The organism is Providencia sp. (genome assembly GCF_003533305.1).
GTDB lineage: Bacteria > Pseudomonadota > Gammaproteobacteria > Enterobacterales > Enterobacteriaceae > Providencia.
In genome coordinates, this window is sequence record NZ_DOEH01000032.1 from 57,672 (window position 1) to 114,012 (window position 56,341).

General features: G+C 37.3%; 64 protein-coding genes. 31 read left to right on the plus strand and 33 right to left on the minus strand.

What is annotated here, in order from left to right; translation table 11 throughout:
- The first annotated feature begins 303 nt into the window (after positions 1-303).
- A complete protein-coding gene (locus tag DD649_RS19550; RefSeq protein WP_294110811.1) occupies positions 304-684 on the plus strand; it encodes a VOC family protein in 381 nt (126 codons plus the stop codon).
- A 144-nt stretch (positions 685-828) separates the two neighbouring features.
- Here DD649_RS19550 and DD649_RS19555 read toward each other — a convergent pair whose 3' ends face one another.
- From DD649_RS19555 to DD649_RS19610, 12 genes are all read right to left on the minus strand, one after another.
- Positions 829-1,380, minus strand: coding sequence for a DUF1133 family protein (locus DD649_RS19555; protein WP_336431069.1), 552 nt, complete (start codon positions 1,378-1,380; stop codon positions 829-831).
- A 31-nt stretch (positions 1,381-1,411) separates the two neighbouring features.
- On the minus strand, positions 1,412-1,954 hold the full coding sequence (locus DD649_RS19560) for a DUF968 domain-containing protein (protein WP_294110813.1): 543 nt from the start codon (positions 1,952-1,954) through the stop codon (positions 1,412-1,414).
- Positions 1,955-1,958: 4 nt separating this feature from the next.
- Positions 1,959-2,339, minus strand: coding sequence for a RusA family crossover junction endodeoxyribonuclease (locus tag DD649_RS19565; RefSeq protein ID WP_294110814.1), 381 nt, complete (start codon positions 2,337-2,339; stop codon positions 1,959-1,961).
- Positions 2,332-2,517, minus strand: a complete 186-nt coding sequence (locus DD649_RS19570) for a Lar family restriction alleviation protein (protein ID WP_294110816.1) — start codon at positions 2,515-2,517, stop codon at positions 2,332-2,334. Before DD649_RS19570 ends, DD649_RS19565 begins: the two co-directional genes overlap by 8 nt.
- Entirely contained in the window at positions 2,514-2,918 is a 405-nt protein-coding gene (locus tag DD649_RS19575) for a hypothetical protein (RefSeq protein WP_336431070.1), read from the minus strand. The genes DD649_RS19570 and DD649_RS19575 overlap by 4 nt, the downstream gene beginning before the upstream one ends.
- Positions 2,915-3,559, minus strand: coding sequence for a phage N-6-adenine-methyltransferase (locus DD649_RS19580; protein ID WP_336431071.1), 645 nt, complete (start codon positions 3,557-3,559; stop codon positions 2,915-2,917). The genes DD649_RS19575 and DD649_RS19580 overlap by 4 nt, the downstream gene beginning before the upstream one ends.
- On the minus strand, positions 3,552-3,875 hold the full coding sequence (locus tag DD649_RS19585; RefSeq protein ID WP_294110819.1) for a hypothetical protein: 324 nt from the start codon (positions 3,873-3,875) through the stop codon (positions 3,552-3,554). Before DD649_RS19585 ends, DD649_RS19580 begins: the two co-directional genes overlap by 8 nt.
- On the minus strand, positions 3,875-4,939 hold the full coding sequence (locus DD649_RS19590; RefSeq protein ID WP_336431072.1) for a helix-turn-helix domain-containing protein: 1,065 nt from the start codon (positions 4,937-4,939) through the stop codon (positions 3,875-3,877). Before DD649_RS19590 ends, DD649_RS19585 begins: the two co-directional genes overlap by 1 nt.
- 8 nt (positions 4,940-4,947) lie before the next feature.
- Positions 4,948-5,127, minus strand: coding sequence for a DUF4222 domain-containing protein (locus DD649_RS19595; protein ID WP_294110823.1), 180 nt, complete (start codon positions 5,125-5,127; stop codon positions 4,948-4,950).
- A complete protein-coding gene (locus DD649_RS19600; protein WP_336431073.1) occupies positions 5,117-5,326 on the minus strand; it encodes a hypothetical protein in 210 nt (69 codons plus the stop codon). Before DD649_RS19600 ends, DD649_RS19595 begins: the two co-directional genes overlap by 11 nt.
- 83 nt (positions 5,327-5,409) lie before the next feature.
- Positions 5,410-5,868, minus strand: coding sequence for a YmfL family putative regulatory protein (locus DD649_RS19605; RefSeq protein ID WP_336431074.1), 459 nt, complete (start codon positions 5,866-5,868; stop codon positions 5,410-5,412).
- 37 nt (positions 5,869-5,905) lie between these two features.
- The gene (locus tag DD649_RS19610) at positions 5,906-6,145 is read right to left on the minus strand and encodes a helix-turn-helix domain-containing protein (RefSeq protein WP_294110829.1); all 240 of its coding nucleotides are present in this window, start codon (positions 6,143-6,145) and stop codon (positions 5,906-5,908) included.
- 146 nt (positions 6,146-6,291) lie between these two features.
- On the opposite strand from DD649_RS19610, the gene DD649_RS19615 reads away from it, so the two are divergent.
- The 9 genes from DD649_RS19615 (at position 6,292) to DD649_RS19660 (ending at position 13,232) form a co-directional block, all read left to right on the plus strand.
- Positions 6,292-6,849 carry a LexA family transcriptional regulator gene (locus DD649_RS19615; RefSeq protein WP_294110945.1) on the plus strand — a complete coding sequence of 186 codons (558 nt, stop codon included), beginning with the start codon at positions 6,292-6,294 and terminating at the stop codon, positions 6,847-6,849.
- A 358-nt stretch (positions 6,850-7,207) separates the two neighbouring features.
- Positions 7,208-7,417, plus strand: a complete 210-nt coding sequence (locus DD649_RS19620) for a hypothetical protein (protein WP_294110833.1) — start codon at positions 7,208-7,210, stop codon at positions 7,415-7,417.
- A gap of 28 nt (positions 7,418-7,445) precedes the next feature.
- Positions 7,446-7,688: a hypothetical protein gene (locus DD649_RS19625; RefSeq protein ID WP_294110835.1), complete on the plus strand. Its 243-nt coding sequence runs from the start codon at positions 7,446-7,448 to the stop codon at positions 7,686-7,688.
- A gap of 413 nt (positions 7,689-8,101) precedes the next feature.
- Positions 8,102-9,004 carry a recombination-associated protein RdgC gene (rdgC, locus tag DD649_RS19635; protein ID WP_294110838.1) on the plus strand — a complete coding sequence of 301 codons (903 nt, stop codon included), beginning with the start codon at positions 8,102-8,104 and terminating at the stop codon, positions 9,002-9,004.
- Between the two features lie 83 nt (positions 9,005-9,087).
- A complete protein-coding gene (locus DD649_RS19640; RefSeq protein WP_294110840.1) occupies positions 9,088-9,564 on the plus strand; it encodes a hypothetical protein in 477 nt (158 codons plus the stop codon).
- 658 nt (positions 9,565-10,222) lie between these two features.
- A complete protein-coding gene (locus DD649_RS19645) occupies positions 10,223-10,795 on the plus strand; it encodes a 3'-5' exonuclease (RefSeq protein ID WP_294110842.1) in 573 nt (190 codons plus the stop codon).
- Between the two features lie 36 nt (positions 10,796-10,831).
- Positions 10,832-11,083, plus strand: coding sequence for an excisionase (locus DD649_RS19650; protein ID WP_294110844.1), 252 nt, complete (start codon positions 10,832-10,834; stop codon positions 11,081-11,083).
- The gene (locus DD649_RS19655) at positions 11,058-12,191 is read left to right on the plus strand and encodes a phage integrase Arm DNA-binding domain-containing protein (protein WP_294110846.1); all 1,134 of its coding nucleotides are present in this window, start codon (positions 11,058-11,060) and stop codon (positions 12,189-12,191) included. Before DD649_RS19650 ends, DD649_RS19655 begins: the two co-directional genes overlap by 26 nt.
- Before the next feature lie 264 nt (positions 12,192-12,455).
- On the plus strand, positions 12,456-13,232 hold the full coding sequence (locus DD649_RS19660; RefSeq protein ID WP_294110849.1) for a TagA domain-containing protein: 777 nt from the start codon (positions 12,456-12,458) through the stop codon (positions 13,230-13,232).
- A 56-nt stretch (positions 13,233-13,288) separates the two neighbouring features.
- Here the strand turns inward: DD649_RS19660 and DD649_RS19665 are convergent, their stop codons facing one another.
- Complete coding sequence (locus DD649_RS19665; protein WP_294110852.1) at positions 13,289-13,699, minus strand: hypothetical protein; 411 nt, start codon at positions 13,697-13,699, stop codon at positions 13,289-13,291.
- Between the two features lie 212 nt (positions 13,700-13,911).
- On the opposite strand from DD649_RS19665, the gene DD649_RS19670 reads away from it, so the two are divergent.
- From DD649_RS19670 to ttcA, 4 genes are all read left to right on the plus strand, one after another.
- Positions 13,912-14,607, plus strand: coding sequence for an aspartate/glutamate racemase family protein (locus tag DD649_RS19670; RefSeq protein ID WP_294110853.1), 696 nt, complete (start codon positions 13,912-13,914; stop codon positions 14,605-14,607).
- A gap of 347 nt (positions 14,608-14,954) precedes the next feature.
- Positions 14,955-15,197, plus strand: coding sequence for a helix-turn-helix transcriptional regulator (locus tag DD649_RS19675; RefSeq protein WP_294110855.1), 243 nt, complete (start codon positions 14,955-14,957; stop codon positions 15,195-15,197).
- 355 nt (positions 15,198-15,552) lie between these two features.
- Positions 15,553-16,194, plus strand: coding sequence for a type A chloramphenicol O-acetyltransferase (gene catA / locus DD649_RS19680; protein WP_294110856.1), 642 nt, complete (start codon positions 15,553-15,555; stop codon positions 16,192-16,194).
- Between the two features lie 628 nt (positions 16,195-16,822).
- Positions 16,823-17,737, plus strand: coding sequence for a tRNA 2-thiocytidine(32) synthetase TtcA (gene ttcA / locus DD649_RS19685; protein WP_294110857.1), 915 nt, complete (start codon positions 16,823-16,825; stop codon positions 17,735-17,737).
- Between the two features lie 318 nt (positions 17,738-18,055).
- Here the strand turns inward: ttcA and zntB are convergent, their stop codons facing one another.
- Together zntB and DD649_RS19695 are read right to left on the minus strand one after the other, a co-directional pair.
- Positions 18,056-19,039, minus strand: coding sequence for a zinc transporter ZntB (zntB, locus tag DD649_RS19690; protein ID WP_294110859.1), 984 nt, complete (start codon positions 19,037-19,039; stop codon positions 18,056-18,058).
- A gap of 389 nt (positions 19,040-19,428) precedes the next feature.
- Positions 19,429-21,048 carry a peptide ABC transporter substrate-binding protein gene (locus tag DD649_RS19695; RefSeq protein WP_294110861.1) on the minus strand — a complete coding sequence of 540 codons (1,620 nt, stop codon included), beginning with the start codon at positions 21,046-21,048 and terminating at the stop codon, positions 19,429-19,431.
- Positions 21,049-21,819: 771 nt separating this feature from the next.
- Here DD649_RS19695 and tpx point away from each other — a divergent pair.
- Positions 21,820-22,323: a thiol peroxidase gene (tpx, locus tag DD649_RS19700; protein WP_294110862.1), complete on the plus strand. Its 504-nt coding sequence runs from the start codon at positions 21,820-21,822 to the stop codon at positions 22,321-22,323.
- Positions 22,324-22,415: 92 nt separating this feature from the next.
- Here the strand turns inward: tpx and DD649_RS19705 are convergent, their stop codons facing one another.
- The 8 genes from DD649_RS19705 to pspA form a co-directional block, all read right to left on the minus strand.
- On the minus strand, positions 22,416-22,790 hold the full coding sequence (locus DD649_RS19705; protein WP_336431075.1) for an ATP-binding protein: 375 nt from the start codon (positions 22,788-22,790) through the stop codon (positions 22,416-22,418).
- Positions 22,791-23,084: 294 nt separating this feature from the next.
- The gene (locus DD649_RS19710) at positions 23,085-23,516 is read right to left on the minus strand and encodes a hypothetical protein (RefSeq protein WP_294110866.1); all 432 of its coding nucleotides are present in this window, start codon (positions 23,514-23,516) and stop codon (positions 23,085-23,087) included.
- 5 nt (positions 23,517-23,521) lie between these two features.
- The gene (tyrR, locus tag DD649_RS19715) at positions 23,522-25,081 is read right to left on the minus strand and encodes a transcriptional regulator TyrR (protein WP_294110868.1); all 1,560 of its coding nucleotides are present in this window, start codon (positions 25,079-25,081) and stop codon (positions 23,522-23,524) included.
- A gap of 238 nt (positions 25,082-25,319) precedes the next feature.
- Positions 25,320-26,375: a YcjF family protein gene (locus tag DD649_RS19720; RefSeq protein WP_294110872.1), complete on the minus strand. Its 1,056-nt coding sequence runs from the start codon at positions 26,373-26,375 to the stop codon at positions 25,320-25,322.
- A complete protein-coding gene (locus DD649_RS19725) occupies positions 26,372-27,769 on the minus strand; it encodes a YcjX family protein (RefSeq protein WP_336431076.1) in 1,398 nt (465 codons plus the stop codon). The genes DD649_RS19720 and DD649_RS19725 overlap by 4 nt, the downstream gene beginning before the upstream one ends.
- A 413-nt stretch (positions 27,770-28,182) precedes the next feature.
- Complete coding sequence (gene pspC, locus DD649_RS19730) at positions 28,183-28,539, minus strand: envelope stress response membrane protein PspC (RefSeq protein ID WP_294110876.1); 357 nt, start codon at positions 28,537-28,539, stop codon at positions 28,183-28,185.
- Positions 28,539-28,769 carry an envelope stress response membrane protein PspB gene (gene pspB / locus DD649_RS19735; RefSeq protein ID WP_294110877.1) on the minus strand — a complete coding sequence of 77 codons (231 nt, stop codon included), beginning with the start codon at positions 28,767-28,769 and terminating at the stop codon, positions 28,539-28,541. The genes pspC and pspB overlap by 1 nt, the downstream gene beginning before the upstream one ends.
- An 86-nt stretch (positions 28,770-28,855) precedes the next feature.
- A complete protein-coding gene (gene pspA / locus DD649_RS19740; protein WP_294110881.1) occupies positions 28,856-29,521 on the minus strand; it encodes a phage shock protein PspA in 666 nt (221 codons plus the stop codon).
- A gap of 254 nt (positions 29,522-29,775) precedes the next feature.
- On the opposite strand from pspA, the gene pspF reads away from it, so the two are divergent.
- From pspF to sapF, 6 genes are all read left to right on the plus strand, one after another.
- On the plus strand, positions 29,776-30,771 hold the full coding sequence (gene pspF / locus DD649_RS19745) for a phage shock protein operon transcriptional activator (RefSeq protein WP_294110883.1): 996 nt from the start codon (positions 29,776-29,778) through the stop codon (positions 30,769-30,771).
- Positions 30,772-31,197: 426 nt separating this feature from the next.
- Positions 31,198-32,883: an ABC transporter substrate-binding protein SapA gene (gene sapA, locus DD649_RS19750; protein ID WP_336431077.1), complete on the plus strand. Its 1,686-nt coding sequence runs from the start codon at positions 31,198-31,200 to the stop codon at positions 32,881-32,883.
- Positions 32,880-33,845 (plus strand): putrescine export ABC transporter permease SapB, encoded by a 966-nt coding sequence (sapB, locus tag DD649_RS19755; protein WP_294110886.1) that lies wholly within the window; start codon positions 32,880-32,882, stop codon positions 33,843-33,845. The genes sapA and sapB overlap by 4 nt, the downstream gene beginning before the upstream one ends.
- A complete protein-coding gene (gene sapC / locus DD649_RS19760) occupies positions 33,832-34,722 on the plus strand; it encodes a putrescine export ABC transporter permease SapC (RefSeq protein WP_294110888.1) in 891 nt (296 codons plus the stop codon). The genes sapB and sapC overlap by 14 nt, the downstream gene beginning before the upstream one ends.
- On the plus strand, positions 34,722-35,717 hold the full coding sequence (gene sapD / locus DD649_RS19765; protein WP_336431078.1) for a putrescine export ABC transporter ATP-binding protein SapD: 996 nt from the start codon (positions 34,722-34,724) through the stop codon (positions 35,715-35,717). Before sapC ends, sapD begins: the two co-directional genes overlap by 1 nt.
- On the plus strand, positions 35,714-36,520 hold the full coding sequence (gene sapF, locus DD649_RS19770) for a putrescine export ABC transporter ATP-binding protein SapF (protein WP_294110890.1): 807 nt from the start codon (positions 35,714-35,716) through the stop codon (positions 36,518-36,520). The genes sapD and sapF overlap by 4 nt, the downstream gene beginning before the upstream one ends.
- Positions 36,521-36,555: 35 nt before the next feature.
- On the opposite strand, the gene DD649_RS19775 is transcribed toward sapF, so the two are convergent.
- Positions 36,556-37,422, minus strand: coding sequence for a DUF817 domain-containing protein (locus tag DD649_RS19775; RefSeq protein ID WP_294110892.1), 867 nt, complete (start codon positions 37,420-37,422; stop codon positions 36,556-36,558).
- A gap of 314 nt (positions 37,423-37,736) precedes the next feature.
- Between DD649_RS19775 and gstA the strand changes: the two genes are divergently transcribed.
- Positions 37,737-38,342 carry a glutathione transferase GstA gene (gene gstA / locus DD649_RS19780; RefSeq protein ID WP_294110894.1) on the plus strand — a complete coding sequence of 202 codons (606 nt, stop codon included), beginning with the start codon at positions 37,737-37,739 and terminating at the stop codon, positions 38,340-38,342.
- 75 nt (positions 38,343-38,417) lie between these two features.
- Here gstA and pdxY read toward each other — a convergent pair whose 3' ends face one another.
- The 4 genes from pdxY to anmK all read right to left on the minus strand — a co-directional run bounded on the left by pdxY (position 38,418) and on the right by anmK (position 42,624).
- On the minus strand, positions 38,418-39,281 hold the full coding sequence (gene pdxY / locus DD649_RS19785; protein ID WP_294110896.1) for a pyridoxal kinase PdxY: 864 nt from the start codon (positions 39,279-39,281) through the stop codon (positions 38,418-38,420).
- Positions 39,282-39,384: 103 nt separating this feature from the next.
- Positions 39,385-40,659, minus strand: a complete 1,275-nt coding sequence (gene tyrS / locus DD649_RS19790) for a tyrosine--tRNA ligase (RefSeq protein ID WP_294110898.1) — start codon at positions 40,657-40,659, stop codon at positions 39,385-39,387.
- A gap of 155 nt (positions 40,660-40,814) precedes the next feature.
- Positions 40,815-41,468, minus strand: coding sequence for a pyridoxamine 5'-phosphate oxidase (gene pdxH, locus DD649_RS19795; RefSeq protein ID WP_294110900.1), 654 nt, complete (start codon positions 41,466-41,468; stop codon positions 40,815-40,817).
- 34 nt (positions 41,469-41,502) lie between these two features.
- A complete protein-coding gene (gene anmK, locus DD649_RS19800) occupies positions 41,503-42,624 on the minus strand; it encodes an anhydro-N-acetylmuramic acid kinase (protein WP_294110902.1) in 1,122 nt (373 codons plus the stop codon).
- Positions 42,625-43,145: 521 nt separating this feature from the next.
- On the opposite strand from anmK, the gene DD649_RS19805 reads away from it, so the two are divergent.
- Positions 43,146-43,613 (plus strand): glycine zipper 2TM domain-containing protein, encoded by a 468-nt coding sequence (locus DD649_RS19805; protein WP_294110904.1) that lies wholly within the window; start codon positions 43,146-43,148, stop codon positions 43,611-43,613.
- A gap of 510 nt (positions 43,614-44,123) precedes the next feature.
- On the opposite strand, the gene slyA is transcribed toward DD649_RS19805, so the two are convergent.
- The gene (gene slyA, locus DD649_RS19810) at positions 44,124-44,558 is read right to left on the minus strand and encodes a transcriptional regulator SlyA (RefSeq protein ID WP_294110908.1); all 435 of its coding nucleotides are present in this window, start codon (positions 44,556-44,558) and stop codon (positions 44,124-44,126) included.
- A 537-nt stretch (positions 44,559-45,095) separates the two neighbouring features.
- Positions 45,096-45,335, minus strand: coding sequence for a DUF1289 domain-containing protein (locus DD649_RS19815; protein WP_294110910.1), 240 nt, complete (start codon positions 45,333-45,335; stop codon positions 45,096-45,098).
- Between the two features lie 172 nt (positions 45,336-45,507).
- Here DD649_RS19815 and gloA point away from each other — a divergent pair, with 172 nt between their 5' ends.
- Both gloA and rnt read left to right on the plus strand, forming a co-directional pair.
- Entirely contained in the window at positions 45,508-45,915 is a 408-nt protein-coding gene (gloA, locus tag DD649_RS19820) for a lactoylglutathione lyase (protein WP_294110912.1), read from the plus strand.
- 125 nt (positions 45,916-46,040) lie between these two features.
- Positions 46,041-46,691, plus strand: a complete 651-nt coding sequence (rnt, locus tag DD649_RS19825) for a ribonuclease T (protein WP_294110914.1) — start codon at positions 46,041-46,043, stop codon at positions 46,689-46,691.
- A gap of 77 nt (positions 46,692-46,768) precedes the next feature.
- On the opposite strand, the gene DD649_RS19830 is transcribed toward rnt, so the two are convergent.
- On the minus strand, positions 46,769-47,116 hold the full coding sequence (locus DD649_RS19830; protein WP_294110916.1) for a Grx4 family monothiol glutaredoxin: 348 nt from the start codon (positions 47,114-47,116) through the stop codon (positions 46,769-46,771).
- A gap of 665 nt (positions 47,117-47,781) precedes the next feature.
- On the opposite strand from DD649_RS19830, the gene sodB reads away from it, so the two are divergent.
- Positions 47,782-48,360 (plus strand): superoxide dismutase [Fe], encoded by a 579-nt coding sequence (gene sodB / locus DD649_RS19835; RefSeq protein ID WP_294110918.1) that lies wholly within the window; start codon positions 47,782-47,784, stop codon positions 48,358-48,360.
- Between the two features lie 431 nt (positions 48,361-48,791).
- A complete protein-coding gene (gene purR / locus DD649_RS19840; protein ID WP_294110919.1) occupies positions 48,792-49,817 on the plus strand; it encodes an HTH-type transcriptional repressor PurR in 1,026 nt (341 codons plus the stop codon).
- A gap of 1 nt (position 49,818) precedes the next feature.
- On the opposite strand, the gene punR is transcribed toward purR, so the two are convergent.
- Positions 49,819-50,724 carry a DNA-binding transcriptional activator PunR gene (gene punR, locus DD649_RS19845; RefSeq protein WP_294110921.1) on the minus strand — a complete coding sequence of 302 codons (906 nt, stop codon included), beginning with the start codon at positions 50,722-50,724 and terminating at the stop codon, positions 49,819-49,821.
- A gap of 123 nt (positions 50,725-50,847) precedes the next feature.
- On the opposite strand from punR, the gene punC reads away from it, so the two are divergent.
- The 3 genes from punC (at position 50,848) to DD649_RS19860 (ending at position 53,505) form a co-directional block, all read left to right on the plus strand.
- Positions 50,848-52,071, plus strand: coding sequence for a purine nucleoside transporter PunC (gene punC / locus DD649_RS19850; protein ID WP_294110923.1), 1,224 nt, complete (start codon positions 50,848-50,850; stop codon positions 52,069-52,071).
- A gap of 378 nt (positions 52,072-52,449) precedes the next feature.
- Positions 52,450-53,205: a helix-turn-helix transcriptional regulator gene (locus DD649_RS19855; RefSeq protein WP_294110925.1), complete on the plus strand. Its 756-nt coding sequence runs from the start codon at positions 52,450-52,452 to the stop codon at positions 53,203-53,205.
- Between the two features lie 24 nt (positions 53,206-53,229).
- Positions 53,230-53,505, plus strand: a complete 276-nt coding sequence (locus DD649_RS19860; RefSeq protein WP_294110927.1) for a putative quinol monooxygenase — start codon at positions 53,230-53,232, stop codon at positions 53,503-53,505.
- A gap of 177 nt (positions 53,506-53,682) precedes the next feature.
- Here the strand turns inward: DD649_RS19860 and DD649_RS19865 are convergent, their stop codons facing one another.
- A complete protein-coding gene (locus DD649_RS19865) occupies positions 53,683-54,351 on the minus strand; it encodes a riboflavin synthase subunit alpha (protein ID WP_294110929.1) in 669 nt (222 codons plus the stop codon).
- Between the two features lie 418 nt (positions 54,352-54,769).
- Here DD649_RS19865 and DD649_RS19870 point away from each other — a divergent pair, with 418 nt between their 5' ends.
- Positions 54,770-56,143 (plus strand): MATE family efflux transporter, encoded by a 1,374-nt coding sequence (locus DD649_RS19870; RefSeq protein ID WP_294110931.1) that lies wholly within the window; start codon positions 54,770-54,772, stop codon positions 56,141-56,143.
- Positions 56,144-56,341 lie beyond the last annotated feature (198 nt).

Sequence of the window (56,341 nt, forward strand, 5' to 3'; positions counted from 1 at the left end):
TGCAATGTACTAAAAAACCACATAAAAGCACCTCTTTATAATTTACAGCTAATCTGATAATTGTTTGCTGTTATATAAAGTTAGTCGTTTTTAATGTGTTGTAAAGTTTTGTAGGTATCTATAGCAAAAAAATCCGCACAGTGGCGAGGTTTCATTCTATAAGTTACTGTGACAACGTATTCACTCTTATCACAATATCACCGAATTAGCGTAGCGCACTAATATTGTTATCCTTTCACTGCTGACAATTACTGTCATTCATAATTGATATAATAGTGAGACACTCAATAATAAGGAGTTTTTATGTTCAAGCCAAATAGCATTATTTTGTATGTAACCGATGTGGATAAAAGTACTATTTTTTATTCAAACATATTAAAAGCAGAGCCGATAGAGCAATACAGTGAGTTTTCTGTTTTTGCATTGTCCAATAATTTTATATTGGGACTTCAAGCTAAATCTGGAATAGACCCTAAACCTCAGCCTCAGTTTGGCGGCTTTGAAATATGCATGTCCGATGTTAGCAGGCAAGACGTCGATGATATCTATCATCAATGGAGTGAGCTTGGCATTGATATTGCAATGAAACCGGTAGACCTTGACTTTGGTTATACATTTGTTGCTGTAGACCCAGATGGCCACAGACTCAGAGTATGCGCAACAGATACTACTAATATAAATTAATACTAGCTGATTATTTATAGCATTCTTAGAAAGCAAAAAACCTCGCATGGGTAGCGAGGTCTTAAATTCGTATCCTGCCTTGCGTGTAAAGCTTCGCGCAGCATATACAGAAACTATAACTTTATTGCTCAAAAAGTCAATAAATCATTTGCAATAGTGATAATTCCTGCCAAAGGCATCACACATTGGACGATATAACATAAATTCAGCAACTGATAACCAAGCATCAACTCTACGCCTACATGTGGATAATGATAAATCTGGATGCCTACTATTCATTTCATTTGCGATGCAGAAATTAGACTTTTTATAAACATATCGCTCCTTCAGCACATCCAATAAACCAGCATCAGCACTCATAACCTCACAAATGACCTTGTCCATATCGCCACCTTCAGCATCGGTGCAGAACCACATACTACTTAATGTTTTTTTATCCTTAAATTCATCTAGAAACATTAACAGTGATTCTTTTGATATACCTGACTTACGCATTCTCTTCATTGCATCTTTTAGCGCTTTTTTTGTAATAGTTGGCTCTTCCAATAACTGATTAAACATACCTGCAGCGCTTGGATTTTTACTAAATGCCGCCCATCTACCCCACATAGTTAAACGTCCACGTATCCACACGCTTTCCAATGTACGTAATTTAAAATGCTCTTCACTTTTACCTGTTGTTAGTGGATAAATCACTTAATACCTCTTTAGCAGGCCGCACCCTGCATTAACCGAATACACCAATAGCAAATGCTCTATTGGAAAATTGAATAAATAACTCTACTTGAGTACCGTGCTCTTCTTCCCACCCTTTAGGGTCCCGATGTAATTCGTCATGATCTACACGACATAACGGAATAACAAAGAAGTCATGTGGTTTTGTTCCCATACCACTAAGGCCACTTCCAATAATATGATGCGCATCATCAGCAATAGATCCGCATATACAACACTGCTGAGTCTTAACCCACTGTAGATATTTCGTGCTTTCCCAGCGCTTAAGTTTTGGCTTTAGCATTAGGCTTGATGGTGGCTTGGGGTCGATAGTTAAATTCAGTACCGGCTTTAATTCTTCAATATAACTCAACTCGTCGCTGAAGAAAGAAGATGGAAGAGAGATAGGCCCTACTGATTCATTAGTTAATTGCTCTGGTACCGGAATAATCAACATGCGGCCATTAAACTTATGAAGTTCGCTTACTCCTGGTCTAAACATAACAGCATTTATTTCAGGAATGCGGATCGGGGTTAATATCCACTGGTAACTCATTCTATTACTCCGCATTTGCGCTTTTAATTAAGCTGATCGTTATTTCAAACCGACCCCCCTTTACGACTTCGCACCACTCCATTTCTACACGTTTGACCTGATCATCATCTTTCCAAACCTTAGCGTGAGTTAAAGCATCGAATGCTGCTTTCAAGTAATTATCTATATCTCTCCGCTGTTTTGTAGGTGGATACATCTTCACAATGACGGATACATCCTCAGTGATTGCCTTTGGTATTTTTCGTAACTGATCATAAACTGCCGCTATCGCAATTATTCGGAACTTACGACCCTGCTCACTGAGTAACATTCGGCCTTTCACTGTCCGCCAGCAGGAATTTACACTTGGAGGAAAGGGTAATACTAGCGATATTGATTTATTCATGAGCTACACCCTTGTTCCACGCTGTAATTGCCGTTTGCTTATCATTTACCTCAGGGCCTTTCTCACCGCAGCTATGGCACTGGATATAAAACCATGTCCTATAGCTATGACTTTCTAGGGTGATATTTTCACTGCCACAAAATGGGCAAGGCTGAATTTCTGATATTTTGTTTTTCACGCTCTTACCCCTGCTAGCAGCTGATCTAGATGTTTTATTGATTGATTGCCCATATCACTAACGAATGCTTTTTTAACTATTTTCATTCCACATAAAATATCTTCTTGGTCTTTTGCTTCTTTCTCCGTATTGATGGGCTCCATAACTTTACCTCGTACCTCTTTTAGCCTTGTAATTGCCATATCATCAACTTTGTAATGATTGGCACTTATCCCACTAAACTTGGATTTTTTCTTACCAACTTTTTTAATGCAGCCAATTTTCAGCAAGCTTTCAACGGCGATTTGAGCCATGCGCTGCTCGTATCCCAGCATCATTTCAACGTGTCTCACTGAGAAACTATCTAGATCTCTAATCGTAGTGATAACTTCAATGCTTCGAATGTAAACGCTGTCTTTCACGCCGCTATCTCCATCTTCTTAGCTAACCACTTAGCTTGCTCAATGAATGCTTTACCGCGCTGCTCTAATTCTTCGCGATTGATGTAACTAAAGGTTTTACCGGTCCATGTTTTATCAAATACAACGATTGCCCCGGCAAAGAATGCACCAGTTGGTTTTTGTTTCTCATCAGCTGGGATAAACCACTCAGGAACATCAAAACCAATGCGACCACGGATAAAACAGATGTGATCTGCATTTTCTGGCCACCACACTTCGCTAGTCGCCGCTTTCAATAAGAAAACATAACGTCCACCCTTTTCACGCATCGCTGAGGCGTGGGACATAATGTGACGAACACCCGTTAGGGCTTGTTTTTCATGATATGAAGAACGAGAGTACGGAGGATTAGCAAATGCAGCGCCACCAACTTCTTTCAGCTTTTCTGACCAGTCTTGAGTGAGCGCATTATCTTCTGCGGTGTAAAAATGAGGACATTTGCTGTTTTGTCCATCGGTGAATAGATCTAAATTAAATGGGCCATATAGAGAATTAATACCCCAATAGATATCTTCAGGTGTTTTCCATTGATCGCCAACCTCTTTTAACCAATGGGCTGATTTAGCTTTGAGCTCATTGAGCTGTTGGATATATTTATTCATCAAGCAGCCCCTCTCCGCTGGTGGATTTATGGGGCTGTACTTCTACTTTTTCGCCATTTTCGGTAATATAGTCCGATGATTCACTTTTAAGCTGGTGGGCTTTAGCGAGTTCGATGATACGTATATATCGCTGCTGAACACTTAAAGTGCCTGTATGGTTTTCAATTCCACGCTGACGGAAAATAACTAATAATTTTCTATCATCATTCCACATTCCACGAAGTTCACAGATAAGCCACCAGCGACGAAGCTGTTTAATCACCGCAATTAAGCCAAATACATTCACACCGTAAATTTCTTTAGATTCACTACGCATCACGCTGTCACCTCTTTCGCTGCTAGTTCTGCGGCTTGTTGCCAAACGCCAATCCACGCCTTACGACCGACAAAATCAGTCATACGCCTAACGCCAGATTTACCGGCTAGCTCAACTGCAATTTCTTCAATACGATTTTTGGCTGGTGAACGTGAACCGATGAGGCGAGTAAATGCTTCATCACGCTCAACCGTATCGACTTTGATTTTTTGCTCACCCGCTAAGCGCAGGGTTAAATCATCCCATTGGCTGCGCAGTGTTTTCGGGCACTGAACATTCTTTTTCCAGAATTCATCTTGGCTAATGCGCTTGTAGAATTGGCAAATCTCTTTGTGGGAATGGCCGTCAATCTCGTTCATCAAGCGAACATCATTTGCCCATTCTGTGAAGTTAGGCTCCTTAGGGGCTTTCAAACCTAACTCTTTGAAAACTTCACATTTGAGACCAAACAGCCAGTTAGCACACTTGAGGTCATCAGCAGATCCCCATTTTTGATAGTTAGGGCTGTAAATCACGGCTTCTGGATAACGATTCAAAAAATCAATTTTAGGCTGGTCGCTTAATTCGTCAGAATTCTGCGACGAAAGAGTATTTACTAATGGATCATGTATTGAAGTTACTGACGGATCGCCCCCAGATTCTGGCGGGTCAAAACGATTAATTTTGCTCGATTCTGACGGGACAGATTTTGATGCAACAGATTTTGATGCAACAGATTTTGATGCGTCAGGATTTGACGTGTCAGATTCTGGCGGTTGAGGAATGGCAGCCATCGCCGCTGAAGCTAACTTGCCAACATTCAATTGATAAATATTGCTCGTGTTGCGGTTACCTTTGCGGCGCTTCTCACTTGATAACCAGCCTGCTTTCTCTAAGCCTTTGATAGCTGTACGCACGGTGCTTTCACCTGCGCCAATTTGACGGGCAATAGTCGGCACTGATGGCCAGCAAATGCCTTCATCATTTGAGAAGTCAGCAAGGCGAGCCATGATAGCAACCGAGGTTATCTTTAAACCCGCACTCGCGCAGCCATCCCAGACGTAACTTGATAGTTTTACACTCATGTTGCTACCTACTTAACTTCTGAATAATATTTTTTAAAATCACTAAGCGGCACAAAGCACGGATGCTCATAATCATCGAGCATGAAAATAACTCGCTGCTTTTGCCTATCCCACTCAATGACTTTGACGATACGACCGCGCTTATCTCTGAAATACCGGTCAAGGTTCTTATGCTTTTCATTGGACATGAGCCTCGCCTTCGCTATTGAAATAAAAGTTAGCCCAGTCGCTTTTTAAATCGGCGATATCTACCAACTGTTGTTTGGTCTGGTAGTTGCCCAGAGCGTCAGCTGACGTTATGATTTCGACATATTGAAACAGACCATTTTTAGAAACGGATAAGCACTTAAATTGCTTTCTCTTACTGATTTGGTTTAAACTGCTCATGCTAGTTACTCCACACAAGTTGTTATTAGCAACCGACGCCTCGGACCGCATATCTGGGGCGTCACCCTTTCTAGCGTTACTCATCATTTAGTCACCCTATAAACAGCTGGCAGTGAATTCACAAAACCCCAGGCATAAGCACAAACCTTCTCAAGCTTTCTGTTGATTGCCTTGATTTCATCATCAGTTAAAACGCCGTCAGCAATGCTATCTTGGATAAGGACGGATAAAGCACCTTGCATGGCACCAAGCTTCATTCTGATATCAAACAACTCGACCTTATCTAAATTCTCAGGGTCTACTTTCTTTGCTGGGGTTATTCCATGGCGATCCATGTGATATTCCACCAGCAACTTAGTGCCAGATAATTCTTCCATTGCTTCCAAATCATCATTTTCAAAGAAACGACAGCCATTTTTTTCATACAGATTGTTGTTGAAGGTGGTTTCGCTCATGCCTAAAGCAGCTGCCATTGCAGAACGACCACCAGGCATTGCCTTGCACATTTGTTTAACGACTTCTTTTAATGTTTGTTTGCACATATCTACAATTCCGTTGTTTTGTTGGTAGTTAACTGATTTAGTTGGTTTTGGTATCGTTTGTTTGTCCCGTACCTATTAACTCATATAGATCTGGCCTTATTTCATGGGGTAATACAGTGCTATTAGTTGCCTTAACTATCGACATAACTAATCTTGCATCGACACCACCACCATGAAGCCACCGCCACACGGTTGGTTGACTGACTCCGCAAAGAACAGCTAATTTTTTTTGTCCACCCGCAATATCAATAGCTTTTTGTATGGCTTGATTTTTCATTTTTTAACCTTTTTAGTATTATCACAAGACAAATAATAGCAATGAGTATTAAAATATACAATAGCAATGAGAATTTGATTTTTAATACTCATAACTATAAATTCACTTTCATGAAAACTACTTTGTCTGAACGCCTTCAAGAGGCGATGAAATATAGGGGCAACATGACACAAGGTGCTTTAGCTGAAGCGTCGGGTGTTGCTCAACCTACAATTTGGCGATTAGTTAACGGAAAAGCCAAAGGCTCAGTAAAACTAGTTGATATAGCCAATGCATTAGCTGTAAATATTGATTGGTTAGCGAATGGCGTGGGGGAAATGGATGGCCCTAATAAAGAGCTGAAATTTAGATTAGATAAATCACTCAATATCCCCGTATGGAATGAGGTAGGCGAGACTGACGAGTTTGTGATCTCTCCGATAGGTAAGCCGCTAGCATCATACCGCGCGTACATACTAAGTCGTAATACTGGTTGCGCAGAAGCTCCAAATGGAAGTATTGCTATCGTGGATACTGAAGTAACACCAGGAACGGGGGATCTGGTGGTAGCAAAAGTAAATGACTCCATATCTGTTTATAAATATCTAGATGGTGGTAGTCATGGCTTTCTGGCCGTCGATGATAACCGCGTCCCTTTAATTGATTTATCCTCATCCTTTTTTATTGGGGTCGTTGTGTTTCTGATCCGAGATTTTAGAAGGTAGCTTGTCTTATTTTTCTTACTGACAAGCACCTCTCTGTATTCTCCCGCCCCACATCTCACCAAAACTATCACCATCGTCTCATTCCTCTCGAATATAACATTGTAGCTTTTGGGTGATTTACTGTATATTTATACAGTAAATTAATTTATACTTTATATTCCTACTGAAAATTTGCAAGAAATATTATCTTAAATACTTAATACTTTTCCGTATTAAATTCAATTTATAAAAATAAAATGATATTTATCAGTGCTGTATAAGCAATCACCCGCACACCATAAAAATACCTATTGCTATATTTAATACTCATTGCTATATTCATTCCATCAACGGTTAAACGTGAAAACAAGGAATTAATATGCAACCCAATTCAAATGAACCCATCGTTACTTTTAGTGTGCCAATGTCGCAGGCTGATGTGCGTGAGTGGATACTTGAAAAAGCTAAACAGATTAACAATCTGCAAAAGCTCCGCACAGACCGCAATGATCTGCAATCTAAACTCGAAAAGCTCGACGATGAAATAGCAGAATGCATAGACATGTGTGCTGTCACTATTAGTGCTTAATTGAATTTAACTGTGTGGAGTGATGGTTATGTGCAGTGAAACTAATAAAAAGACAGGCAACATTATTGAGTTGAAAATCAATAACGCCACGGTGTGTTATTTGAGAACTGATGGTTCAGTAGCGGCTGATTACCTGTCATTTATCGCAAAAACTATTGAAGTTTTAATGTTGGATAGAAATTCGCTAGAACTAGAGGCTAATGCCTTCGGGAAAACTATCCAACATGGTTACAGTGCATTCTCGACTATTAAAGATCCCAAAGGTCTTTAATAAATGAGTCAACATGAATAGTGGTACTGCCTTTTGATGCCTCTAAAAAGTGATTAACAACATTATCAGGTAGATTTGAATTCCACTTATCAAATGAGTGATCTGGAAAGTATTCAATAAAGATGTTTTGCACCGCGTATTCGCCGTTTTGCACATCCGAGATCATGTTGCATTGGAAAAGACACTTAGCAATTAACTTAGATTTAAGCATTAAAAATTCTCTTGGTTGTGTAGGGCTTCCAAGAATACCACAGCCGCCTGATGTGGATAAGTTAGTTCAGGCATTACATTGAGACTCACATCATACATAAGGCCACTGATACCTAATCAGTTCACACTAGGTAAGTTTATTAATTATTGTCAGTGGTCTTATTTATTGTGTGTGGAGTTAATAACTATGCGGAGATTAACAAATGAAACGTTTTCCAATTACTAGTGCAGTTATATTTAAAGCTGAATTACCCAGCGCTGAAGTTCTAGAGAATCATTTAAAAGAATTACCTTTTGTTGATATTTTAGAATCACATTCAGTTAGCTATGGTTTTATTCCTAATAAAATCACAGGCGAATTAGTTACACCAATTGAAGGTGGTTATATTATCAATTTTCGTATTGATGAAAAGATACTTCCTAAAGCAGCTATTGCGTTTGAAGTTAATAGACGTATTGAAAAACTAAAAGAGCAAGGTACTGATGATTTCCTTGAGACTGAAATAAAGTATATTGCAATAGAAGAAATGCTTAAAGTTGCTCTAACTAAAACTAAAATCATCACTGCGCTTTATCATGTTGAAAAAGGCTTTCTTATCGTATCAAGCACTCGAAAATCAGAGCATCAAGCGCTTGTTAACTGTTTGGTTAAGGTTTGTGGAACGGTAAAAACAGAATCAATCCACATTGACGATGTAAAAAATGGGATAACAACACGCCTAATAAACTACATCAATAATGAGCCATCAGCTGACTGTTTTGGTGGGCGATTATACCCTTGCAACTTCTACTTGCTGCAACGTAAAGTTGAGAAAAAAATAGAATCTGTTAAATACGACGCTGAACTACACTATGTCCAACGTGAGTTAAGTGAGAGTTTATCAAATGGTTTTCGCGTCAACCTAATAGAATTAACCACTCTCGATATTATATTTAAATTAAGTGATAACTTCGAATTTAAGGGAATAAAACCAATTAGCGATGTTGACTGTGATGGTGATAGAGCTTTCCGTCATCGACATGTAAATTCTGTATTTATGTTTCACATGGTTAATACTATCGAATTATTAATTGAATTATTAAAATACAAAGAAAAAACAGAATAACTATTTAGCCAACACCTAGGGATTTAATTCTCTTTATTAAGAGACGGACTTTTATTATCTAAATTTTGTGTGGAGTATTAATTATGCAACTTAGCCAAATCAATTTAATTTCCGCCATTTCAACTGAAATAGAAAAACAAATACCCGGCATCCCTGCTGAACCTCGTTATATGAATGCCATTATTAAGGCCGCTACTTTGGTTTGTGAGGAATTTAAAAAACCGCTTGTTAAGGCTTCTGATGGTATGGGGCTTACTGCTTGGCTTGCTAGTGACGATGTCGGTTCAAGTTCAAGATATATGGCTGCTATTCTTTCTGGTCAATTTAGTGCTCCAAACCATTACCCTTGGGATGGTGCTGATTTAGGTCGCTGTATTCGGTTGTTAGAGGCTGTACCCGAACTAGCAAACCAATTACATGAAATGAAAACATGTTCACCTCAGTGGTCTGCTGTTATCAATAATTGGGATAAATGGAAAGAGCTTTGCGAAGCTAGTGAAGGTAAAAAGCTTTATCAAGAAATGAAATTAACTTACGAGTCATTAAGGGATTTGCCTTAAAAACTCGGTATGGGAGCTGCATTCGTCGCTGGAGGTTATAGTTCAATCTGTTATTAACCAAAATAAATTTAAAAAAATACCGCCATGGAGAAGGCGGTAAGGGAATTTTGATGAGTGATTTAATTGTAATAATAAGTATCAGCTTTTTAACATAGTTAATAAACATAAATCAACAGCAAGTATTTAATGAACCAGATCTGGTAATAAAAAAATTGCCGGCACGGATTGGGCGGCAAATTGTGTAGGGATATTTATAGTTTCTCTATGTAAGCAATTTAAGCATAGTGGATAATATCAATTTAACAAGGAAATTAAGCAAAAAAATGCCGATATATAGGAACATCGGCGAGGACTACAAAAAATAATTAGAGAGTTAAAATTAACTATAGTATATAAATTAAAAAAACTGATGAATTGTTTTAATCGTAATGATTGCTTTTACTTTAAACCGTAAAACAATGCTAAAAGCACCAAGACACAAATGGTAATTATAGCCACAGCGCCAATGAGACAGCTAATACCCTTAAATAAGCAAGATACTATATCAACCCAGGTTGTATTCTCTTTATTGCGGCTCATTTTAGCCTCCTTGGCATAAGTCATTAAATCAAATAACTAGAATTTTAATATACACCGCATAGATAGATAAGGACTAGCAATGAAATATAAACACTTAATGGTAGATCTAGAAACTATGAGCAATAAAAGTAATGCCGCTATTGTTTCTATTGGTGCAGTAGCTTTTGAGCCTTCAACGGGTGAGATTGGTCCTATTTTCTATCACACCGTCGACTTAACGAGCTGTGAGCACGCAGGGCTTCATATCGACGCCGATACTGTTCTTTGGTGGATGAAGCAAAGTAGTGAAGCTAGAGCAGCTATTGTCGATGATGATGCACGAACTATTCAGTCGGCATTATTAGGACTATCTGCTTTCGCTGAGGAGCATTTATCAGACCGCGTATGTGTATGGGGTAATGGTAGTGATTTTGACAATGTTGTTTTAGCCAACGCTTACGTTGCATGTGATTTTAATCCGTTCTGGAAGTTCTGGAATAACCGTGATGTTCGCACCATTGTAGAACTTGGTCGCAGTGCTGGTATTGATCCTAAGCGTACGCTCGAATTTGAAGGCGAACAACACAACGCATTAGCTGATGCAATCCATCAGGCTAAATATGTGTCTATTATCCACCAGCATTTAATTAAACCTATTGCTGATGAAGTTTAACGTTTAAATCTGTATGCGGCAGATGTGGAGATAATTATGTCTAGAATGGTGTCTCTAGAAGCGTGGGCAAAATTGGAATTCGGTGAAGATGCGCCCAGCAAGCAAGCATTACTAAAATATGCTAAAGCAAACATGATGGTACCACCAGCGCAAAAAGTTGGTAAAAAATGGATGGTAGATCGTGATTCTCGCTGGGTTGGGATTGTTTCAAAACCGCAATTACCGAATGGTGCAAGCGATAAATTATTAAGGATCTTATCAAATGGCAGCGAGACCGCGCACTCATAACATCACCGTTCCCAATCTATACCGGAAGCTAGATAAGCGTAATGGGAAAGTTTACTGGCAATATAAGCACCCTTTAACAGGGATATTCCACAGCCTCGGCACGGACGCCGAGGAAGCCGCATTAGTTGCTTCACAGGCAAATACAATAATTGCTGAACAACAAACAAAACAGATTTTAAGTATTAATGATCGGTTATCAAATATCAAAAATAAAAAGGTTGGTATTAGTGTTACCAACTGGATAGATAAGTATTTAGAAATACAGCAAGAGCGTGTTGACTTAGGGGAGTTAAAACCTAATTCATACAAACAGAAAATGAAGCCATTAAATTTATTTAAACAACATTGCGGATTATTTTCACTACAAGATATTACTACTTTAGAAATAGCAAAAATAATAGATTCAGTTAGGGCATTAGGCCATGACAGGATGGCGCAAGTTGTCCGCTTAGTATTAATTGATGTTTTTAAAGAGGCTCAACATGCTGGACGAGTTCCTCCAGGCTATAACCCAGCGCTTGCAACAAAACAGCCAAGAAATAAAATTAAGAGAGAGCGACTTGCATTTGAAGAATGGAAAGCTATTTATGAACAAGCTAAGGATCACCCACCTTACCTGCAGTGTGGGATGTTACTAGCGCTGGTTACTGGACAGCGTATAGGTGATATCGTCAAAATGAAATTCTCAGATATTTGGGATGATATGCTTCATATTGAGCAAGAAAAAACAGGCTCAAAGCTAGCTATTCCGTTATCGATTAAATGTGACGTCATTGATATGACTCTGAAACAAGTTATCTCCATCTGTCGTGACGCCGTTGTCAGTAAATACATAGTTCATTATCGCCACACCACAGCCAAAGCCAAACGAGGTGACCAAGTTACAACGAGAACACTGACCACAACATTCAAAAGGGCGAGAGATAAATGCGGCTTGGAGTGGCAAGAAAAATCCGCACCTTCATTCCATGAGCAGCGTTCGTTGTCTGAAAGATTGTATCGAGAGCAAGGCATCAACACCCAAAAATTATTAGGCCATAAATCACAAAAAATGACCGATAAATATAACGATGATCGCGGAAAGGAATGGCAAATAGTTGCAATTTAATATGCTTCTTTCTTAGCCCGTTTTGGGGATCTATTTTGGTGGAGTTTTGGGGAAGATTTTATTTGAATGAAAAACATACTGAAATAGTTAAGCTATATTAATTTTTTCAATTAATGTCGAATTATAGATAAAAAATTATTTCATCATTTAAAACCTTATTTCTCAGTGGTTTTATATTTAATTAAAGACCAGAATCCACCACATTAATTACAAATTAACTTTATATAATTTAATAGTTAGGTAAATCACCTCAAACCAAGCGATATGACTAAAAGACATATCTTTAGCATAGATTCTAATACCGGCTTTAAAAAATGGAATTATAAAACTGCTCAGATGGACGATAGTAGTTTCGATATCACTGATCTTGACAGCCTAGATATGCATTTCAAAAATGGAGTAGATATACAAAAAAATGATCTTGAAAAACTTTTAAGTAAAAGCAATTTAATCCATATCACCATCGGTAATGGTTATCATACCTCAAATATTTACATTCCAAATGCAAATGAAAGTAATAAAAATTCAGTGATAAAAATAAATTCCTATGCAAGCTGGGATAGCCAAATACATTTGACTAATGGTATTCAAAAAACATTAAAACAAAATGACCAACTTTTTTATATTTCTAACGGCTTTTCATGGCAGGAAATTAATGAATACCGTACTTATAAAAAGCCGGATAAACAAGGTATTCCTATTGTTACATTATTAGGTTATTACGACCCTGAAAATAAAATAGATAGTTATATTTATCCTTCCCTATATGGGTCTTATGGCATGACATATAACCCTAATAAAAATGCTAAAAATAAAAATGTATACATCGATGTTACTTATCATGATAACACTCATAGTCAACATCAACTTATAGGATATCGAAAAGATAAAAATTTAATGAATAAATTTCATATTAATTTGGAGCGAGATCGTAAACCCACCAAAGCAAATCTTTATATTGATGGAAAAATAATTTATAGCCGCGATATTGAAATAAAGGAAAATAGACTCCCTACAACGATTAATGGAATTATTGTATAAAATACGTCCACAACATGCCCTATGGTCAATGTTGTGGGCCATTGATTAACTCCAATTTATTCAATTGGTGATGCAGGCGTTGAACATTTTTCATCCCATATTTGATTAACTTGTGTAGGAAGTAAAATTTCATGGCCACCTTCCACAAACGGAATGGATATATCGGATCGCCCATTATCATTGGTGTATGCTTTAATAATAAAACGCTTAAAGCCATCAGGTTTATCGCCTTTATATCTGAATACTTCACCACAAACGTATCCAACCTTTCCATTATCGCTTGTGTATTTTGAAAAATGATATTCAATATTTTTAAACTCAGCGGCTTGTGGATATGCAAGAACATCATTCACATTTTTTTTTACTTGCTCAATCAAACTTAATGAAGGCGGCTTCATATATAATGCACCTAACAGAAATGCGGCACCAAAAATAAGTATTGCTATGATTATTTTAAAAAAATTCATTCAAATCACCACTATAATCGTACATGAAATATCAAATTCTAATAACAGATAATAGCTTTATATTCATCAAAATCCACCTTTAAAAATAATTTATAACAATAACTATTAACAAAAGAAATTCACAACCTGTTTAGCCTATTCTTCATGTTGACTCTGAATAAATAGACTCAGTATAGTAAGATAAAATTCAGACTAAATTGGACGGTTAAAAAATGAAGACTATTGGGTTAATTGGTGGAATGAGCTGGGAATCAACTCTACTTTATTATCAGCAAATTAATGAAGGTATCAAAAAACATTTAGGTGGCTTACATTCTGCTAAAATTGCTATGTATAGTGTTGATTTTGCAGAGATAGAGCATCTGCAAGCTACGGGCCAATGGGAACAAGCAGCCGACTATTTAGCTAAGGCAGGAATAAATGTAAAATTAGCAGGTGCTGATTTCTTAGTACTTTGTACAAATACCATGCACAAAGTTGCTGAGCAAATTGAAAATCAAACAAAACTACCTTTACTTCATATTGCAGATGCAACTGGTGAATGTATAGTGAATGAAGGTTTTAAAAAGGTAGGTTTATTGGGTACAGCATTTACAATGGAACAATCATTCTACAAAGACAGACTCATAGATAAATTCAGTTTGACTGTAATAACACCAAATTCTAAAGATAGAAAAATAGTTCACGACATTATTTATCAAGAACTCTGCTTAGGTGTGATAAATGAGCAGTCTAAAAAAGAATATCTGCGTATTATAACGGAACTTATCAGCCAAGGTGCTGAAGGTATTATCCTTGGTTGTACAGAGATAACGCTACTTGTTGATAAAAATGACGTTGATATTTGTTTATTTGATACAACAGCTATCCATGCCCAAAAAGCAGTCGAGGTTGCATTAAGTCTCTAAGCTATTACATTATAACCATCTAAAAACTAAGGCTAATTATTGATTTTCCCTATTAGTAATAGCCTTAAATTCAATTTATTAGTGGTGATTAATTGCTAACTCAAATTTAATTTCTATTTTTTATCTTATTAGATTGCTTAATTATTCAAATTCACTAAATTAAAATTTATTGATTACTCATGAAGTGTATTGTTAGGGTTTTATCCTGTAAGGTTCAAATACTTAATACTTTATTATATTTTAGCTATCAATGTACCTTAATCTTGCATTTACAGATTTTTTACCATTGAATATAAAATTTAATCGGTGATAATTTACACTATAACTTTGCCTCAGAATTGGATATTATGAACGGAAAAAGATTAAATAATGAAACATTAGGACAATTTATAAAAAAGAATAGAATTGCTCTTAATCTGACAACAAAAGATGTTGCAAGTGCTGCATCTATTCCTGAAAGTACATATATTCAATACGAAAATGGTACTGTATCAGTATTTATTGATCATCTCGTGATTTTTACAAGAATATTCAATGTTGAGCTAAGAACTTTTTTCGATATATATATCAACCCAGAAAAACACGGCTAAAACATAGCTTGTTATTTTTAGTTAAATAAATCAGCAATAAGATGAGTTTTTATTGCTGATTTTTTAACATACATCAACTTGAAAATGAAATTATGATAACCGAAAATTATTTTTTATTAATTAATAACTTAACAGTTTTTTAAAATCGACTATTTTCATATTACTATTATGGTACTTACCATTAACCTCAATGTTTTCATGCTATTATCCTCTATTTTACTAGACAAAATTCAAGACCTTACGTACACTAAATTTTCACTTAAAAAATGATAAGGAGTCCTAATGGTATTTTCTAAAGCAGAAAGAGCACCCTTCTAATAAATTTATTTTTTTATTAATTAGAAGGGATTAAACAATGCAATACATTAAATTTAATATTGAAACTTGGCAACGCAAAGAACATTTTCAATTATTTGAAGACCAACTAAACTGTGGATTTAGCTTAACCACAAAGATAGATATAACTCACTTAAAAAAATTCATACAATCTAAAGGTTATGGATTTTATCCTACTATCATTTATCTACTATCTAAAACCGTAAATAGATACGCTGAATTTCGGCTAGCAAAAAAAGATACTGAGCTAATTTTATGGGATATTGTTAGTCCAAACTTTACTATTTTTCATCAAGATACAGAGACCTTTTCATCTTTATGGTGCGAATACTCTGATGATATTGATATTTTTATGATGAATTATAATCAACAAATATCACTTTATAGTGACGACCTAAGCTTGTCACCACAACCAAAACAGATCGATAATATTTTCTACGTATCATCTCTACCATGGTTAACTTTCGATAGCTTCAATCTAAATATCGCGGATATTACAAAAAATTATGCCCCGATTTTTACGATGGGAAAATTTTTTTTAGACAATGAAAAATATTTATTACCACTAGCGATCCAAGTTCACCATGCAGTGTGTGATGGCTTCCATGTAGGGCGATTTATTAATCAGCTACAGTTATTCTGCAATGAATTAACCGATTAATATTTAACTTATAAAGGGCTGGAGACGTCAACCTATCCCTCCCTTTTTTGAAATATGAATTACATAAACAAAAGCCATGACATAAAAAATATATCTCCCACTATCTCATTTTGGATGACATACTCCAACGGAGTGATTACCATTTTAATGGTACTGACAAGCGTCAGGGAGAATATATCAACTGTGTTTATTATTGGCATTATCTTTCCTTTTTCCATAAAAAAATCAAATATATTATGAGCAAATTCAATAAGATAAACAAAGTCCTTTGAAGGTTTATTAACTTATTACATTCTCTATAAAATGTATTTTGTCTATTTTTATTGGTGATACTCGTACAATTCACCGATCAAGTTTATTTGCTAAGCAATGCTCTGTTTCTTTTTACTTACTAGTATCGTAACCCCCTATGCTTCTGCTATTATATGTCCCCTTTTCAGGTATTTTCACCGAAAATAATTTTTAGTTTTTCATCTGTGAATTGTTCGATTACAGCGCTACTTCCAATTACAGCGTTCTATAGAGCTAAAGAGAACTACTGTACAACTACCGATAACAATTAAAACCTAAAAATACATTATTTTCAGAAACTTAAACAATAACTGACGACATTACCGAACAATAGAAAATGAATACTCAAAAAGAACAATATAGCTTTAATAAATTACAAAAAAGAATACGCCGTGATGTAGGTCAGGCTATTGCTGACTTTAACATGATTGAAGAGGGTGACCGCATCATGGTTTGCCTATCCGGCGGAAAAGATAGCTATACGTTACTTTCAATTCTACAAAGTTTGCAAAAAAGTGCGCCAATTTCATTCTCTTTAATTGCCGTTAATTTAGATCAAAAACAACCGGGATTTCCTGAGCATATTTTGCCTGAATATCTCAATACACAAGGTGTCGAATATAAAATTGTTGAAGAAAACACCTACAGTATCGTAAAAGAAATCATACCTGAAGGTAAAACCACCTGTTCTTTATGTTCACGTCTACGCCGTGGTATTCTATATCGTACAGCGAGTGAGCTCGGCGCTACAAAAATTGCACTTGGCCACCATCGCGATGATATATTACAAACAATTTTTTTAAATATGTTTTATGGTGGCAAGCTAAAAGGAATGCCACCTAAATTAATGAGTGATGATGGAAAACATATTGTTATTCGCCCTCTTGCTTATTGCCGCGAAAAAGATATTGAACGCTTTGCTGAAGCAAAAGAATTTCCAATTATTCCTTGCAACCTATGTGGTTCACAACCTAACTTACAGCGCCAAGTTATTAAGGAAATGCTGAGAGATTGGGATAAAAGTCACCCTGGACGCATTGAAACTATGTTCCGTGCGACTCAAAATATCGTTCCATCACATTTATGCGATACTGAATTATTTGATTTTAAAAATATTTCACATGGTGATGACATTATCAATGGTGGCGACCTTGCGTTTGATCGTGAAGAATTTCCAGTGCAAGCCGTAATCGATGAGGATGATAAGCCTAATTTTAATGCTGAACGTCTCAATGTAGTTGAAATAAAATAGTTTTCTAGCCATTCGCACTACTCTAGGTCTCACTAATAGCTTCTTATCTAGAAGCTATTATGAGTCAACAATACCACTTTTAATTGCTGATAATTATTCTCAAATTTCAGGCAAAAAAAAGCCGACATAATTTTGTCGGCATTACAGTGGTCAATTATTCTGTATAAAAACTCAATATGAGAAAAACTACAATTATGGAGCACAACGTTCATCGCTCAACGTTGCATTCACCTGCGGAACTAATAATGCACTAAAACTCTATTAGTTTTATTGATTTATCTCAAACTAGTTCCGTTTACCAAAAATAACTCGTCTTTTTTAGAGCCAACGACTTTTTCTTAGCCACCAAAATACAGTACCAATAAGACAGGCTAATAAAATACAAAAAGCACTAAAAGCAAATCTAAATTCACCACCAGGAATACCGCCTAAATTCACGCCAAATAATCCAGTCAAAAAAGTAGTCGGTAGAAAGATCATCGCCATTAATGACATCGTATAAATCCGTCGATTCATCATTTCTGTCATCATATTCGTGATTTCATCGGACATAATCGCCGTTCTAGCAATAAAACCATCTAAATCTTCAATACAGCGACCTAATCTATCTGAAATTTCTTGTAGTCGACGTCGGTCATCATCATCAAGCCATAATAGTTTTTCAGCCGTTAATCGCGACAACATATCTCTTTGAGGTGCCATATAACGGCGCACAACGATAATCTGTTTTCTCAACAGCGCTAATTCCCCTCTTTCCGGAATTTCGCCACGTAATATGTAATCTTCCATCTCGATTAAACGTTCGTGCAATGAATCAGTAAAATCACTAATTTCATCTGTAATTGCATCAGTGACCTCCACTAACCAATCACCCGTACTCTGAGCACCAATACCTTCTTTTAAATCGCCAATAACACTATCTAAGGAATTAACTTTTCGATGTCGACTAGATACAATTAAGCGACTATTGATAAAAACGCGAAAGGCGACTAATTGCTCAGGGCGTTGCCCCATATTCGTATTCAGTGTTTGTAATGTAAGTAACACACCATCACCAACACGGATAATACGCCAGCGACCTGAATGACCTGAAAGCGCAGATTTAACCTGTTCGTTAAATAAATCTGATTGTTGTATCCATTGAAAACTATCTTGGTTTTTATAATCGTAGTGTAACCAAAATGGAGATTGCTGCGTTGCGCTCGCATTCACATCAATGGGAAGTAATCCACCGTCACCATTTAACTGAAATGCATGTACAGGATTTGAGTTTTGAAATAAAGAACCATAAACCAACGCCATGCAAATATCCCTTTTTATTAACAATAAGTTATTAATAATAGAATAAAAGAAAGATTGCAATATTTTCAACAAAAGGTTTTTTATCAATGTCTTTTTTTTGTGCTAAAAATAAGCGTTAACTGACTGTTAAGTTAATAAATACACAGCAAAATCGTTAAAATCGCCATTTTTGCTAAAAATAATCACATTTTTTGACACAAACGAACAATAAAACTCAGAGTAATTTCCTTATCATTCATATTGTAGTGTTTATTCCTTTTAGATTCTCCTTCCTTCTCTCCAGTGGGAGGAGCTTTTTTATCCTTATATCCTTATTTATCAAAATATTACTTTCTTTTTATTCTTTATTATAAAAATCAGCCCATACAAATATGGACTGAGTAGCACCACTAATGTTGAATAATATAAAAACTATGACTATAAGCAACATCCTCTGGATTCCCAATCGGATACCCTTTCAGCCATGGCTTAATTAAGCGTGCATTTGTATATTGGTAAATAGGTGCAATAGGTGCATCTTTTGCAATAATAGCTTCGGCTTGATTATAGTAGCTATTACGTAGACCTTCATTCGTTTCAATACTTGCGGAAGAAATCACTTGGTCATATTGCTGGCTATTATACTTAGGAATATTGCCAGTATGTTTAGATGTCAATAATGATAGAAATGTAGAAGGCTCATTAAAATCGCCAATCCACGATGCACGAATCACATCAAAATTTCCCGTATTGCGGCTATCTATATACGTTTTCCATTCTTGATTAACGAGTTTAACCTGAACACCAAGCTTTTTTTTCCACATAGATGCGACTGCAATAGCAATTTTTTGATGGTTCTCCGAACTATTATACAATAATGTTAATTCTAAAGGATTCTGTTCACTATAGCCTGCCGCTTTTAATAACACTTTGGCTTGCTGATCTGATTCTTTCTGTGAAAACTGAGAGCCTTTTAGCTGAGGTTTAAATCCATCAGTTACATCTGGTGTAAAATAATAAGCGGGTTTTTCACCCGTACCCAAAACTTTAGTCGCAATTAACTGACGATCAATCGTCATCGACAATGCTTTACGTACCCGTACATCATTAGTCGGCGCACGCTGAGTATTAAAGGCATAATAATATGTACCTAACTGATCCGGCGTAAACACTTCGTTAGGAATATCTTTCAATAATTTTTGATATCGTTGTTTCGGAAATGATTCCGTAATATCTAAATCACCAGCTAAATAACGGTTAGTCGCTTGAGATTCTTGGTTAATAGGAACAAATATCACCTTAGTAATAACTGTATTCTTATGATCCCAATATTGACGATTGGGCGTTAAAACAATTTTTTCGTTTACAACACGATCGGAAAGTTCAAATGCGCCATTACCAACTAAATTACCGACCTTAATCCAGTCAGCGCCAAACTTCTCAATGGTTTCACGGTGAACTGGAAATAGACTAAAGTTTGCCGTCAATGAAGGAAAATATGGCACAGGTTTATTTAAAACAATTTTTAATGTGTATTTATCAATAGCTTCTACACCTAGATTTTCTGCAGGTGTCTTACCATCAATGATTTCTTGTGCATTATTGATACCTGCAAGTGCGGCAAACCATGCAAACGGTGACGTATTCGTTGGTGTAACAAGCCGACGCCAACTATATACAAAGTCATCTGCTGTAACTAATTCACCATTAGACCAACGGGCATCAGGGCGTAATTTGAAGATCCATACCTTATTATCTGTTGTAGTCCAGCTCAATGCTGCACCAGGAATCGGTTTACCTTGATTATCCTGATTAACTAAACCTTCAAATAAATCACGCATCACCTGTGCTTCTGTTAAGCCTACTGACTTAATAGGGTCTAATGACGCTGGTTCATCTTTGATATGACGAGTGACTTGCTGAACAACTGCCAATCGGGTGCCTTCGGGGACAATAGCGCCAATCGCAGGTGTAGTACCAATAATTGATGCCAATAATACAGCTAATGAGGTAAAAGTGTGTTTATGCATTTTATTTTTCTATATTGTTTTTGTTGTCAAGAGTCAGCTAAATATTCGACACATAAACATGAAGAAAATCAGCTAAGTAAGAAATAATAAAATTATAATTATCTAGCGACAAAATTTGACCAAATACCCAGCCTCGCGATCAAACTATAATTTATCTCTTTAGCATCATATGCTTTCGTTTATTAAAAATCCATATACGCCGCCTAATTTTTGGCTCACATAAACAAACATAAATAAAAAATTAAATAAATAGAATTCAATGTATTACATGCGATAAAAATAATAACCTCTTGTATCCATATCCTCATTTTTTGACGTACTTATTCGATTAAGTGAATTGAATGCAAAGAAACTAATACATAGGAAGACTCATTTTGTTACACTAGCTCTTAGAGTGCGACACAATAGCAACATAAGCATAAACACTAATTATCCTTAGGTACTGTGGCTCCAGACGATACCTAATGGTGTAATAGTTAATATGTATTAGCTATTCACATTGTCATGATTTACGTTATATAAATTATTGATGTAAGCGTTGTTCTTCCTAAGCATCTTGAGTTGCTGATTTATTAGGGGTCAGGTGACAACGCTCTATGTGAATTATTTTTAAGTGTAAGAATCGTATTAAAAGCACTCAGTTTGGTCAATCATAAATGTAAACTACGCAGTAATACTACTTAATCTGAATAAATCCCTATAATCGCAAAGGTTTTATTCAATCAAAGGGTTAAGTTGTTAATTACTCAACTTAGAACGGGAGAAAAATTCATGTCACAAACAGTTAAGTTAAAAGGAAATGACATCACAGTTAATGGTGTTTTTTTACAGCCTAGCGCACAAGCTAAATCATTTACTTTAGTCGCTAAAGATCTCTCTGAAGCAACACTTGAAAGCTTTCAAGGGAAACGTAAGATTTTAAATATTTTCCCAAGTGTCGATACAGGTGTATGTGCTACATCAGTTCGTAAATTCAATCAATTGGCAAGTGAATTAACCAATACGGTTGTACTATGTATTTCTGCTGATTTACCATTTGCTCAAGCACGTTTTTGTGGCGCTGAAGGTCTTGATAACGTAGTCACTTTATCTACATTCCGCAGTCCATCGTTTGCAGATGATTACGGTGTCGCAATTTCAAGTGGCCCATTGAAAGGTTTAACCGCTCGCTCTGTTGTAGTACTTGATGAAAACAACAAAGTGATTTATAGCCAACTAGTTCCAGAAATTACTGAAGAGCCTGATTATGACGCAGCTCTCAATAGTGTGAAATAATACAATACTTAGTGTATGACGATATTTAAAGTCATTCACATTTAAAATAAAACAAAGTAGCAGTTCAATAATTGTCTGCTACTTTTTTATTATCAATCTATATGGGCCCAGTATAATGGATGATGATTTTTTGCATTAACTACATTAGCAAACAGTTTATTTTCACTCATCATGCTAATAAGTGAATGAGAGAGCGTACCTAATATTTTTAATGCTTGATCCTGTGTTACAGGGCAACAAGAAGTCAATATATCAATGATTAAATCTCTTGGTTTTCGGCCATTTTTAACCAATGCTTCCCAAGTAAACCGATTTTTTTTAGTTAAATATTTTACAGCCGCTTTATTCATTAAATAAAGTTCAGCAGCAGATGCCGCAGATTCAAACATATCACTTTTATAATGACGCTGATTCATGTATTCACGTAATTTCAGGTTTACAATAAAATTAATAGTGAATTGATCCATTGCAACTCCTTGTGGGCTCATCGCCAACTTTACGATATTGATTTTAATTTATTGAAATATATACCATTCATGATCTGCGTGCTTTTTATTAAATGACAATTAAATACATTCTCCCTCTTCATATATAGCTATAGCAGAAAAAATAGGCTATTAGCAACAATCTTATTAGGGTTTTGTCGGTTATCTACAAGAAATTAATACGTAAAGAGGATAGAAAGGCTAAGTGGCATTCTCATATTTCATAGTACCTATAGCCTTGTTGAATAAATTAAATATATTTAAACGATATCAAAATTAATCAGGGAAATATCTGATCTCTAGACGTGTTCCTTTTTTATCTTGATTAAATTCTAGATGTGTTTCACCGCCAGCAAATACTTGTTCTATATTTAATTTCTCAATGCCATCCCAATTATAATTAACTGAGATGCAATTATCATTGCTGCATTTGGTTTCTAAATTTTTATTTAAAACTAGCTTACTACTAAGAAAAGATTGGTCGTCTTGTCCTAGCAAACTTCTGTATTTTTCATAAGCTTGAAGCAGTGATGCATTTTTAAAATAACATTCTGTCAGTGCGCCATTTTCATAAACATCCGCCATTTCTTGTTTTTGGCTCTTACACACTTTATCCAGCTCATGAGAGGGCTGACTATTTTGTGCCATAGAATAAAAACTAAAACTGAAAGCTAAAATAGTAATGCCAAATTGAATTTTTTTTCTCATTTTATTTACTCTTGCTCTTTTTTTGCACTTAATCCATATTCTCTTAATTTATTTGCTATAGCGGTATGGGATATATCAAGGCGCTTAGCAAGCTTACGAGTACTTGGATAATCTCGATATAAACGTGATAAAACAGAAGCTTCATATCGCTTAGTTATTTCATCTAAAGAACCATTTAATGAGTCAAGAGCAACATTCGGTACATTACCAACATCCGGTAATTGAATATCATCAGCCTCAAATAAATTTCCCTCTAACTGACTTAATCCTTGATAAAGTACATTACGTAATTGCCTAACATTACCGGGCCAATAGTAACGATTTAGAGATTCAAGGAGTGATGAAGCAAGTTTTGGTTCTGATATATTTAACTCTTTAGAAAAGCTTGAAACAAAGACTTTTGTCAGTGGAAGAATATCTTCTTTGCGTGAGCGTAACGGTGGAATTGTTAATGTTAATACATTAAGGCGATAATAAAGATCTTCCCTAAATTTTTTCTCAGCAACTAACTCTGGTAAGTTTTTTTGTGTTGCACAAATAACCCGCACATTAACTTTAACTTCACGCTCTTCCCCTACCCGTCTAAAAGTACCATCATTAAGAAAACGCAGTAATTTTATTTGCATTTGGGATGACATTTCAGCAATTTCATCAAGTAAAACGGTTCCACCATTTGCTTGCTCAAAAAAACCTTTTTTTCCCTCAACAGCATTCGGGTATGCTCCGGCTGCATAACCAAATAACTCGCTCTCAACGACATCATCAGGCATTGAGGCGCAGTTAAGGCCAAGGAACGGCGCATTGCCGCGTGAGCTATGTAAATGGCATGCTTTAGCTAATATATCTTTACCTGTCCCTGTTTCTCCGACTAACAATAAAGGCTCATCTAACAAGGCCACGCGCTTTGCTCGTTCAACAACCTGAGCCATCACGGGGCTAACAGCCACTATTTGTTCAAAACCATTATTATCAGCCTCAACAACTTGTTTACGCTGCTTTTCTAAAATAGCTGCTGACTTCAATAATAGAACAGCACCAGTACAATGCGATTTACCATTTTCATCAGCCAAAATAATCGGTGTAACTTGCATTAAGTAATCGAAACCTTTTATCACTATTTTTTCCGTATATGGTTCTGGTGATTCACGTTCAAACCAACGCAGTAACCCATGGCTAGTGACCAGCTGTGAAAATGTTTTTTGTCTTATTTTAGCTTCATCATAACCAAATAATTGCAGTGTCATTGGATTAACCAGTTCAATGCTTAATTTATTATCAATAGACAAAACAGGTTCTGGAAATGAATTAAGTAACGCCCATACTGCTTTATGTTCCCGCTCTGATGGCATGAAAAAAATCCGTCGGACATCAATTACACCATTGATCCGACGGATTTCAGCCATTAACGTACTAAAAACTTCAAAGTCAACGGGGGTAAAATTAAGGTATATCTTGCGCTCGACGGATATTTCGATGCCTTTTAGGTCGATATTTTGTAGCACTAAAAGATCCAATAATTCACGGGTTAGACCGATACGGTCTTGGCAAGTAACTTCGAGGCGCATGGGCATAAACCTTTCAAGAAAGAATATTGATTGGAGGCATTTTAGCGCCAAATAGAGTTGGAATACAGTAGTTGTGTCACATATTGTTGACAGTTTGTATTACGGGAGCTAACGAGATGCTTAAACTGATAACTTGTGATGATTTCACGAGTTAGAGCTGAAATAAAATTCAGGATCTATACGAAATAGAGCAGGATGAGAAAAACTGTCAACTCACCCTGCCAATCTCTTTTACATCTTATGATTTTTCTTTTTTACTTGGAATGGCATTTTTTAACTGTCCAATTAGTTGGCGACGAAAATCGGCTAACCGAGGTTTATCTTCAATCCACGGCAGTGGACGACAAAGCTCCATCGCCTTAATACCCAAGCGCGCTGTTAGCAGACCCGCACCAATACCTTGGGCTGCACGAGTTGATAAACGCGCAGTAATATCTTGAGACAGCCAATCCATTCCCACTTCGCGAATAAGCTCTGAAGCACCTGCAAAAGCAATATTAATCAAGACCATACGAAATAATCGAATGCGGCTATAATAGCCTAATTCAATGCCATATATCGCGGCAATACGATTAATTAAACGAATATTACGCCAAGCAATAAATGCCATATCAACCATCGCTAATGGGCTAACCGCAATCATTAGTGCCGATTCAGCGGCTGAACGACTAATTTCTTTTCGTGCATGTTCATCAAGAACAGGCTGAACTAATTTACTATATAACTCAACTACTTCACGGTCATTATGGGTATCAAGTACCGTTGTATGCCAACGTTGAATAGCGGGATGCTCCGCAGAAAGTGCTGATTGTTTAGCCAATTTTTCACAAAAAGCTTTACCTTGACCCATGCCATGGCTATGAAGTAATTCACGCGCAAAATCACGCTCTTGTGCTCGTTCTCTTAATCGATATAATCGTCGCCACTCGCCTACAATCGAACCAACGCCAGCCACAATAATTAATCCACCCGCAGCCGCGGTACCTAATGCAGTCCAATCTTGCGTTATCCACGATTGATGGATCCAAATACCTAATTGAGCAACAACGCTAACCCCAAAAATTGCAGCGGCTGTGGTGACTAATTTACGCCAAAAGCTACGTTTAGGCTTTAATGCATCATTAATTAAGCTTTCAACTTCGCCGTCTTGGTTATCTTGTTCAGCCTCAATATCCACCGGAATAAATTTTTCGAGTGTTTGTTCATCAAAAATTTGTGCTTTTTTGAGTATATCTTGCTGTTTTGCCTCATCAAGGTCTGCAAAATCAATTCGCTGTTTTAGTGGCTCACTCATTTCAATTTATCTCCCAATAAAAACTCAAGGGCACTATCCATACGAATGTGTGGTAATGGCTGATCAAGTGAAATTCGACGAGGCCTAAAGTTTTCAAACTGAAAACCTTGCTGCTGCCAAAAATGTGCATTGGGTAAACGTTTCGGTACTTCTCCCGGATAAAACGTGATCGGTTGTCCATCAATTAAACGTTCACCTTTTAGCGCCGGCAGTTTTTCACCTTTATAATCAACAAGACCACTTTCTGTTGCTTGTATTGACGCCAACCCTACGCAATCCATACTAATCCCTTCAAATGCGGCATTTTGCCAGGCTTCTTGGACTAGCTGTTGCAATAAAGAAACTAAATTTGCATGTTGATCCGAAGTCACATGGTCTGACTTGCTTGCGGCAAACAAGAGTTTATCAATACAAGGCGAAAACATACGTCTTAGTAAAGTTCGTTTACCGTAATGAAAACTACGCATGAGCTGAGTCAATGCCATTCTCATGTCATTAAACGCATCTGGGCCACTATTTAAAGGCTGTAAGCAATCTACTAAAACAATTTGACGGTCGAAACGTTGGAAATGATCTTTATAAAAACCTTTAACCACATGTTCACAATAATATTGATAACGACGTTGTAGCGCACCAATATTGGTATTTTTACCCGCCTGAGCCAGTTTTTTTTCACCGTACTTTTCGATATCTGGCCAAGGAAAAAACTGTAATGCTGGCGCACCCGCGAGCTCACCTGGTAAAACAAATCGACCGGGTTGAATAAAATGTTGCCCTTGTGATTTACACTCTTGCAAATATTCAGTATATGCATTTGATATATCAGCTAAAAGGCTTTCATCTACAGGTGCTAATGGATCACATTTTTTACATAACTGTAGCCACTCATTGGCTAAATGTGCCCTTTTCCCCTTCAATAAAACGTTCATTTGACTCGACCAAGCCAAATAACTTAAATCAAGCATCGGTAAATCTAATAACCACTCGCCCGGATAATCCACAATTTCTACGTATAAAGCTGAATTATCAACAAAGTGACGAATAAAAGAATCATCCGAACGGTAATGTAACTTCAATCTAATTTCACTGACGCCACGCGTCGGTGTCGGCCATTGAGGCGGCGTGCCATAAAGTGAAGCAATACCTTCATCATAAGCAAATCGAGGCACCGATAAATCACGATGAGGAATACGTTTTACACCTAATATTCGTTTATCTCTTGCCGCTGAAAATAATGGCAAACGAGCGCCTGTGTTTACATTAAGCAGTTGGTTAACAAGGGATGTGATAAATGCCGTTTTTCCGCTACGACTAAGTCCTGTTACTGCAAGTCTTACATGGCGATCCACACCGCGATTCACCAAATCAGTCAATTCATTCTGTAGTCGTTTCATGATCGTCCCATTTTTCAATACTTTTATCATTCAATATAGCGACTTACTGAACTATTTCTATTACTTAAATTAGATTAATTTATTTTGTAGCTACAAATATTTTTCAATATTGGCTTTTATAAACAAAATAATTAGCAATATATCTTTTATCTTATCATTCGCTTAGTCAGCCGATTTAACAACCATTTACTACCAATAATCTTTAAAATTTTTCCAAAAATCCCGCCTGGTCCATAAGTAATCAATAGTGTTAATACCCATTTTAGACTCTTGCTAATAACTATTTTTTTCGTATGTTGCTTGAGCTTGTTGTTTGCATTTATTGGCATTATTCACAGTCCCAATTGGACAATAAAAACATAGGGAATACGGTATAAAACCCTATTCCCATAAATGTGATGGTGATACTATTTTTACAGATTACGGAATTTACTATTTACCGTATAAGTATCAGAGGTGACATAACGTTCGATTTGTCGAAGTTTCATTTCCCCTGATTTTAGTTGTGAATCTATTTGATTTAGTAAACTACTCACTTCTGGCCCAATATCTTGTTCAGCGCGATAACCGCTCGGGGCTGTCTCCACAACAAAACACATAATGATGTACACGATTAATGTAAGGCCAAAACTCATAAAAAGCGCTAACACCGCTAACGCTCGAACTAAAGCAACTGGTACATCTAAATATTCTGCGATACCTGAACAAACACCGCCAAAAACGCGTCTATCTGTTAAGCGATACAGTTTGCGGTTGCGCAAATTAGTCATTATCTTTGCCTCCAGTTAGGATGTTCCGCATCTAAAATATCTTCTAATGTTTTGATACGTTGCTGCATACGAGATGACTGCTCAGCTAATTGCATCAAACGTTGTACTTCATGATCGGTAAGCTGGCTCCCCTGCCCACTATTTCTTTTGCTGTAATGCAGCCACAGCCAAATAGGCAGAATAAATATGACAAATATGATTAATACGAGAGACAGAAAAAAATAGCCCATCACATTTCCTTATACTTATGGTTAGTTAATCCATTGCACTGGCGCAATGTTTACACTGCGCCTTGTGAATCAAAGTTAAGATATTATTACTGGTCTTTATTTATTTTAGCTTTAAGTGCAGCTAACTGCGCGCTAATTTCATCATCCGCTTTTAATTCTGCAAATTGTTGATCCAGTGATTTTTGTTTACCAATACCAAAACTTTGTGCTTCCCCTTCCATATGGTCAATGCGACGCTCAAACTGCTCGAAACGTGCCATTGCTTCATCTAGCTTACCACTATCTAACTGACGGCGAACATTACGGCTTGATTGCGCCGCTTCAAAACGTACAGTCATCGACTGTTGTTTAGCTCGAGTCTCTTGTAATTTACTTTCTAACTCAGATATCTCGCCTTTTAAGCGCGTTAATGTTTCATCAACAATAATCAGCTCATGTTTAAGCGTATCAACCATTGCGCTGACTTTTTGTTTTTCAATCAAAGCCGCACGCGCTAAATCTTCTTTATCTTTAACTAAAGCTAACTCCGCTTTTTCTTGCCATTGAGCAACTTGCTTTTCGCCCATTTCAATGCGGCGTTCTAAACCTTTTTTCTCTGCTAAAGTACGTGCAGATGTAGAACGTATTTCAACTAGCATATCTTCCATTTCCTGAATCATCAGGCGGATCATTTTTTGCGGATCTTCTGCTTTATCTAGCAGTGATGCGATATTTGCATTAATGATGTCGGCAAAACGTGAAAAAATTCCCATTATTTATGTCCTCTTGATGGATTTTATCATTCTGTAGAGCCTCAACCTGATTTTGGTTTCCAACCAATACCCGATGCTCCATAAATTACATTCTAACGATTAACAATAATTATATAGCAATCACTGTGCCAACTTTTGAAAAAATAAAGCAACATCTTGATTGTAAATATAAAAAAATATAATTTCCGATTATACTTAATCTGAACTATAGTTTATATCAAGGTGAAAAATACCAATAATTGGCGAAATAAACCATGAAAAACACTAACGATACCATTCTTGGTATTTCAAGTAACTTCCTTGATGTCCTTGAGCGAACTTCAGAGCTTGCACAACTAAATAAACCCATTTTAGTCATTGGCGAACGAGGTACAGGTAAAGAGTTAATTGCAGATAGGCTTCATTATCTATCTCCTCGCTGGCAAGAAGCTTTTATCTCTCTTAATTGCAGCGGACTCAATGAGAACTTACTGGATTCCGAATTATTTGGTCATGAGGCGGGTTCATTTACTGGCGCACAAAAACGCCATCAAGGTCGCTTTGAGCGTGCAGATAAAGGAACTTTATTTCTTGATGAGCTCGCGACGGCTCCAATGTCTGTTCAAGAAAAATTATTGCGCGTAATAGAATATGGCGAATTAGAACGTGTTGGCGGTAGCCAATCATTACGCGTAGATGTGAGACTGATTTGTGCAACTAATGCCAATTTACCAGAACTCGCAAAGCAAGGTCATTTTCGTGCAGATCTACTCGATAGATTAGCGTTTGAAGTTATCCGTATTCCCCCACTCCGAGAGCGACTACCTGATATTCTTTTATTGGCTGAACATTTCGCTATTTTGATGTGCGGGGAACTAAAACGCTCTCATTTTAGTGGATTTTCATACCAAGCTAAACAAGCTCTCGAACAATACCAATGGCCCGGCAATGTGAGGGAATTAAAAAACGTGGTAGAGCGCTCAGTTTACCGCCATAACAATGCTGATACGCTTGTCGATACCATTATTTTTGACCCATTTGGTGAAAAACTGGCACCACTCACCGAGACGTTAGATTTAAATCAAATAACTAATACTATTTATCCTTCACTCCCTTGCGATCTACGCCAATGGCAACAAGATTCAGAAAAACAACTCATTCAAAATGCATTATCACAAAGTCATTTTAATCAACGCAAGGCCGCTCAATTGCTGTCCTTAAGTTACGATCAATTAAGAGGGTTGATTAAGAAACATCAAATTAAGTTATAATGAATTGATATAATTAATAAAACAGAATAGCTGATTAAAATTTTAGGCTTGGCTAATTATAATTATTAATAAACATTAAGCTTAGATGCCACTGAAAATAAGATAAAAAAAAGCCAGCACCCATGCTGGCTATAAATAAAACACTGTAAGCAATGTGAGCGATATCATGCCCCGTCTTCAAAAGCTTTCACTTAAGAGACAAAACGAATGATAATCGTTATCAGTGCTGTTTGCAAAATATTTTAATGCTATCTTCTTGTTATAAGACAAAATTTATTAAAAACAAAATAATTTCATTTAAAATCATAATGTTATGATATTTATCTTCAGTAGATTAGTATAATAATTAAGCATGAATTTTGCTTATACCCTGTCACTGCATTTTTACGCTACAATAGAGCAATTCCGGTTAACAATATCAGTATTATGCGCCTATTAACTCTTTGGTTTTTATTTACAGTTTCTCTCTCGGCTTATGCCCTCAATACGGATATAAGCTACAAGGACACTATTGCCAATGATGTCCCGGCAGACATTCGCCAAAAAGGCTTTATTTACTGTGTAAATGGCGTCGTGACGACCTTCAATCCGCAACTTGTCAGTAGCGGATTAATTATCGATCCATTAGCTGCACAAATTTATGACCGTTTACTTGATGTTGACCCTTTTACTTATCGTTTAACGCCAGAGCTTGCTTCTCGTTGGGAAGTGCTTGATAACGGCGCAACCTATCGCGTATATCTCAGAAAAGACATCAAATTCCAAACTACGCCTTGGTTTACGCCAACACGCAATATGAATGCGGATGATGTTGTGTTCAGTTTTGCACGTATGTTTGAAGTTAATAATCCTTACCATTTTATCAATGGAGGGCGTTATCCCTATTTTGATAGTCTGCAATTTGCAGATAGCGTACAAAGTATTCGTAAAATTAATAATTTCACGGTGGAATTTCGCTTAAACTCACCTGATGCCTCATTTTTATGGCATTTAGCAACTCACTATGCGCCTATTCTTTCTGCGGAATATGCTGATTACCTATCAGGACTTAATCGCCAAGAAATGATTGATTGGCGTCCAGTGGGTACCGGACCATTTTACTTGGATGATTATCAAGCAGGTCAATTTGTTCGTTTGCTTAAAAATAGTCAGTATTGGAAAGGCGAACCTCGAATGGAAGAGGTCGTCATCGATATGGGTGCCGGCGGTACCGGTCGAATCTCTAAATTACTCACCGGTGAATGTGATGTCTTAGCTTATCCTGCCGCTAGCCAATTAAAAGTATTGCGTGATGACCCTCGATTACGTATTTCAATGCGCTCAGGAATGAATATCGCTTACCTCGCCTTCAATACCAGTAAACCTCCGCTTGATCAGCTGAAGGTTCGCCAAGCTATTGCTTATGCGATCAATAATGAGCGATTAATGCAATCTATCTATTATGGGACTGCTGAAACTGCGGCATCAATACTACCACGCGCATCTTGGGCTTATGATAATCAAGCAAAAATTACTGACTATAATCCTGAGCTGTCCAAACAAATGCTCAAAGACATGGGGTTAGAGAATTTAAAACTCGACTTGTGGGTTCCGATTGCATCTCAATCATACAACCCTAGCCCATTGAAAATGGCCGAACTTATTCAGGCTGATTTGGCACAAGTGGGTATTGTGATGAATATCCGTTCAGTTGAAGGGCGCTTCCAAGAAAACCAATTAATGGATAGATCCCACGATATGACGCTTGCGGGTTGGACGACGGACAGTAATGACCCTGATAGTTTTTTCCGCCCATTATTAAGCTGTGCCGCGATTGGTTCTCAAACAAATTTGAGTCATTGGTGCGATCCAAACTTTGATTCAGTACTGCACAATGCCCTACTAACGCAACAGCTTGCTGATCGTATTGACTATTATCACCAAGCGCAAAAGATTCTTGGTGAAGAATTACCTATCTTACCTTTAGCTTACTCATTACGTTTGCAGGCTTATCGATACGATATGAAAGGACTTGTGATCAGTGCGTTTGGAAATGCCTCTTTCGCGGGTGTTTATCGTGAGATGGAAAAAATCAGCACACCAAAACGCAAAAAACAGGAGCCGCAGCCATGATTATTTACTCTCTTCGGCGTCTGTTATTATTACTTGTCACTATGTTTTTTTTATCATTAGTTAGTTTTAGTTTAAGCTACTTCACACCAAATGCGCCTTTAAGTGGTGCATCGCTATTTGATGCTTATTTATTCTATTTTGATGGATTATTGCATTTTGATTTTGGCGTATCGAGTATTAATGGTGAACCAATATCTGAACAATTAAAAGACACATTCCCTGCTACAATGGAGCTGTGTATATTAGCTTTTATTTTCGCCTTAGCTGTCGGTATTCCACTGGGTATGATAGCTGCGTTTTGGCGTAATAAGCCGATTGATATAGCGATTAGTACCTTCGCTTTATTAGGTTTTTCAATACCTGTATTTGTTCTGGCTTTAATATTAACGTTATTTTTTTCATTGCACCTTGGCTGGCTACCCGTATCAGGAAGAATTGATTTACTATATAACTTAAAATCCGTGACTGGTTTTGCCTTGATTGACGCATGGATTTCAGACTCACCATATCGTAACGAGATGATTATTAACGTATTAGAACACATGATATTACCCGTTTTAACTCTCGCATTAGCACCAACAACGGAAGTTATCCGATTAGTCAGAAACAGCACCGAAGAAACCGCCAGCGCTAACTATATTAAAGCTGCCGCGACACGGGGCTTATCACGAATGAAAATAATACGTCGTCATATTTTCCATAATGCCATCCCACCAATTATTCCTAAGTTAGGTTTACAATTTTCGACTATGCTAACATTGACGATGGTTACTGAATTAGTCTTTAACTGGCCTGGGCTTGGCCGTTGGCTTGTTACTGCGGTACGCCAAGAAGATTACTCTGCAATTTCTGCGGGTGTAATGTTAATTGGTGCGTTAGTCATTGCAGTCAATGTTCTTTCCGATATTTTAGGTGCGATGATGGACCCCTTGAAACATAAGGATTGGTATGTCCTCAGATAATTATTATCGTGAACAAAAAATGCCATCCCCAACTCGGGTGGTCTGGAATATTTTTTCATCCGATATCCTTTCAATGGTCGGTTTCTTTGGTGTATTACTTTTATTAATATTATGCTTTGTAGGTGTTTACCTCGCACCTTACGCCCTTGACCAACAATTTTTAGGGTATCAGCTCACACCACCGTCATGGTCGCACTATGGTGATGTCGCATTCTTCTTTGGGACTGATGATCTCGGCCGTGATATTTTAAGCCGTTTACTTATTGGAACAAAATCAACTTTTGGCTCTGCGCTACTAGTCACTTTTATCGCAACCATTATTGGCTTGGTTCTCGGTTGTCTAGCCGGAATGACTCGCGGACTTAAATCCGCGATATTTAATCATGTCCTTGATACATTACTTTCAATCCCCTCACTGCTACTTGCTATTATTGTTGTTGCATTTATGGGAGCAAGCTTAGAAAATGCCATGCTCGCTATTTGTTTAGCATTAATCCCGCGTATGGTTAGAACGATTTATGTGGCAGTACATGATGAACTCGATAAAGAATATATTGTGGCTGCACGCCTTGATGGTGCGTCAAATATCTTTATTTTGTGGTATACCGTACTCCCTAATATCACCCCCATTTTAGTCACCGAACTAACTCGCGCGCTGTCAATTGCAATACTAGATATTGCTGCTTTAGGCTTTCTAGACTTAGGTGCGCAGCTTCCTTCTTCTGAATGGGGAGCGATGCTAGGCGACACACTAGAATTAATTTATGTCGCACCTTGGACCGTTATTTTACCTGGTGTCGCCATTATGATAAGTGTTTTATTCGTCAACCTACTTGGCGATGGTTTACATCGTGCAATCAATGCAGGGGTTGAATAATGCCACTTCTAGATATTCGTAATTTAACTATTGAGTTTATGACAGCCAATGGGCCGGTTAAAGCGGTTGACCGTGTATCGATGACTTTATCCGAAGGTGAAGTCCGTGGTCTTGTCGGCGAATCAGGTTCGGGCAAAAGCCTTATCGCTAAAGCAATTTGCGATGTAACAAAAGACAATATTCGCGTAACGGCAGATCGCTTCCGTTTTCAAGATATCGATTTGTTAAAACTGAGTCCACGTAAGCGACGTAAGTTGATTGGACACAACATCTCCATGATCTTTCAAGAACCGCAGTCTTGTCTCGATCCTGCTGCCGATATTGGAAAACAATTAATTCAATCAATTCCAGGTTGGACATATAAAGGCCGGTGGTGGCAGCGATTTAATTGGCGTAAACGCCGTGCTATTGAGCTATTACATCGGGTCGGTATCAAAGATCATAAAGATATCATGCGGAGTTACCCCTATGAGCTTACTGATGGCGAGTGCCAAAAAGTCATGATAGCTATTGCCATCGCTAATCAACCACGATTATTGATTGCTGATGAGCCCACTAATGCCATGGAATCCACTACGCAAGCTCAAATTTTTCGTTTATTAGATAAACTGAATCAGAATAATAATATGACTATCTTACTTATCAGTCATGATATGCAAATGATGTCAAAAATTGTTGACCGCATCAATGTGCTTTATTGTGGGCAAACTGTTGAAAGCGCGACGCCTGAAGATATTCTTCAACGCCCTCGCCATCCTTATACACAAGCCCTGATCCGTTCTATCCCTGATTTTGAAAGCCCTATCCCTCATAAAGGGAGATTAAATACGTTACCTGGCGCCATCCCATCCCTTGAGCATTTGCCTATTGGTTGCCGCCTTGGCCCTCGCTGTCCTTACGCACAGCGAACTTGTATTGTTGCGCCACCGCTGCGTAATATTAAAAACCATCTTGTCGCATGCCACTATCCACTTAATACAGAGGAGCCGTCATGATGGAAACCTTACTTGAAGTACGTAATTTGACAAAAACCTTCCGTTTCCGAGAAGGATTATTTCATCGTCATTCACTACAAGCTGTTAAACCATTAAGTTTTAATCTACAGGCAGGTCAAACGCTAGCCATTATTGGTGCTAATGGCTCAGGAAAATCAACATTAGCTCGTATGCTATCTGGCGTAACAGAGCCCACCAGCGGTGAAATATCAATCCAAGGACATCGCTTAAGTTTTGGTGATTATGGCTATCGTAGCCAACGAATTCGCATGATATTTCAAGATCCGAGCACATCTCTTAATCCACGTCAGCGCATTGGTCAGACGTTAGAACTCCCCTTAAAGCTCAATACTGATTTAACTGGCATTGAGCGAGAAAGGCGTATCATACAGACACTGCGTCAAGTTGGATTACTACCCGATCACGCTGAATATTATCCACATATGTTAGCTTCTGGACAAAAACAGCGTGTAGCCCTTGCCCGCGCACTTATTTTGCAACCTGAGATAATCATTGCGGATGAAGCACTCGCTTCATTAGATATGTCAATGCGCTCACAAATCATTAATTTAATGTTAGATTTACAAGCTAAACAGGATATTGCTTTTATTTATGTAACACAGCATCTAGGCATGATGAAGCATATTAGTGATAAAATGCTAGTCATGGACAAAGGTGAAGTAGTCGAGCGTGGTAATACTGCGGAAGTTTTAGCGGCTCCTTTGCACGATGTGACCCGCAAACTTATCGAAAGCCACTTCGGAGAACCCCTTTCCATTGATGCATGGCGACAAGATATTTAATCCCTACTCATCTTTATTTTTGTCACCTAAGGCCTTTAACGCGCTATCGTCACATTCGCTTTGATATGTTTCAGGTGTACAACAATGGTGAATGTGACAATAACAAGTAACGACCATGCGCCCCATTTTCCTGCGTGAACCATTGACCAAGCGCCTATCTGATTAGGGTATTGCCAAACACCAAAGAAAGTACCGAAATTTTCCGCAAGCCAAATAAAGAAGCCTATCAGCATAAATGCTAATAATAGTGGCATTCTGCGCTCTTTATCGAGTGGTGTATAAAACACCATGCTACGTGCATACAAACCAAAAATAAAAGCTGCTAAGTACCACCGATAATCATCTAAATAATGGTGACTAAAAAAATTAATATAAATTGCTAATGCCACTAATGTTGCCATCCAATATGGCGGATAGTGCTCAATGCGAACCTTAAAAAAGCGCCAAGATTGTATAATGTAACTACCGACCGCTGCATACATAAATCCCGTAAATAACGGCACTCCCCACAATTTAGTATAGGCTTCATCTGGATATTGCCACGAAGCAATAGACGCTGACGTTTTAAATAATTCCATCATAAAACCAACTAAATGAAAAACACAAATAGCCTTAAGTTCATCCCACGTCTCTAATTTTGACCAAACAAGTAAAGCTTGAAATGTAACAGCGAAAGCTAGCAACACATCATAGCGCGGAAGCCCTAATATTCCTTTTGCGGGTACTAAGAACAATGTTAAGAAAAAAAATCCAGCGAACAAGCATGAACGCGCATTAATAATGCCAAAGAACCAAAATTCTAAAATAAAACGTTTAAGTCCGGTGCTATTATTTGGCTTGTGAGCCATTAAAATATGGTCTAGTTTGCTGAGGAAATTTAATTTTTGGCACAGGCTTATCATTTAACTCACTCACTTATTATTTCATGGCTGCTATATAACATCTTGGTTACTATATAGAGTAAGCTGCAAATTTTAGCAGAGAATTTTTATTTGTAAGTAAGGTAACTATCTTAAAAGATGGAATATTCCCCACTTTATACAGAAAAAAACAAGTGTAATTCCATTGCAATACACTTAAGTGATATATAATCTATTCATACCATAAATTTCTCTCGCACCCGATGACAATCTCATAACACAAAGTAGTGATATACTGTAAAGAGTATTAGGCTATTTATTATCTGGTATCCATTACATTACGTAGGAGTTTTATGATGAAATTGTATTACGCTCCAGGAGCTTGCTCTCTTTCTCCTCACATTATTTTGCGCGAAGCTGGGCTAGATTTCAGCATTGAACGCGTTAATCTTAAAGAAAAAAAGACCGAGAAAGGTGAAGATTTCTTAGTAATCAATCCCAAAGGTCAGGTTCCTACCTTAGTACTTGATAATGGTGACCAATTAACTGAAGGCGCAGTCATTGTTCAGTATATTGCGGACCAAAAACCAGATAGGAATCTGATAGCGCTTCCAGGTTCAATGAAACGTTATCATCAATTAGAAGCATTAAACTTTATTTCTACTGAATTACATAAAAATTATGGCGCGCTATTTTCACCAAATAGCCCTGATGAAACTAAAGAAATGGCTAAAACAACATTATTAAAGAAATTTAAATATGTTGATGACGTACTGGCAAAACAGGCATTTTTTGCGGGTGATAACTTTAGTGTCGCTGATGCTTATTTATTTACAGTCTCTAATTGGGCGAAAATAGTAGGTGTAGATTTAAGCCAACTAACTCACCTTACAAGTTACCTGGCTAAAATCGCAAAACGCCCGAAAGTTCAAGAAGCACTAGAAGCTGAAGGCTTGATTTAGATTTTAAGCCACCAAAATAAATACAGCGCCTATATTCGGCGCTGTTACTAAAATAATCAAATCAAAAAATAATAGTTAATCTAATTGCGTTGCACAAAATTTATGCTCTGGATTAACCATTTTGTCTTGTGCAGCGACGAGCTGTAGCTCGTACTCACCCATTTCTTTTGTTTTAATCATGACTTCATATACAGCAGCAGCTACATGTTCTAGTGCTTTATCTAAAGGTTCCCCTTTCAATAAATTTACTAACATAAGACCACTAGTCAAATCACCAACACCTACTGGCTGTTTTTCACCAAAATCAACAAGTGGACGACTCACATGCCAACTTTGCTTTTCAGTCACTAAAATCATTTCAAAACGATCAGCACGATAACCTGCTCGGCTGAGGTGCTTCACTAAAACTATTTTAGGGCCTTTTTGACATAACGCACGAGCTGCCATCACGGCTTGCTCAACGGAATTAATATCTTGTCCAGCTAATGTCTCTAACTCCAATAAATTTGGCGCAATAACATCACTAGCTTTCAATGCTTGATTACAAAAGAATTCAGCAACACCTGGTGCGACAATACAACCCTTTTCAGGATGACCCATAACAGGATCACAAAAGTAAATTGCCTGAGGATTCGCTGTTTTAACTTTTTGCACAATCGCCAGAATGTCATTTCCCTGCTCAGGCGAGCCAATATAACCACTTAATACTGCATCACAAATTTCTAATTTATGAATTTGAGCAAGTCCATTAACAATATCAGTCAGATGTTGTGCAGGAAATACACTGCCTGTCCATTGTGGGTATTGTGTATGATTTGAAAATTGCACGGTATTAAGAGGCCATACATCTACACCCATACGGCACATTGGGAATACAGCAGCACTATTTCCTGCACGACCGAAAACAACGTGGGATTGTATTGATAATACGCTTTTCATTGAGAACCCAGAGAATTGTTATATCGAATGAAGAGAAATCAGTGATTAGCCATTGCTAATAGCCCGGAAAACTCCGGGCTGATATGACAAAGGTTAGTCAGAGCTATTTCCAATTAATTAAGCAGTCGTTTTTCTTACCGCGACGAACTAATGTATAGCGACCAAACAAACGGTCTGCATCAGTAAAAATATACATTGGATCAATTTGCTTCTGACCATTAACGGCAACTGCATTTGAGCTAATAGCCGTTCTTGCTTGTCCGCGTGATGGCGCCAACTCTGAATCAACGAGCGCTTGTTGTAAATCTGCACCGTCTTCTAATGTGATAGAAGGCATACCATCTTGTGCTAATTGTTCAACATCTGCTTCTGTTAAATCTGAAACTGCACCTGAGAACAAACTATCAGTAATACGTCTTGCTGCTGCTAAGCCTTCATCACCATGAACAAGCTTGGTTACCATTTCAGCAAGAACATATTGTGCGCGTGGCGCCTTACCACTATTTTTATCTTCTTCTTCAAGTGCATCTATTTCACTCAACTCCATGAAAGTGAAGAACTTCAAGAATCGATAAACATCAGAGTCCGCAGTATTAATCCAGAACTGATAAAATTTATATGGACTTGTTTTCTTAGGGTCAAGCCAAACAGCGCCGCCTTCGGTCTTACCAAATTTAGTACCGTCTGACTTAGTTATCAAAGGAACAGTCATACCAAACACTTGGTTTTGGTGTAAGCGTCGAGTTAAATCAATACCAGAGGTGATATTTCCCCATTGATCTGAGCCGCCAATTTGCAGCTCTACGCCATGTTCTTTATTAAGGGTTGCGAAGTCATAACCTTGAAGTAAGTTATAAGCGAATTCAGTAAAAGAAATACCAACATCATCACGATTCAGTCGTTGTTTAACTGATTCTCTGTTGATCATTTGGTTGACAGAAAAATGCTTACCGATATCACGTAAAAATGTCAGTACGTCCATCTTACCAAACCAATCATAGTTATTAGCAAGCTTCGCACTGTTATCGCCACAATCAAAACTTAAAAAAGGCGAGACTTGGTTACGGATTTTATCTACCCACTCTTGAACGGTTTCTGCAGTATTTAATTTACGCTCAGTCGCTTTAAAACTCGGATCGCCAATTAGGCCCGTTGCGCCACCGACCAACGCCACAGGCTTATGCCCGGCTAGTTGAAAACGTTTTAAACACAGCAAAGGAACCAGATGTCCCAAGTGCAAGCTGTCAGCGGTAGGATCGAAACCGCAATAGAGGGAGATAGGGCCCTGCGCCAGTCTCTCTGCTAACGCATTTTCATCTGTTACCTGGGCAACGAGGCCCCGCTCTTGCAATTGTTTTATCAGGTTATTGCTAGACATCAATGACTCCATCGGTTGAATTTTGTCTATCTATTTAAGTTACTGACAAGTTCAGAACTTATGTCATGAGCTTGTCAGTATGATTTTTCAGTTTTTTTAAACGTAGCTATAGCATAAAGCGCATATCAATTAAGTACCAGCTAAAAAACCACTTATTAAGGGGCTAATCTGTCAATTTTCCAGCCATCTGCTTCGCGTTGGTACAAAAAGCGATCATGGAGCCGATGTGCTCCACCCTGCCAAAACTCAACGCTATTAAAAACCACACGAAAGCCACCCCAAAAACTCGGTAATGGTACTTCGCCATTTTTAAATTTCTGCTTTAATTCTAGAAACTTACCTTCAAGAATACCGCGAGCCGAAATTTTGGATGATTGTTGTGATGCCCACGCAGCAATTTGACTATCTTTTGGTCGACTATGAAAATACTTAACAACTTCTATCGGATTTAAACGCTCAGCAACACCAGTAAAATTGACCTGACGCTCTAGCGGATACCAAGGAAAATGCAGACTAATTTTATTATTTTTTTCTAAATGCTGCGCTTTTCGGCTTCCCATATTAGTATAAAAAACTAAGCCTTTTTCATCAAAATGCTTCAACAGCACAATACGTTGATAAGGCTGCCCAGTTTCATCAACAGTCGCAACACTCATTGCCGTTGGATCGCTTAAACGCGCTTCACAAGCTTGTTTCAACCAATATTCAAACAACGTCAAAGGATCAAGCGGTAAATCATTACGTCTTAATCCCCCTTTGGTATACTCACGGCGCACTGATGCAAGATCTATTTCCTCGACTTCATTCATATTCGTCTCCTTTGCTACAGTTATTTTATCAATATTATTTCGTATCAATATTAATCGGATATATGGCACCTAATACCGTTTCTTGGCTTGCACCAGTAACAGAAGCAAGATTACCCGATAATCCCGAAATTGTCCGTGCGGCAAGCCAAGCGAATGCTAATGCTTCCATATCATCACCACTAAGCCCAAACTTATCACTGGAAGCCACTTCGATACCAGGTAACAATGCCGCTAACCTTTGCATTAAAAAATTATTTCTAGCTCCACCACCGCAAACAATTAAACGCTCGCACCCACCACATAATAGAACTTGATCCGCAATTGATACGGCGGTTAATTCACATAATGTGGTTTGAACATCCTGTGCAGAGACTAACGGAAAATTTGATAAGTGTTGATCTAACCATTGCATGTTGAAATATTCGCGCCCAGTACTTTTTGGCGCAGAACGTCTAAAATAGACGTCATTGAGCATTGCTTTCAATAGTGCAACATTAATATGCCCATGACTTGCCCATGTCCCGTCTTCATCATAAGCTTTCTGTTTGTGACGCCAAACCCATGTATCCATTAACATATTTCCAGGTCCTGTATCATAACCCTTGACATAGGCGCCTGGAAGTAATGCTGTAATATTCGCAATACCGCCAATATTCAAAACAATTCGCTTTTCTATTGGATGCCCGAGAACCGCTAAATGGAATGCAGGCACTAATGGTGCCCCTTGCCCGCCATATGCCATATCTCTACGACGAAAATCGCCAACAGTAGTGATCCCTGTTAATGCAGCAACACGATTATTATCACCAAGTTGCATTGTAAAAGGCTGTTCACTATCAGGTTCATGCCAAACTGTTTGTCCATGGCAACCTATAGCGATAACATCTTCCGCAGGTAATCCCGTTGTTGTTAATAGTTGATTAATTGCCTCCGCATACAGCGTACCAAGCTCTCGATCAATTTTTCCTATTTCAGATAATGTGGCTTCTTGGCCTTGGCAAATATTTAAAATTCTCTTTTTCAATTCAACTGGAAATGCAACACTCAGACTTGATTGTTCTGCCACAAACTTATCACTAATCGCTGCAAGAACAACATCGACACCGTCTAAACTGGTTCCTGACATAACCCCTATGTAACGACCCGACTTAATCATTATTCTTGTTCCTTCAAAGTGCACATTAACATCGTGAATTTAAACCATAAAAGATTGTGCTTTGCTGGTATGTTTTGTCAACAATTCCATTCAATTTCTAGGGCTAACTCGCAGGATTCGATTATAATTAGTCAAACACATAAAATATTTGGATAAAATAAGTCCAAAACGACGTTTTTTTATACATTACGATTTATCATTTATAATCTGAGATACATTGGCAACATTAATGAGAAGTGACTTGAACCGATGCGAAGGAAACATTAGATCCTATAATTAACGAGAAGTGATATTCATATAATGATTTAACTATAGTATATTTAACAATGCGTGCCTTAGTCAGTGAAATATCTTCAATTTTGAGATAGTTTACCTAGTGTTTATCTTTTATTTAAATGAACATAAGTAATCTCAATATCGATTCTTAATACGTTTTTTAATATACGTTGTTGTGTTTATAGCGAAAATAAATATACGATGCTATGTTAGTGCCACAGATAGCAAATCTCATAGGAGTTATTATGCTTAAGAAAGTTTTTGTAGGTGTTGCTGCAGTTGCTGCATTATCAGGCTGTGTCAATACTAGTACGCTTTCTGGTGATACTATTTCGGCTCAGGATGCGAAACAAGTACAGACTGTTACTTATGGTACGATTCTGAATGCGCGCCCTGTCACCATTCAAGCAGGTGAAGATGGTAATATCATTGGTGCAATTGGTGGTGCTGTTCTTGGTGGCTTATTAGGTAATACCATCGGCGGCGGTACTGGTAATACACTTGCAACTGCTGCAGGTGCGATTGCAGGTGGTATGGCTGGCCAGCAAGCACAAGGTGCTTTAAATAAAAGCCAGGGTGTTCAGTTGGAAATCCGCTTAGACAGCGGTAAAAATATTGTTGTCGTTCAAAAACAAGATCCAACTGCTTTCCGTAATGGTCAGCGTGTGATGATTGCAAATAGCGGTAATACTGTAACAGTATCACCTCGCTAATTAATGAACGCCAAAGCCATATTATAATTAAGTATGTTCACCGACACTGATGTCGGTGAACATGGCTTATTAGTAACGTTAGTCATTATTATTTAACTAGCGATATTTATTAAGTATCTGCTCTTTTTTCATGTTATTTCCCTCTTATAATAACGATACTCTCTCAATCAAGTAGAAATAATTGCACAAATTTCGCATATAAAAAATTAGATACTTGGTATTCAAATAATACTATTATTACTTTTCTCCTTAAATTGTTTATCTATATTAAAATGTTTATTCTTACTACTACGCTGTAGATTAGTCTCTCAATCCTAATTCTTCATTTAACATATACAGCTTAGAACAATAAATTCCTAAAAATACAAAACACTGTCAATTATAATCAGCCTAATAGTAGGCAATATAAATCATAACATATGAAAATAATTATAATTATAAAAGTGACCATTGTCGCATTTTTAATTATTCCATTTATAAATAACAAAACATTATTTACATACAAAATAGTTAAGAATTATTCTGTAAATTTGTTATATTTTTCTCTAACCGTAAAAGTAACACAGATAATTGACTCAATTCATCTGGCGTAATGTTATTCAGAATTTCAACTCTTGTATTATTAATAACTTGATCCACTGTTTTAATAAATGGCTCGGATTCATCGGTTAATTTAATCCTTTTTGCTCGTCTATCATTAGCGCATGTGTGACGTGATATTAATTTTTTCTCTTCTAGTTGATCGAGCGTTCTTACAAGTGATGGTTGTTCTATTCCAATCGCCTTCGCTAACTGAATCTGCGATTGCTCTGGTGGTAACTGACTAATGTTATGTAATGTAACCCAGTGAGTTTGTGTTAACTTAAGAGGCTTTAAACGATGATCTATCAAAGCTCTCCACATACGAACTACACGTGATAGTTCAGATCCGATTTGTGATTCCAATTTACCCTCCTTTATATAATTATAATGTATAAAAAATATACCCAACTCATATTATTTTTTAAATTATATATTAATTTCCCTTTATACTTACAACATTTTATTGATGTTATACCTAGTAAATACCTATATATAGTTACTATTAATCACTTTCTAAGTGACTTGCATCTAATTATGGTTGTTTTATTTTCATAACAAATCCAACCATACTGAAAAAGATAACCTATCAATTATCTTATTAATAAGAATAGCCTTACTCTTCTTTCGAATCTATCTATTTTAACCCTTATAGTAATTACATCTAACAATAAAAAAAGCAATAGCCAATAAACCCTTATAAAACAAAAGAATATAGTTGCTCTTAAAATTATGTTATTTACAGTTAGCTTTAATTAATCCCATAACCATTTTGAATAAATAAAATTTCATTGAAAGATTACTAAAGTAATTAATTTATATTAAATGATCAGTTATTAATTAATTTCAATGTGCAATTGATATTAACTACAAAAAAAATAACTCATTACTTTGCGCAATACTTTAAAATAGTTGTTGTTGTGGAGTAACCTCATCGTCTTGCGTTACTTTTTTACTTGCTGCCCTTAGATAACGTTGGCGGCATAGACGTATAATGTTCCGCTTTTCTGCATCGGCAAATTTTAACCAGCCAAAGCGCTCATCACGAGTACGATAACAGCCTCGGCAATAGCCCTGCTCATTAGTTTGGCAAATACCACGGCATGGGCTAGGTATTTCAAAAAACTCGAGTTGTTCTGCCATCTTTATGCCCCCAATGAGAATTGTAAATGTATGATATACTCTTTAAAATCAATATATACACTGTTTGCCTAAAAAATAAACTGCAATCGTTGGATTTAACCCTATCTGCACGTTATATTATTAGTAGGTAAATCGATTCAGGTTTATGAAATGAATTTTAAGGAGTTTTTTTATGCGCTTACTTCATACCATGCTACGCGTAACTAACATGCAACGTTCTCTTGATTTTTATACTAAAGTACTTGGGATGCGTCTTCTAAGAACCAGTGAAAATGAAGAATATAAATATTCTTTAGCTTTCGTTGGCTATAGTGATGAAAGCGAAGGTGCGGTCATAGAACTCACGTATAATTGGGGTGTTGACAGTTATGATATGGGCAACGCTTATGGCCATATTGCTTTAGGTGTTGATGATGTAGCGCAAACTTGCGACAACATCCGTAAAGCTGGCGGTAATGTCACACGCGAAGCGGGCCCAGTAAAAGGCGGTACAACAATCATCGCCTTTGTTGAAGACCCTGATAACTATAAAATCGAGCTCATTGAAAATAAAAGTGCAAGCAAAGGATTAGGCCACTAAGGCTCCTATCTTTTAAATTTAGGTAGTGAATTTAACTACCTAAATTTTCTGCTGAGTTTACCTGCAAAATTTTACTGGTTTTGGCATAATATAAGCCAACCAGAAACTCTAAAATGAAAGTCCTAATGTCTGAAAAAAAAAATATGAATACCCTGGTTAGCCGTTTCAGGGGCTACTACCCTGTTGTAATCGATGTAGAAACAGGTGGATTTAACGCAAAAACAGATGGATTGTTAGAAATTGCCGCCATTACATTAAAAATGGATAAAGACGGTTGGCTAGCAATTGATGAAACTCTACATTTTCATGTTGACCCATTTGAAGGTGCAAATTTAGAACCGGCTGCTCTCGCTTTTACAGGTATTGATCCAACAAACCCTCTACGCGGTGCAGTAAGTGAATACGATGCGCTTCATGCTATTTTTAAAGTTGTGCGTAAAGGTATAAAAAATACTGATTGTAATCGCGCTATTATCGTGGCTCATAATGCAAATTTTGACCATAGCTTTGTCATGAACGCTGCTGAGCGGGCAAGTTTAAAGCGTAACCCTTTTCACCCGTTCGCTACTTTTGATACCGCAGCTTTAAGTGGATTAGTTTTCGGTCAAACTATTCTCGCGAAAGCTTGTTCCACTGCCGGTATTCCTTTTGATGGCAAACAAGCTCACGGTGCACTATATGATACGAATCGTACTGCTTTATTATTTTGCGAAATCGTGAATAAATGGAAAAAAATGGGTGGATGGCCTTTAGTCGAAGAAACTCAACAGCCCTAAATTAAAAAGCCGGATTAGCATGAACACATACTAATCCGGCTTTTACATATAAGCATTATGATAAAAAGAACAATCCGTTACTCGGCGTTCGCCTCATCAGCTGAACGATACTTATCTGCAGTTTCTTTAATCAACGTTTGAAGCTCACCACGTTGAGCCATTTCCATAATAATATCGCAACCACCGACCAATTCGCCGTCAACCCACAGTTGAGGAAAAGTTGGCCAGTTTGCATATTTTGGCAACTCTGCACGAATATCTGGATTTTGCAGGATATCCACATAAGCAAATCGTTCACCACAAGAAGACAGTGCTTGTACTGCTTGTGCAGAAAAACCACAGCTCGGAAGTTTAGGAGAGCCTTTCATATATAATAAGATTGGGTTTTCTTTAATTTGGCGCTCGAGTCTTTCAATTGTCGTCATTTTTTACTTCCTTAAAACAAGGGTGCTGGTTTTGCAGTCAATCGCCAGTTCAATGCTAGATCCCACATGAACCTGCCTAGCTGACATAATATATTAGTCGGTAATAATAACCGGAATATCGAAAACGTTATACACAAAATAGTTCGAGATACATGTAGGTAGCAAACGAAAATCACCGATAGACATAAAAAATTACGGCATTTCAATAACATAACGACCAACATGTTGGTGTATCACGGGTATATTGTTTCATATAATATGCCAGTTTTATAGAGGCATTACCATAACATGCAAAAAGATAACGCACCAATAGACTATATTGAACCGCGCTCAAAAAATAATGTCCTCAAATTTACCTCTAGCCTATAGCAATAGATTAAATAATAAACCATTTAAATATTATTTTACTCTTAACCCACACTAAAAAATGCGTAACCATGTATTAGACACACGTGAATAGTACTTAGTTTTATTAATTCTATTAGCATAATAATAACACTTATTTTTTATAAGGTTTATCGTGCTATCATTAATATATTACATATCCTATAGCAATAAATAAAAATCATATTTATCAGCTATAAATGAAAGATAGTCGATGATTTCCGCTCGCATTGTGAGCAAACACCCAAGCAAGTTGATTCAAAGTAACTAAGGAGTAAGCAATGTCATTTGAACTACCCGCTCTACCATATGAAAAAGATGCTTTAGAGCCTTATATCTCATCTGAAACATTAGAGTACCACTATGGTAAGCATCACAATACCTATGTTGTTAATCTGAATAATCTGATTAAAGGCACTAACTTCGAAGGTAAATCATTAGAAGATATAATTAAAACATCTGAAGCAGGCATATTCAACAATGCTGCTCAAGTTTGGAATCATACCTTTTATTGGCACTGCCTTGCACCTAACGCAGGTGGAGAACCAACAGGTAAAGTCGCCGATGCTATCAATAAAGCGTTTGGATCTTTTGCTCAATTCAAAGAACAATTCACGGACTCTGCAATTAAAAACTTTGGTGCAGGTTGGACTTGGTTAGTGAAAAAAGCAGATGGTAGTTTAGCTATCGTCAATACTTCCAATGCAGCAACACCGGTATCTGGTGACGATAAGCCTATACTGACTGTTGATATTTGGGAACATGCTTATTACATTGACTATCGTAATGCACGCCCTAAATACTTAGAAAATTTCTGGTCTTTAGTAAACTGGAAATTTGTTGAAGAAAATTTAGCATAATTCAAATTGTTAATATGATTAAGGGCGAGTTATTTTCTCGCCCTTAATCTTTTCATCCAATGAGGATGTGAATATAATCAGAACAGATGTACCGCAAACACAATAATTACGGCTAGCGAACCTAATGCTGCAAATAATCCAAATTTAAAATCTGTATCCATGAGTTCCTCTCATCTTAAAGCAATTAAGCAAGTAAAATAACCATAATAACGATAAGGTTAATTAAGTATACACTGCCAAAATTGTAAAACCAGTGTCTATGTCACATGTTATAACATCAATTATTTCTTTCGTTTTTGAGCTAGATCAGACAAAATCGACAACAAACCGCTAATTTATTGCCAGCAATAGATCTATGCATCAATATGCAGGTAATTTTTTAACAAGAATTCTTAACAAGACCTAATGTTGGTCAGGAGTTTTCCCCACCCATGGCAACGATTAAAGATGTGGCGAAACGCGCTGGCGTCTCCACCACAACCGTATCCCATGTTATTAATAAAACGCGCTTTGTAGCTGAAGATACAAAAGCTGCAGTATGGGCTGCTATAAAAGAACTCAATTATTCACCTAGCGCGGTTGCCCGTAGTTTGAAGGTTAACCATACAAAATCAATTGGGTTGTTAGCCACATCAAGTGAAACACCTTATTTTGCTGAAGTCATTGAATCGGTGGAAAACTGTTGTTATGAAAAAGGCTACACACTGATCCTATGTAATTCCTATAATGATTATCGAAAACAATCAGCTTATTTGCAGATGTTGGCACAAAAGCGAGTGGATGGGCTATTAGTGATGTGTTCAGAGTATCCAGATACGCTTTTAAGCACTTTGGAAGATTATAGAAACATTCCTATGGTTGTGATGGACTGGGGTGCTTCTCGTGGCGACTTTACTGATAGCATTATTGATAACTCTTTCCATGGTGGTTATCTTGCTGGTCGTTATCTGATTGATAGAGGCCATCGTGATATTGGTATCATTCCTGGCTCTTTGGAACGAAATACAGGTATTGGTCGTTTAACTGGTTTCCAAAAAGCAATGGAAGAAGCGAAAATAACACTCAAAGATGAATGGGTCGTTCAAGGCGATTTTGAACCTGAGTCTGGCTATAAAGCCATGATGCAAATTCTTAGCCATAAACATAAGCCAACTGCTGTATTTTGTGGTGGTGATATTATGGCTATGGGTGCTATCTGCGCCGCAGATGAAATGGGTTTACGTGTACCTCAAGATATTTCAATTATCGGCTACGATAATGTTCGTAATGCGCGTTATTTTACACCTGCATTAACCACAATCCATCAGCCCAAAGAGCGTTTAGGACAAATGGCATTTTCTATGCTGCTCGATCGCATTGTCAATAAGCGCGAAGATGCTCAAACTATTGAAGTCCACCCTCGCCTTGTTGAACGTCGTTCTGTTGCCGATGGTCCATTTATCGACTACCGCCGCTAAATTAGGGTGCTAACCATTCAGCGTTGAGTGTTTCACTATCACCAAGATAATCAAGCAACCAACTCAACGCTGGAGATGTATTCTTTTCCACCCAAGTCAAACAACATGGGCTAGGAGGAAAAGGTTGAGTCAACGCTAACTCGACTAATTTATCATCCGCACACAGTGGAGCCACTCGGTGCTCAGGCATCATCCCAACACATAACCCATTAAGTACGCAAGCCACACCATTTTCCCAGTTAGGTACAACTAATCGACGCTGGTTATCCAGTGCCCACGTATCACGCTTTGGCAAATTACGAGATGTATCTTCTAAACATAAACTCGGATATGGCCGCATTTCATCATCCGTTAATTTATTATTGAGTTGTGCAAGTGGATGTTTAGGCTCTGCTACACATAACCAAGACATGAATCCCATATCACGAAAACTATAACGTTCACCAATAGGTGATGCTCTTGTAGCGCCAATAGCAACATCAACCCGACCGTCAGCAAGCGCATCCCACACACCGTTAAATACTTCAGGATGAATATAAAGTTCAATGTCAGGAAAATGTCGATAAAAATCAAGAATGAGTTGCTCAGTACGCTGTGGCTTTACGATACAATCCACTGCAATACTAAATTGACCACGCCAACCATTTGCAACTTGTTGGCACTGATGGCGTGTATCTATCATTTTTTTGATAACAGATCGGCTTTGTTTAATAAAAATGACGCCGGCCTCCGTCAATACAACGTCACGATGTCGGCGTTCAAATAAAGGTACAGCCAGCCATTCTTCAACTTGTTTTACGGTGTAACTAATCGCTGAAGGTACACGGTGAAGCTCCTCAGCGGCGCCGCTAAAGCTTCCTGTACGAGCGACTGCATCAATGACTTCGAGTGCATGGGCTGACCACATATCATTTCCTTTCAAATTTTTTGATGACAAGATCCAAATATTACCGTTTCACAATGTAAAAAAATAGCCTATACAATAAGGTAACTGTTAACATTTTTTTAAATTTTGAATAAGTAAACAATTATGACGAATACTGTAACGAGAAATTCCCCTGGATTTATCATTTACCTTGCGGGTTTAAGCATGTTGGGCTTTTTAGCTATCGATATGTATCTACCCGCATTTGGTGCCATGCAAACCTCGTTAAATACTACCGAAGGCTCCATCAGCGCTTCACTCAGCATATTTTTAGCTGGGTTTGCTTTTGCTCAACTTCTCTGGGGTCCTCTATCTGACAAACTCGGTCGTAAGCCGATTTTAATTGTTGGGCTATCACTGTTTATTATTAGTTGTTTAGGTATGGTCTGGGTTACAGACGCTACTCAATTATTGATATTACGTTTCTTACAAGCAGTAGGGGTATGCTCCACTGCTGTGCTTTGGCAAGCTTTAGTCATCGACCGCTATGATGCAGCAAGTACACAAAAAGTTTTTGCATCTATCATGCCTTTAGTTGCGTTATCCCCAGCTCTCGCACCATTATTAGGCGCTTGGGTACTCGAACATCAGTCATGGGAGTTCATTTTTGTCGTACTGATGATTGTTGGTATCTTATTACTGATTCCAACATTGCTTTTAAAGAAAATCACGCCCAAAGCAACCATAGATGAAAATAGTTCTCAAGCTAAAGTTTCCTTCATGAATATACTTAGCTCACGCATTTTCAGTGGTAATGTTTTAATCTATGCTTCATGCAGCGCTGGTTTCTTCGCATGGCTGACAGGCTCACCTTTTATTTTACGTAATATGGGTTTCAATCCCGCAGATATTGGCTTAAGTTATATCCCACAAACCCTTGCATTCATTATTGGTGGTTATGGATGTCGCTTTGTCTTAACCAAAGTTCGCACAGAGGCTCTTTTCCTTTTATTACTGATTGGTTATGCCATAAGCATGTCTATCCTGTTTATTATGGCAATTTATATGACGCCAACTTTAACAATGATCCTAATCCCATTTTGCTTTATGGCAGCAATGAACGGAGCGTCATACCCAATTGCAGTTTCTAAGGCATTAAATACCTTTCCAAATGCGAGCGGTAAAGCAGCCGCATTACAAAATGCTTTGCAACTTGGTTTATGCTTTCTCGCTAGCTTGTTAGTATCAATGCTAACTTTTGACCCATTACTTGCAACAACAGGCGTGATGGCAGCTACGATTGTTCCAATGATTATTGGTTATTTCATGCAGTATTTCGCTGTAGATACGCAAAAGTCGCCGAAACAAACTGAATGCCAAGCAAAATAAATAAGCTAACGCATTAATTACTGCCATACACATAAAGGGTAAGTCATTATTTAATAATAATTGGCTTATCCTTTTAGTTTTAACCTCAAGCATATAGACTAAATCGGGTATTTATAAATTCTAACACTTATAAATTACAGTGGATAAGTATTACTACACAGTTAAATTTATTAATTTACATCCTAATAATTTCAACCTATTAAATTTTATTGATATTATAGAGTGTATCATCAATATCAGAACCTGATTTTGAAAGGTTATTCCCTTAAAAAGTCACAGTTTTATTTTTTTACCTGCTGCAACTCATATTTTCTTTAGTTAATTTTTTTATCGAAACACGTTATACTAAAATTTCTGAATAATGAGTGTATAAGCGCTATGTTAAAACAGTATTACCCACCAGAAGAATTAAGCACTTTTATAAGCTCAATTCTCATTATCAAGAAATTTACTGCCCCAATTAAAATATTTCCTGGTACTGGCGCTGAAATCTGGATTTCATCACAAAATCTTAATATAGCAACTGACGCCCATACAACCATCAATCCATTTCAATTAGTCATTCCTAGAATTAACACTTTTACAGTAATTCCCAATAATGCAAAGGTGATGGTCTTACGTGTCAGGCATGATGCTCTGCGATTTTTACTTCCGCAAAGAACAGTAGTCTATACAGACACACCAACAGCACTTTGTAATATCTGGAGTGATAATTGGTTTGAAGCGCTCGCTAGCGGCTCATTTAAAGAGTTACGTGATTGTTTTATTGCTACAAAAGCGAGTAAAAAAATACATTTTACGGATAATATTTTGGATATTCTTTACCGAAATCCAACTAAGAAGATTACAGATATTGCCGATGAACTAGGTTATAGCGCTCGTTTTATACAAAAAGAGTTTCTAAAAGAATATGGGATCACACCAAAACGTTACCAAATCAATTGCCGATTAGAGCATGTTTTAAAAAATATGGTGAAGGAACAAGATACCTATCGTTGGTTCGAAACTGGCTATTATGACCAATCGCACTTTTACCGTGATTTTAAAAGATACTATACTATGACGCCGTCGGCATTTTTAAAGTCAAACTATTCGTTTTTTTACAATACAAAAACTAAGTACCCTTTAAGATAGTTCTTAATAAATAAGGAGAACGGAATGAGTATTGTAGTGTATGCCCAAATTACAATTGAAAAAACGGATGGGTGTCTAACGAAAAAAATCATTCGCGATTTAGCTAAACTAAGTCGTCGAGAGAAAGGATGCATCCAGTACGATTTAATGGCTAAAGAAAATGGCTATATTGTTCTTCAAGAATGGGAAAATAACCAAGCATTAGAGTTACATAAGAATAGTGAGAATTTCAAGCGTTTAATCGAAGCCATTGCCCTTGATAACGCCAGTTTTTCACTAAACTTTAGTGATAAGCTGTAATTTAACGATAATATACTGCCTAATTTAGGGTTGTACCCACGGGTAATAAACTGCCATAAAATAAATCGTAATAAAAACTAAATACTGATTATTCAAATTAGGCTATAGCGATATAATTAAAAGCTATAGCCTTTTTAAGTCAAAATATCTTGTTTTATAGCAAAATGCTTAAAGTTTTTATTCTGCTAAATTTGCATTTTCCGTTGTTTCTCTCGCCTTCTGTAAAATCATTTCTTGTTCTTTTTGATGCAATACACGTTCAACAGTATCAACGATTGCTTGCGTTTGTGGGTCTATCTCAATATTAATCTTATCCCCTAAACGTTTTTTACCTAAGGTTGTTCTCGCTAATGTTTCAGGAATTAAATGAACACAAAAACGATTATTAATCACATCACCAACAGTCAAACTGATCCCATCAATTGCAACAAAGCCTTTATGTAAAATATATTTCATCAATGATTTATCATAAATCGATAGCCATATTTGATGATTATCTTCAGATGTGAAAATTTTACTTACTTCCGCAGTCGTAACAATATGACCAGAAACAACGTGCCCACCGATTTCATCGCCGTATTTTGCAGCTCTTTCAATGTTAACAACATCACCGGGTTGCAATGCACCTAAGTTAGTCAGTCGTAACGTTTCTTTGATTAAATCAAAACTAACATTTTCACCATCTATCTTTGTCACCGTCAGGCAACAACCATTGTGTGCCACTGATGCTCCCGTTTCTAGCCCAACAAGTAACTCGGGAGTGAATTTCATTACATGAGTACGAAAATTTGCTCTTTCAGTGATCTCGATAATTGGGGCTGTACCTTGAACAATGCCTGTAAACATAATAAATCTCAGTGTAGTGAATTTATGTACTAAGTTTACCTAAGAATTTTCAGAGATCTATCTTATTTGAGCGGTTAAACGCACATTGCTCCAATATATTAATTTAAATTATATCTTCTCAGAAAAACATAATTCTATATTCTGCTAAACATCTGTATTGGATTAAATTAATAAAAGAGATAGAATACAGAGACTGAATTAACTGATTGATTTATAGTGAATCATTTATTTCCCCGATTATTCTTATGCACAAAATAATTTGAGATTACAGGTAGTCAATAAGCTAAGCGATACCTATGCTAAACGTTAGAGCACATAGCAATCTATGTACTCTAAATGGTGGCATATTAGCAATTGTGCCAAACATCTTGAATTATAGCGGGTATATTCTTATTTAATTTATTGTAAAGGTGTATGCGTGCAGAAATATCTTACAGAAGCGCGTAGCTTGTTGGCTCTCGGTATTCCAATTTTCTTTGCCCAATTTTCTCAAACTGCGATGGGGTTTGTTGATACGATTATGGCAGGAAGTGTTAGTGAAACCGAAATGTCAGCAGTTGCGGTCGGATTTTCAATCTGGCTGCCAGCTATTCTTTTTGGTCAAGGGCTATTAATGGCACTAACCCCAATTATTGCACAAATGAATGGGTCAGGCCGCCGACATTTAATTAGTGACCAAGTACAACAAGGCTTATGGTTAGCTTTCTTTTTATCACTTGGTGTGATGCTTCTTCTTTATAACAGTCAGCTAATTCTCGGAAATATGCCTCATATCGATCCTGAATTGGCAGATAAATCGGTGCGTTTTCTGCATGCCATTATGTGGGGTGCTCCAGGTTATTTATTTTTTCAAGTTTATCGTAGCCAATGTGAAGGACTCTCTAAAACCAAACCCGGTATGGTAATTGGTTTTCTTGGCTTGATGGTTAATATACCGATTAACTATATCTTTATTTATGGTCATTTTGGTGCACCGGCTCTAGGTGGTGTAGGTTGTGGTGTCGCAACAGCTTCAGTCTATTGGGCAATGTGCATGATGATGCGGTGGTATGTAAAACACACCCCTTCACAACGAGATATTCGTCCAACTAAATCCTTTGCTTCGCCAAATCCACTAATTTTAAAACGCATTATTGTTCTTGGCACACCAATCGGACTTGCGTTGTTTTTTGAAGTTACATTATTTGCGGTTGTTGCTTTATTGGTTGCCCCTCTTGGGGTTGTCGCTGTTGCCGGTCATCAGGTTGCATTGAACTTTAGCTCGATCATGTTTATGTTCCCGTTATCTTTGGGTATCGCCGCGACTATCCGTGTTGGCTATAACCTTGGGCGACAATCTACTGAAGCCGCAAAAATTTCATCATATACAGGCCTTGTAGTGGGTTTAATGGTGGCTTGTTGTACTGCAATTTTAACGGCTACATTCCGCGAACCTATTGCAATGATGTATAACAAAAATCCTGAGGTTGTGGTACTTGCATCTAGTTTGATGCTCTTTGCTGCTATTTATCAATTATCGGACTCTGTGCAAGTTATTGGTGCAGGAATTTTACGTGGTTATAAAGATACACGTTCAATCTTCTTCATCACTTTTACCGCATATTGGATTTTAGGATTACCTTCTGGTTATATTTTAGCGCTGACAGATCTTGTCACACCAGCAATGGGACCTAAAGGTTTTTGGATTGGCTTTATTATCGGATTAAGTGCAGCAGCTATCGGTATGTTCATCCGTATTCTATGGATACATAAACAATCTGAAAGCGTGGTTTTATTAAGGTCAACTCGTTAATTGGCGGTAAATTAAGCATTTTATTGTCTAGGGAAGTGTATTTATCACCAGATAGTTTTAAATACGAACAAACTATCACGAAAATACATTTTCCCCTTGCCAGATTGACTCTGTGACGTTAATATTCGTCCCCGTTGTCACCCAGATTATTGTTATGAACCATAGGGTTTGAAGCGCGTCCGTAGCTCAGTTGGTTAG

Excerpts from the sequence above, each read along its gene's own strand:
- DD649_RS19580 (WP_336431071.1), bottom strand. The coding sequence starts at position 3,559 with ATGAATAAATATATCCAACAGCTCAATGAGCTCAAAGCTAAATCAGCC.
- DD649_RS19650 (WP_294110844.1), top strand. The coding sequence starts at position 10,832 with ATGTCTAGAATGGTGTCTCTAGAAGCGTGGGCAAAATTGGAATTCGGT.
- sapB (WP_294110886.1), top strand. The coding sequence starts at position 32,880 with ATGATTATTTACTCTCTTCGGCGTCTGTTATTATTACTTGTCACTATG.
- rnt (WP_294110914.1), top strand. The coding sequence starts at position 46,041 with ATGTCTGAAAAAAAAAATATGAATACCCTGGTTAGCCGTTTCAGGGGC.
- DD649_RS19855 (WP_294110925.1), top strand. The coding sequence starts at position 52,450 with ATGTTAAAACAGTATTACCCACCAGAAGAATTAAGCACTTTTATAAGC.
- DD649_RS19725 (WP_336431076.1), bottom strand. The coding sequence starts at position 27,769 with ATGAAACGACTACAGAATGAATTGACTGATTTGGTGAATCGCGGTGTG.
- punC (WP_294110923.1), top strand. The coding sequence starts at position 50,848 with ATGACGAATACTGTAACGAGAAATTCCCCTGGATTTATCATTTACCTT.
- DD649_RS19860 (WP_294110927.1), top strand. The coding sequence starts at position 53,230 with ATGAGTATTGTAGTGTATGCCCAAATTACAATTGAAAAAACGGATGGG.
- DD649_RS19720 (WP_294110872.1), bottom strand. The coding sequence starts at position 26,375 with ATGAGTGAGCCACTAAAACAGCGAATTGATTTTGCAGACCTTGATGAG.
- DD649_RS19805 (WP_294110904.1), top strand. The coding sequence starts at position 43,146 with ATGCTTAAGAAAGTTTTTGTAGGTGTTGCTGCAGTTGCTGCATTATCA.
- DD649_RS19605 (WP_336431074.1), bottom strand. The coding sequence starts at position 5,868 with ATGTGCAAACAAACATTAAAAGAAGTCGTTAAACAAATGTGCAAGGCA.
- DD649_RS19610 (WP_294110829.1), bottom strand. The coding sequence starts at position 6,145 with ATGAAAAATCAAGCCATACAAAAAGCTATTGATATTGCGGGTGGACAA.
- pspF (WP_294110883.1), top strand. The coding sequence starts at position 29,776 with ATGAAAAACACTAACGATACCATTCTTGGTATTTCAAGTAACTTCCTT.
- DD649_RS19660 (WP_294110849.1), top strand. The coding sequence starts at position 12,456 with ATGACTAAAAGACATATCTTTAGCATAGATTCTAATACCGGCTTTAAA.
- DD649_RS19620 (WP_294110833.1), top strand. The coding sequence starts at position 7,208 with ATGCAACCCAATTCAAATGAACCCATCGTTACTTTTAGTGTGCCAATG.
- purR (WP_294110919.1), top strand. The coding sequence starts at position 48,792 with ATGGCAACGATTAAAGATGTGGCGAAACGCGCTGGCGTCTCCACCACA.
- DD649_RS19655 (WP_294110846.1), top strand. The coding sequence starts at position 11,058 with ATGGCAGCGAGACCGCGCACTCATAACATCACCGTTCCCAATCTATAC.
- sapD (WP_336431078.1), top strand. The coding sequence starts at position 34,722 with ATGCCACTTCTAGATATTCGTAATTTAACTATTGAGTTTATGACAGCC.
- DD649_RS19560 (WP_294110813.1), bottom strand. The coding sequence starts at position 1,954 with ATGAGTTACCAGTGGATATTAACCCCGATCCGCATTCCTGAAATAAAT.
- DD649_RS19775 (WP_294110892.1), bottom strand. The coding sequence starts at position 37,422 with ATGATAAGCCTGTGCCAAAAATTAAATTTCCTCAGCAAACTAGACCAT.
- rdgC (WP_294110838.1), top strand. The coding sequence starts at position 8,102 with ATGAAACGTTTTCCAATTACTAGTGCAGTTATATTTAAAGCTGAATTA.
- sapA (WP_336431077.1), top strand. The coding sequence starts at position 31,198 with ATGCGCCTATTAACTCTTTGGTTTTTATTTACAGTTTCTCTCTCGGCT.
- gloA (WP_294110912.1), top strand. The coding sequence starts at position 45,508 with ATGCGCTTACTTCATACCATGCTACGCGTAACTAACATGCAACGTTCT.
- DD649_RS19565 (WP_294110814.1), bottom strand. The coding sequence starts at position 2,339 with ATGAATAAATCAATATCGCTAGTATTACCCTTTCCTCCAAGTGTAAAT.
- DD649_RS19550 (WP_294110811.1), top strand. The coding sequence starts at position 304 with ATGTTCAAGCCAAATAGCATTATTTTGTATGTAACCGATGTGGATAAA.
- punR (WP_294110921.1), bottom strand. The coding sequence starts at position 50,724 with ATGTGGTCAGCCCATGCACTCGAAGTCATTGATGCAGTCGCTCGTACA.
- DD649_RS19590 (WP_336431072.1), bottom strand. The coding sequence starts at position 4,939 with ATGAGTGTAAAACTATCAAGTTACGTCTGGGATGGCTGCGCGAGTGCG.
- DD649_RS19645 (WP_294110842.1), top strand. The coding sequence starts at position 10,223 with ATGAAATATAAACACTTAATGGTAGATCTAGAAACTATGAGCAATAAA.
- zntB (WP_294110859.1), bottom strand. The coding sequence starts at position 19,039 with ATGGCGTTGGTTTATGGTTCTTTATTTCAAAACTCAAATCCTGTACAT.
- gstA (WP_294110894.1), top strand. The coding sequence starts at position 37,737 with ATGAAATTGTATTACGCTCCAGGAGCTTGCTCTCTTTCTCCTCACATT.
- sodB (WP_294110918.1), top strand. The coding sequence starts at position 47,782 with ATGTCATTTGAACTACCCGCTCTACCATATGAAAAAGATGCTTTAGAG.
- DD649_RS19830 (WP_294110916.1), bottom strand. The coding sequence starts at position 47,116 with ATGACGACAATTGAAAGACTCGAGCGCCAAATTAAAGAAAACCCAATC.
- tpx (WP_294110862.1), top strand. The coding sequence starts at position 21,820 with ATGTCACAAACAGTTAAGTTAAAAGGAAATGACATCACAGTTAATGGT.
- DD649_RS19625 (WP_294110835.1), top strand. The coding sequence starts at position 7,446 with ATGTGCAGTGAAACTAATAAAAAGACAGGCAACATTATTGAGTTGAAA.
- pspA (WP_294110881.1), bottom strand. The coding sequence starts at position 29,521 with ATGGGAATTTTTTCACGTTTTGCCGACATCATTAATGCAAATATCGCA.
- pspC (WP_294110876.1), bottom strand. The coding sequence starts at position 28,539 with ATGACTAATTTGCGCAACCGCAAACTGTATCGCTTAACAGATAGACGC.
- DD649_RS19695 (WP_294110861.1), bottom strand. The coding sequence starts at position 21,048 with ATGCATAAACACACTTTTACCTCATTAGCTGTATTATTGGCATCAATT.
- DD649_RS19595 (WP_294110823.1), bottom strand. The coding sequence starts at position 5,127 with ATGTCCAATGAAAAGCATAAGAACCTTGACCGGTATTTCAGAGATAAG.
- pdxY (WP_294110896.1), bottom strand. The coding sequence starts at position 39,281 with ATGAAAAGCGTATTATCAATACAATCCCACGTTGTTTTCGGTCGTGCA.
- DD649_RS19585 (WP_294110819.1), bottom strand. The coding sequence starts at position 3,875 with ATGCGTAGTGAATCTAAAGAAATTTACGGTGTGAATGTATTTGGCTTA.
- pdxH (WP_294110900.1), bottom strand. The coding sequence starts at position 41,468 with ATGAATGAAGTCGAGGAAATAGATCTTGCATCAGTGCGCCGTGAGTAT.
- DD649_RS19615 (WP_294110945.1), top strand. The coding sequence starts at position 6,292 with ATGAAATATAGGGGCAACATGACACAAGGTGCTTTAGCTGAAGCGTCG.
- catA (WP_294110856.1), top strand. The coding sequence starts at position 15,553 with ATGCAATACATTAAATTTAATATTGAAACTTGGCAACGCAAAGAACAT.
- sapC (WP_294110888.1), top strand. The coding sequence starts at position 33,832 with ATGTCCTCAGATAATTATTATCGTGAACAAAAAATGCCATCCCCAACT.
- DD649_RS19640 (WP_294110840.1), top strand. The coding sequence starts at position 9,088 with ATGCAACTTAGCCAAATCAATTTAATTTCCGCCATTTCAACTGAAATA.
- DD649_RS19665 (WP_294110852.1), bottom strand. The coding sequence starts at position 13,699 with ATGAATTTTTTTAAAATAATCATAGCAATACTTATTTTTGGTGCCGCA.
- DD649_RS19600 (WP_336431073.1), bottom strand. The coding sequence starts at position 5,326 with ATGAGCAGTTTAAACCAAATCAGTAAGAGAAAGCAATTTAAGTGCTTA.
- DD649_RS19815 (WP_294110910.1), bottom strand. The coding sequence starts at position 45,335 with ATGGCAGAACAACTCGAGTTTTTTGAAATACCTAGCCCATGCCGTGGT.
- DD649_RS19670 (WP_294110853.1), top strand. The coding sequence starts at position 13,912 with ATGAAGACTATTGGGTTAATTGGTGGAATGAGCTGGGAATCAACTCTA.
- pspB (WP_294110877.1), bottom strand. The coding sequence starts at position 28,769 with ATGGGCTATTTTTTTCTGTCTCTCGTATTAATCATATTTGTCATATTT.
- DD649_RS19865 (WP_294110929.1), bottom strand. The coding sequence starts at position 54,351 with ATGTTTACAGGCATTGTTCAAGGTACAGCCCCAATTATCGAGATCACT.
- tyrS (WP_294110898.1), bottom strand. The coding sequence starts at position 40,659 with ATGTCTAGCAATAACCTGATAAAACAATTGCAAGAGCGGGGCCTCGTT.
- DD649_RS19710 (WP_294110866.1), bottom strand. The coding sequence starts at position 23,516 with ATGAGAAAAAAAATTCAATTTGGCATTACTATTTTAGCTTTCAGTTTT.
- tyrR (WP_294110868.1), bottom strand. The coding sequence starts at position 25,081 with ATGCGCCTCGAAGTTACTTGCCAAGACCGTATCGGTCTAACCCGTGAA.
- DD649_RS19705 (WP_336431075.1), bottom strand. The coding sequence starts at position 22,790 with ATGGATCAATTCACTATTAATTTTATTGTAAACCTGAAATTACGTGAA.
- DD649_RS19675 (WP_294110855.1), top strand. The coding sequence starts at position 14,955 with ATGAACGGAAAAAGATTAAATAATGAAACATTAGGACAATTTATAAAA.
- ttcA (WP_294110857.1), top strand. The coding sequence starts at position 16,823 with ATGAATACTCAAAAAGAACAATATAGCTTTAATAAATTACAAAAAAGA.
- sapF (WP_294110890.1), top strand. The coding sequence starts at position 35,714 with ATGATGGAAACCTTACTTGAAGTACGTAATTTGACAAAAACCTTCCGT.
- anmK (WP_294110902.1), bottom strand. The coding sequence starts at position 42,624 with ATGATTAAGTCGGGTCGTTACATAGGGGTTATGTCAGGAACCAGTTTA.